Annotated in this window: 50 protein-coding genes and 3 pseudogenes (1 of these 53 running past the window's edge); 13 read left to right on the top strand and 40 right to left on the bottom strand. The window is 68.2% G+C overall.

Annotated elements, in window-relative coordinates; translation table 11 throughout:
- From D472_RS0110700 to hisI, 7 genes are all read right to left on the bottom strand, one after another.
- Positions 1-465, bottom strand: a 465-nt coding sequence (locus D472_RS0110700; RefSeq protein ID WP_017604479.1) for a pyridoxal-phosphate dependent enzyme, incomplete at its 3' end; no start/stop codon positions are given.
- A gap of 235 nt (positions 466-700) precedes the next feature.
- Positions 701-1507, bottom strand: coding sequence for an indole-3-glycerol phosphate synthase TrpC (gene trpC / locus D472_RS0110705; protein ID WP_017604480.1), 807 nt, complete (start codon positions 1505-1507; stop codon positions 701-703).
- Between the two features lie 167 nt (positions 1508-1674).
- A complete protein-coding gene (locus tag D472_RS0110710; RefSeq protein ID WP_083903436.1) occupies positions 1675-2181 on the bottom strand; it encodes a DUF2752 domain-containing protein in 507 nt (168 codons plus the stop codon).
- Positions 2182-2313: 132 nt separating this feature from the next.
- Positions 2314-2703 carry a CD225/dispanin family protein gene (locus tag D472_RS0110715; RefSeq protein WP_017604482.1) on the bottom strand — a complete coding sequence of 130 codons (390 nt, stop codon included), beginning with the start codon at positions 2701-2703 and terminating at the stop codon, positions 2314-2316.
- Positions 2704-2972: 269 nt separating this feature from the next.
- A complete protein-coding gene (locus D472_RS0110720) occupies positions 2973-3260 on the bottom strand; it encodes an HGxxPAAW family protein (RefSeq protein WP_017604483.1) in 288 nt (95 codons plus the stop codon).
- The gene (locus D472_RS0110725) at positions 3260-3973 is read right to left on the bottom strand and encodes a Trp biosynthesis-associated membrane protein (protein ID WP_017604484.1); all 714 of its coding nucleotides are present in this window, start codon (positions 3971-3973) and stop codon (positions 3260-3262) included. The genes D472_RS0110720 and D472_RS0110725 overlap by 1 nt, the downstream gene beginning before the upstream one ends.
- Positions 3970-4314: a phosphoribosyl-AMP cyclohydrolase gene (gene hisI, locus D472_RS0110730; RefSeq protein WP_017604485.1), complete on the bottom strand. Its 345-nt coding sequence runs from the start codon at positions 4312-4314 to the stop codon at positions 3970-3972. The genes D472_RS0110725 and hisI overlap by 4 nt, the downstream gene beginning before the upstream one ends.
- A gap of 179 nt (positions 4315-4493) precedes the next feature.
- Between hisI and D472_RS0110735 the strand changes: the two genes are divergently transcribed.
- Positions 4494-5492 (top strand): hypothetical protein, encoded by a 999-nt coding sequence (locus tag D472_RS0110735; RefSeq protein ID WP_017604486.1) that lies wholly within the window; start codon positions 4494-4496, stop codon positions 5490-5492.
- Between the two features lie 45 nt (positions 5493-5537).
- Here the strand turns inward: D472_RS0110735 and D472_RS0110740 are convergent, their stop codons facing one another.
- The 9 genes from D472_RS0110740 to hisD all read right to left on the bottom strand — a co-directional run bounded on the left by D472_RS0110740 (position 5538) and on the right by hisD (position 15380).
- Positions 5538-7388 (bottom strand): ABC transporter ATP-binding protein, encoded by a 1851-nt coding sequence (locus D472_RS0110740; protein ID WP_017604487.1) that lies wholly within the window; start codon positions 7386-7388, stop codon positions 5538-5540.
- On the bottom strand, positions 7385-9391 hold the full coding sequence (locus D472_RS0110745; protein WP_026117569.1) for an ABC transporter ATP-binding protein: 2007 nt from the start codon (positions 9389-9391) through the stop codon (positions 7385-7387). Before D472_RS0110745 ends, D472_RS0110740 begins: the two co-directional genes overlap by 4 nt.
- 426 nt (positions 9392-9817) lie before the next feature.
- Positions 9818-10591, bottom strand: coding sequence for an imidazole glycerol phosphate synthase subunit HisF (gene hisF, locus D472_RS0110750; RefSeq protein ID WP_017604489.1), 774 nt, complete (start codon positions 10589-10591; stop codon positions 9818-9820).
- A complete protein-coding gene (gene priA / locus D472_RS0110755) occupies positions 10591-11346 on the bottom strand; it encodes a bifunctional 1-(5-phosphoribosyl)-5-((5-phosphoribosylamino)methylideneamino)imidazole-4-carboxamide isomerase/phosphoribosylanthranilate isomerase PriA (RefSeq protein ID WP_017604490.1) in 756 nt (251 codons plus the stop codon). The genes hisF and priA overlap by 1 nt, the downstream gene beginning before the upstream one ends.
- A 79-nt stretch (positions 11347-11425) precedes the next feature.
- Positions 11426-12079: an imidazole glycerol phosphate synthase subunit HisH gene (gene hisH / locus D472_RS0110760; RefSeq protein ID WP_017604491.1), complete on the bottom strand. Its 654-nt coding sequence runs from the start codon at positions 12077-12079 to the stop codon at positions 11426-11428.
- Between the two features lie 14 nt (positions 12080-12093).
- Positions 12094-12255, bottom strand: coding sequence for a hypothetical protein (locus tag D472_RS28630; RefSeq protein ID WP_017604492.1), 162 nt, complete (start codon positions 12253-12255; stop codon positions 12094-12096).
- Positions 12256-12849: an imidazoleglycerol-phosphate dehydratase HisB gene (hisB, locus tag D472_RS0110770; protein ID WP_026117571.1), complete on the bottom strand. Its 594-nt coding sequence runs from the start codon at positions 12847-12849 to the stop codon at positions 12256-12258. It abuts the gene before it with no gap.
- A gap of 44 nt (positions 12850-12893) precedes the next feature.
- Positions 12894-13973, bottom strand: coding sequence for a histidinol-phosphate transaminase (locus D472_RS0110775; protein WP_017604494.1), 1080 nt, complete (start codon positions 13971-13973; stop codon positions 12894-12896).
- A 99-nt stretch (positions 13974-14072) separates the two neighbouring features.
- The gene (gene hisD / locus D472_RS0110780) at positions 14073-15380 is read right to left on the bottom strand and encodes a histidinol dehydrogenase (protein WP_017604495.1); all 1308 of its coding nucleotides are present in this window, start codon (positions 15378-15380) and stop codon (positions 14073-14075) included.
- 345 nt (positions 15381-15725) lie between these two features.
- On the opposite strand from hisD, the gene D472_RS0110785 reads away from it, so the two are divergent.
- The 4 genes from D472_RS0110785 to D472_RS0110800 all read left to right on the top strand — a co-directional run bounded on the left by D472_RS0110785 (position 15726) and on the right by D472_RS0110800 (position 19708).
- Positions 15726-16286, top strand: coding sequence for a ferritin (locus D472_RS0110785; RefSeq protein WP_017604496.1), 561 nt, complete (start codon positions 15726-15728; stop codon positions 16284-16286).
- An 85-nt stretch (positions 16287-16371) separates the two neighbouring features.
- Entirely contained in the window at positions 16372-17154 is a 783-nt protein-coding gene (locus tag D472_RS0110790; RefSeq protein WP_017604497.1) for an LON peptidase substrate-binding domain-containing protein, read from the top strand.
- 68 nt (positions 17155-17222) lie between these two features.
- Positions 17223-17708, top strand: coding sequence for a Cys-tRNA(Pro) deacylase (gene ybaK / locus D472_RS0110795; RefSeq protein ID WP_017604498.1), 486 nt, complete (start codon positions 17223-17225; stop codon positions 17706-17708).
- A 131-nt stretch (positions 17709-17839) separates the two neighbouring features.
- Positions 17840-19708, top strand: coding sequence for an AMP-dependent synthetase/ligase (locus D472_RS0110800; RefSeq protein WP_017604499.1), 1869 nt, complete (start codon positions 17840-17842; stop codon positions 19706-19708).
- 33 nt (positions 19709-19741) lie between these two features.
- On the opposite strand, the gene D472_RS0110805 is transcribed toward D472_RS0110800, so the two are convergent.
- The gene (locus tag D472_RS0110805) at positions 19742-20452 is read right to left on the bottom strand and encodes a hypothetical protein (RefSeq protein ID WP_017604500.1); all 711 of its coding nucleotides are present in this window, start codon (positions 20450-20452) and stop codon (positions 19742-19744) included.
- A gap of 75 nt (positions 20453-20527) precedes the next feature.
- Here D472_RS0110805 and D472_RS0110810 point away from each other — a divergent pair, with 75 nt between their 5' ends.
- Entirely contained in the window at positions 20528-21064 is a 537-nt protein-coding gene (locus tag D472_RS0110810) for a DinB family protein (protein WP_017604501.1), read from the top strand.
- Positions 21065-21176: 112 nt separating this feature from the next.
- Here the strand turns inward: D472_RS0110810 and dnaE are convergent, their stop codons facing one another.
- Complete coding sequence (dnaE, locus tag D472_RS0110815; protein WP_017604502.1) at positions 21177-24737, bottom strand: DNA polymerase III subunit alpha; 3561 nt, start codon at positions 24735-24737, stop codon at positions 21177-21179.
- 296 nt (positions 24738-25033) lie between these two features.
- On the opposite strand from dnaE, the gene D472_RS0110820 reads away from it, so the two are divergent.
- Positions 25034-26293 (top strand): endonuclease/exonuclease/phosphatase family protein, encoded by a 1260-nt coding sequence (locus D472_RS0110820; RefSeq protein ID WP_083903435.1) that lies wholly within the window; start codon positions 25034-25036, stop codon positions 26291-26293.
- A gap of 93 nt (positions 26294-26386) precedes the next feature.
- Here D472_RS0110820 and D472_RS0110825 read toward each other — a convergent pair whose 3' ends face one another.
- Together D472_RS0110825 and D472_RS0110830 are read right to left on the bottom strand one after the other, a co-directional pair.
- A complete protein-coding gene (locus D472_RS0110825; RefSeq protein WP_017604504.1) occupies positions 26387-27037 on the bottom strand; it encodes a PaaI family thioesterase in 651 nt (216 codons plus the stop codon).
- 166 nt (positions 27038-27203) lie between these two features.
- Complete coding sequence (locus D472_RS0110830; protein ID WP_017604505.1) at positions 27204-27641, bottom strand: GNAT family N-acetyltransferase; 438 nt, start codon at positions 27639-27641, stop codon at positions 27204-27206.
- 266 nt (positions 27642-27907) lie between these two features.
- On the opposite strand from D472_RS0110830, the gene D472_RS0110835 reads away from it, so the two are divergent.
- From D472_RS0110835 to D472_RS0110845, 3 genes are all read left to right on the top strand, one after another.
- Positions 27908-28651 carry an AzlC family ABC transporter permease gene (locus D472_RS0110835; protein ID WP_017604506.1) on the top strand — a complete coding sequence of 248 codons (744 nt, stop codon included), beginning with the start codon at positions 27908-27910 and terminating at the stop codon, positions 28649-28651.
- A complete protein-coding gene (locus D472_RS0110840; RefSeq protein ID WP_017604507.1) occupies positions 28648-28962 on the top strand; it encodes an AzlD domain-containing protein in 315 nt (104 codons plus the stop codon). Before D472_RS0110835 ends, D472_RS0110840 begins: the two co-directional genes overlap by 4 nt.
- 162 nt (positions 28963-29124) lie before the next feature.
- Positions 29125-30807 (top strand): thiamine pyrophosphate-dependent enzyme, encoded by a 1683-nt coding sequence (locus tag D472_RS0110845; RefSeq protein ID WP_017604508.1) that lies wholly within the window; start codon positions 29125-29127, stop codon positions 30805-30807.
- Between the two features lie 68 nt (positions 30808-30875).
- Here D472_RS0110845 and D472_RS0110850 read toward each other — a convergent pair whose 3' ends face one another.
- Entirely contained in the window at positions 30876-31784 is a 909-nt protein-coding gene (locus D472_RS0110850) for a LysR family transcriptional regulator (RefSeq protein WP_017604509.1), read from the bottom strand.
- Between the two features lie 115 nt (positions 31785-31899).
- Here D472_RS0110850 and D472_RS26715 point away from each other — a divergent pair.
- Positions 31900-32870, top strand: a pseudogene (locus tag D472_RS26715) (DMT family transporter).
- An 83-nt stretch (positions 32871-32953) separates the two neighbouring features.
- Here D472_RS26715 and D472_RS0110860 read toward each other — a convergent pair.
- The 4 genes and pseudogenes from D472_RS0110860 to D472_RS0110875 all read right to left on the bottom strand — a co-directional run bounded on the left by D472_RS0110860 (position 32954) and on the right by D472_RS0110875 (position 35105).
- Positions 32954-33880 (bottom strand): RluA family pseudouridine synthase, encoded by a 927-nt coding sequence (locus tag D472_RS0110860; RefSeq protein WP_017604511.1) that lies wholly within the window; start codon positions 33878-33880, stop codon positions 32954-32956.
- Positions 33877-34437, bottom strand: coding sequence for a signal peptidase II (lspA, locus tag D472_RS0110865; protein ID WP_017604512.1), 561 nt, complete (start codon positions 34435-34437; stop codon positions 33877-33879). The genes D472_RS0110860 and lspA overlap by 4 nt, the downstream gene beginning before the upstream one ends.
- A gap of 29 nt (positions 34438-34466) precedes the next feature.
- Positions 34467-34738 (bottom strand): annotated as a pseudogene (locus D472_RS26720) (TraR/DksA family transcriptional regulator); the annotation flags it as partial.
- A gap of 97 nt (positions 34739-34835) precedes the next feature.
- On the bottom strand, positions 34836-35105 hold the full coding sequence (locus tag D472_RS0110875) for a hypothetical protein (RefSeq protein ID WP_017604513.1): 270 nt from the start codon (positions 35103-35105) through the stop codon (positions 34836-34838).
- Between the two features lie 371 nt (positions 35106-35476).
- Here D472_RS0110875 and ileS point away from each other — a divergent pair, with 371 nt between their 5' ends.
- A complete protein-coding gene (ileS, locus tag D472_RS0110880; RefSeq protein WP_026117573.1) occupies positions 35477-38677 on the top strand; it encodes an isoleucine--tRNA ligase in 3201 nt (1066 codons plus the stop codon).
- Between the two features lie 51 nt (positions 38678-38728).
- Here ileS and D472_RS0110885 read toward each other — a convergent pair whose 3' ends face one another.
- From D472_RS0110885 to D472_RS0110955, 15 genes and pseudogenes are all read right to left on the bottom strand, one after another.
- A complete protein-coding gene (locus D472_RS0110885) occupies positions 38729-40063 on the bottom strand; it encodes a hypothetical protein (protein WP_017604515.1) in 1335 nt (444 codons plus the stop codon).
- 71 nt (positions 40064-40134) lie between these two features.
- On the bottom strand, positions 40135-41025 hold the full coding sequence (locus D472_RS0110890) for a DivIVA domain-containing protein (RefSeq protein ID WP_017604516.1): 891 nt from the start codon (positions 41023-41025) through the stop codon (positions 40135-40137).
- 130 nt (positions 41026-41155) lie between these two features.
- Complete coding sequence (locus tag D472_RS0110895) at positions 41156-41452, bottom strand: YggT family protein (RefSeq protein WP_017604517.1); 297 nt, start codon at positions 41450-41452, stop codon at positions 41156-41158.
- A gap of 39 nt (positions 41453-41491) precedes the next feature.
- Positions 41492-42019, bottom strand: coding sequence for a cell division protein SepF (locus tag D472_RS0110900; RefSeq protein WP_017604518.1), 528 nt, complete (start codon positions 42017-42019; stop codon positions 41492-41494).
- Positions 42020-42158: 139 nt separating this feature from the next.
- Positions 42159-42887 carry a YggS family pyridoxal phosphate-dependent enzyme gene (locus tag D472_RS0110905; RefSeq protein WP_017604519.1) on the bottom strand — a complete coding sequence of 243 codons (729 nt, stop codon included), beginning with the start codon at positions 42885-42887 and terminating at the stop codon, positions 42159-42161.
- Positions 42888-42998: 111 nt separating this feature from the next.
- Positions 42999-43718 carry a peptidoglycan editing factor PgeF gene (gene pgeF, locus D472_RS0110910; protein ID WP_017604520.1) on the bottom strand — a complete coding sequence of 240 codons (720 nt, stop codon included), beginning with the start codon at positions 43716-43718 and terminating at the stop codon, positions 42999-43001.
- A gap of 118 nt (positions 43719-43836) precedes the next feature.
- Positions 43837-45336 carry a cell division protein FtsZ gene (gene ftsZ, locus D472_RS0110915; protein ID WP_026117574.1) on the bottom strand — a complete coding sequence of 500 codons (1500 nt, stop codon included), beginning with the start codon at positions 45334-45336 and terminating at the stop codon, positions 43837-43839.
- Between the two features lie 458 nt (positions 45337-45794).
- On the bottom strand, positions 45795-46523 hold the full coding sequence (locus tag D472_RS0110920; RefSeq protein WP_017604522.1) for a cell division protein FtsQ/DivIB: 729 nt from the start codon (positions 46521-46523) through the stop codon (positions 45795-45797).
- A 12-nt stretch (positions 46524-46535) separates the two neighbouring features.
- Positions 46536-47995 (bottom strand): annotated as a pseudogene (gene murC / locus D472_RS26725) (UDP-N-acetylmuramate--L-alanine ligase).
- Positions 47992-49152 (bottom strand): undecaprenyldiphospho-muramoylpentapeptide beta-N-acetylglucosaminyltransferase, encoded by a 1161-nt coding sequence (murG, locus tag D472_RS0110930; protein WP_017604525.1) that lies wholly within the window; start codon positions 49150-49152, stop codon positions 47992-47994. The pseudogene murC and the gene murG overlap by 4 nt, the downstream one beginning before the upstream one ends.
- The gene (gene ftsW / locus D472_RS0110935) at positions 49149-50579 is read right to left on the bottom strand and encodes a putative lipid II flippase FtsW (RefSeq protein ID WP_026117575.1); all 1431 of its coding nucleotides are present in this window, start codon (positions 50577-50579) and stop codon (positions 49149-49151) included. The genes murG and ftsW overlap by 4 nt, the downstream gene beginning before the upstream one ends.
- A 187-nt stretch (positions 50580-50766) precedes the next feature.
- Positions 50767-52233, bottom strand: coding sequence for a UDP-N-acetylmuramoyl-L-alanine--D-glutamate ligase (murD, locus tag D472_RS0110940; protein WP_017604527.1), 1467 nt, complete (start codon positions 52231-52233; stop codon positions 50767-50769).
- Between the two features lie 4 nt (positions 52234-52237).
- Positions 52238-53311, bottom strand: coding sequence for a phospho-N-acetylmuramoyl-pentapeptide-transferase (mraY, locus tag D472_RS0110945; protein WP_017604528.1), 1074 nt, complete (start codon positions 53309-53311; stop codon positions 52238-52240).
- Entirely contained in the window at positions 53308-54750 is a 1443-nt protein-coding gene (locus D472_RS0110950; RefSeq protein ID WP_017604529.1) for a UDP-N-acetylmuramoyl-tripeptide--D-alanyl-D-alanine ligase, read from the bottom strand. The genes mraY and D472_RS0110950 overlap by 4 nt, the downstream gene beginning before the upstream one ends.
- A 432-nt stretch (positions 54751-55182) precedes the next feature.
- Positions 55183-56847 carry a UDP-N-acetylmuramoyl-L-alanyl-D-glutamate--2,6-diaminopimelate ligase gene (locus tag D472_RS0110955; protein ID WP_026117576.1) on the bottom strand — a complete coding sequence of 555 codons (1665 nt, stop codon included), beginning with the start codon at positions 56845-56847 and terminating at the stop codon, positions 55183-55185.
- A gap of 146 nt (positions 56848-56993) precedes the next feature.
- Between D472_RS0110955 and mmuM the strand changes: the two genes are divergently transcribed.
- Positions 56994-57671, top strand: part of the annotated coding region (mmuM, locus tag D472_RS0110960) for a homocysteine S-methyltransferase (protein WP_033303599.1) (this coding region is incomplete at its 3' end). 19 nt of the annotated region lie beyond the right edge of the window; 678 of its 697 annotated nt are in view.

A 57671-nucleotide genomic window follows, 5' to 3' on the forward strand; every position in this document is an offset into this window, starting at 1 on the left:
CATACGGGCGACGTTGAGTGCTTGGCGCCGGGTGTCCTCCTCCCCCATGTAGATGCGGCACTCCAGGCCGAGCAGGGCGCAGGCGGTGGCGGTGGCCACTCCGTGCTGTCCGGCTCCGGTCTCGGCGATGACGCGGGTCTTGCCCATGCGTTTGGTGAGCAGGGCCTGGCCGAGCACGTTGTTGATCTTGTGCGAGCCGGTGTGGTTGAGATCCTCCCGCTTGAGCAGGACGCGCGCCCCACCGGCGTGTTCGGAGAAGTTGCGGGCCTCGGTGAGCAGGCTGGGCCGGCCGGCGTAGCTCTTCAGCAGGTGGTCGAACTCGGCTTGGAAGGTGGGATCGTCCTTGGCCTTGGCCCATTCGGCCTCGACCTCGTCGAGGGCGGCGATGAGGGCCTCGGGGGCGAATCGACCGCCGAAGCGACCGTAGTGCCCCCCGGCGTCGGGCACCGGTTGAGCATGGCTCATGGGAAGTTCTCCTACGAAAGGAGGCCGACCGCGGCGTCCCTCCGCCGACTCCGGGCCGCGGAGGTGCCGCGTGCCGACCGCTGGGGCGCCGCCTGGCTCGGGCGACGCCGTGGGTTCGGGTCGACGCGGCGATGGGAACCCGCGGACAGGTGTGTCTACGGGCTCCCTAGAGCCATCGCCATCTGCGATGGAGCGTGTGGGCGAGGTGCGCCGTCGTCGTTCCCATCGATGTTCCTCAGCTCCGGTCTCGCAGAGCGGGGTGGGCTCCGGCGGTGACCAGGTCGGCGACGGCCTCGCGCGGGTCACGTCCGCGCACCAGGCTCTCGCCCACCAGGACCGCTCCGGCCCCGGCACCGGCGTAGGCCAGCAGGTCGTGCGGGCCTCGGATTCCGGATTCGGCGATTCTGACGCGATCGGCGGGGATGAGCGGGGCGAGTCGGGAGAAGGTGTCCCGATCCACCTCGAGGGTCTTGAGGTTGCGCGCGTTGACCCCGATGACGGTGGCACCGGCGTCCAGTGCGCGGGCGACCTCCTCTTCGTCGTGGACCTCGACCAGGGGGGTCAGGCCCAGCGAGCACGCCCGCTCGACCAAGGAGACCAGGGCCTCCTGGGGCAGAGCGGCGACGATGAGCAGGACGGCGGAGGCACCGAAGACGCGGGCCTCCCACAGTTGGTAGGAGCTGACCACGAAGTCCTTGCGCAGCAAGGGGACGTCGACGGCGGCGTGGACCGCCTGGAGGTCGGCGAGGCTTCCGTTGAAGCGGCGCTGCTCGGTGAGCACGCTGATCCAGGTGGCACCGCCCGCCTCGTACTCGCGGGCCAACGCGGCCGGGTCGTCGATGGTCGCGAGCGGGCCCTTGGAGGGGCTGGCACGCTTGACCTCGGCGATCACGTGGACGCCGGGACGACGCAGGGTGGCCTCGGCGTCCTTGGGTGCGGGCGCCGACTCGGCCTGGGCCTTGAGGCGCTCCAACGGCAGGTCCTGCTGGCGCTGCGCCAGGTCGGCGCGTACTCCGTCGAGGATCTCGTCGAGCACGCTCACCAGTTCTAGCTCCCTCGTGAAGGTCGGATCGCGGTGGCCGGTCCAGCGCTTGGGACGCGGATCGGCTCGGTGGGTTCGGGTGGACCACCGTCACACCGTGTGTTGGCCATCGTATCCACCCCCGTGGCCGGGGAGGTCGTCGACCCCGCCGGGTGGGCCGTTTCGGTTCACCAGGTGGGCAACAGCGGGGTACCGGGGGCCAAGAAGGAGAACCAGGGCAGGTTGCGCAGGATCCAGAACGCGGTGATGGTGATGCCCATGAGCCATAGGAACCAGCCCGGGGTGAGCTTGGGATGGCGCTTGGGCGGCCGGATCGAGCGGACGAGCCACGACCCATAGGTCCACAAGACGTAGGGCACCAGGAAGAGCAGGAGGGGGTTCATGCTGATCGCGCCGAGGAAGTCGCCGTGGGTGGTGAGGGCGACCGCCCGCATGGTGCCGCAGCCAGGGCAGAAGGTTCCGGTGAGCAGCAACCACGGACAAGTGGGGTAGTTTCCCGGTTCGTTGGGGTCCACGAAGTGGAGCAAAGTGGCACCGGCCAGGCCGACCACTCCCAGACCCACCGGCCACACCGCCGGGTGCAGGTTCAGCAGACGCCGTTGCAGGCGTTCCTTGAACGAGGGTGGTGTGGGGGCTGCCTCGGGATCGGTGGCGACCGCCGAGGGGGACTCCATGGTGGGTCGCTCGTCGGGCGTGTTCTCGGAGTACACGTTTTCCAGAATAGGGGTACGGCCATCGAACGCGCCCCCGGACTCCGAAACGGTGACCGGGGGCGAGAATCCCATTGATGGGCGACCGTCGTCCGCCTAGTAGTAGGCCGGAGTGCTCGCCGCCAGCATGATGGAGAAGATGTTGAGGACGATACCGAGGACCCAGAGGATGCCACCGACGATGAAAGCGATCTTCGTCCACTTCTTGGCGTTGGTCTGGGCCTCGTAGGCGCCGGTCTGGTCACCGCGGTTCCACAGGTCGTTGACCTTGGCGGCATTGATGATCGCGGGGATCGCGAAGGGCCAGCAGCAGAAGATGGCGACGATGGCCCAGACGAGGCCGTTGTCAGGCGCGGTACCGCCGGGGCCACCGGGCGGAGGACCGTACCCCCCGGGGCCACCGGGCGGAGGACCGTACCCCCCGGGGCCACCACCAGGGGGCGGGGGCGGGCCGGGGTTGCCGGGGGGCGGAGGACCATAGCTCATGAGTGGAGAGTCTTTCCGAAAGAGGACAAGGGTTTCAGCCCGACATGGCCTGAGCACACGTCGTCCCAACAAGGGGCAGGGCCGGGGGTCACCGGACTCTGAGGAACCCGCCACTTCGAACGGTTCCGCTTTGGCGAGACAGCGCCGGTCGGTGTCGAAGCGGCTGACGAGGCCGGTCCTGAGAATGTACCCGTCACACGGGACATTCGTCTATTTCCCGTTACTCATCCGTTGTGAGCTGCGTTTTTCCGCCCTGCCCCATTCGTCGGCTACTTACTTTCCGTGGCCTGGGCCTTACGGGAGGCTTCCCACTCTTCGCGTGTGGGCGGCACCGGGCGGGGCGCCTTGCGGCCCATGCCGGCCTTCTTCATCACACCGGCGACGACCGAGAACAGGACACTGGCGACCAGGGCGACGATGGTCCATGTCACCAGGGCGCCACCGGCGATCACGGCCACGGCGGCCACGGCCCAGGCCACGATCCAGGTGATGGTGAGGAACCAGGCGGAGATGGTGTTTCCGTGGTCGTCGTGTTCTTCGTGGTGCGCGTCGGCCATCAGTGGCTCTCCTTCGGTTCGGCCCGCCGGTCGACCGGCGGTGCGGGTTCGGTGTCGTCCCCGGGCTCGGCTCGGTCCACCGATGCGGCGGGCGTGCCATCGCCCGGGGCGTCAAGTGTGGGGTCGTCACCGGCGTCCAGCGATTTCCACAGGTCGGCGGGTGTGCGCGCCTGGCTCGGACGGGGTGCGGCGTCCCGATCGTACCGGGTGCCCATACCTGGCCAGACAGGGGCGCGGACAACCGCGGCCAGCCCGCTCAGAACCAGCATGAGGGCTCCGGCCGCGGCCATGACCGGCCCCAGGAGGCTGATGTCGGGGCTCCCCACGACCTCACCGGTTCCGGCGGTGTCGGTGGCGGATTCGGCGACCGCGCCGATCAGGGTCTCGGGGCGGGTCGCCGCCCACAGGGTGGTGAGCGCGAACACGCCACAGGCCATCACGAGCACGGCCACCACGCGTCGCGCCCAGGAGCGTGCGGCGTACAGGCCGGCGATCGCGGCGAGCCCCGTCCAACCCAGGCCACTGAGGGCCCCGGCGAGGTCACCTCCGGTGATCTCGACCGGGACGGGGGCCACCGGTCCTGGTGAACCGAGCAGGCCCTGCACCCACACCCGACCGGAAGCGGCCAGCAACAGTGCGGCACCAGCGGCCATGAGGAGGGTGGCGACGCCGTACTCTCGGCGAATGCGGGTGGTGCTCGTGCCGTCGCTCACAGCAGCCGCCCCGCGTCGAAGCAGGTGTGCTCACCGGTGTGACAGGCCGCTCCGGTCTGATCGACCTGAATCAACAGTGTGTCGCCGTCGCAGTCGAGTGCGACCGACACCACACGCTGGGTGTTGCCGGAGGTCGCGCCCTTGACCCAGTACTCCCCCCTGCTGCGGGACCAATAGGTGGCCTCGCGTGTGGTGAGGGTGCGATGCAGCGCCTCGTCGTCCATCCAGGCGAGCATGAGGACCTCCCCGCTGTCGTGCTGTTGCACCACGGCGGGGACGAGGCCGTCCGGAGTCCGCTTCAGACGAGCGGCGATGTCCGGGTCGAGGTTGGTGACGCTCATGCCTTCCAGGTTATGGCCGTGGCCGGAGCGCTGCTCACCGGGTACTGCTCAACGGTGTGGCGCGCACGCCCTAGAGTGCGAGCGTGCACACCTTGGGACGCGAGCACGCACCCCCTCGGCGCGTCCCGGTACCGACGCACTCGTCCGCGACCCGCCCCCGATGACCTGGAGCCCCTACCGTGACCTCCGAGTCCTTGACCGCCGACCTGGCGGGCAAGCCCGACGCGCTGACCGCGCTCGCCCGGCGCTTTCCCCGTTGGGACCCCTACGCCGCGTTGCCCGCCCTGTTGGACGATGAGCCCGCGTCGGTTCGCTTCCTCGGCCTGGGACCGGCACGGCGGGCCTGCGAGGTGGCCGCCGCGCGGTTGCGCCGGGCCGGAGTCGGCGCGACCGCGGACTCCTCCACCTCCGGGGAGGAACCTCCGACCGACGCTGAGACGCTGGTGGTGGCGGTGACCCTGGGTGAGGGCCAGCGGGAGTTGAGCACGGTGCTGGACCGGTACGTGGGGCGCTCCCCCGTGGTGGTGCTGGCCCCGCACCCCGATGTGGTGGTGGCGCGTTACGCGGACCTGTTGGTGCCGTTGCACTCCGGCGAGGAGGAGGCCGGATTGGGGTGCCGTGCCTACCAGCACGCCTTGGCCCTGTTGTTGCTGCTCGGGCACCGGTTGGGGGCTCCGGTGGGTGGTAGTGGGAACTTCCCCGGGTTGTTGATGCGGGCGGCCAACGCGGCGCGGACCTTGTTGGACGAGGCAGCGGAGTGGGTGCCCAAGGCGGCCCGGGTGCTGGATTCCCCCGCCGGGGTGCACCTGGTGGCACCGGCGGAGCGTCTGGCCTCGGCCGGGCAGGGGGTCCAAGTGCTGCGTCGTGGGCCGATCCGGCTGGCGCACGCGGCGGAGACCGGCGAGTGGTCGCACACCGATCGTCACTTGGCGGCGGTCACGGACTACCGGGCACTGCTGTTCGCCGGGTCTTCCTACGACCAACGGTTCGCCGAACACCTGGGCCAACTGCGGGGCACGTTCGTGGCGGTGGGCGCCACCCCCGGCCGCGAACGCGTGCCGGGGGCGGCGTTGACGCTGCGCTACCCGGGTGATGGCGACCCGGACGTGAGCCTGCTGACCGAACCCCTGGCGGCGGAGTTGTTGGCCGCCCACTGGTGGAGCATTTCGGACCGCTGAGGTCTTGACCCAAACCTCCGCGAGGGCGGGCCCCGAGAGTTCGCATCAGGCGGAGGAACGCACCCAGGAGGCGTACAGGTCGGCGTACACCCCGGGCCGCTCGACCAGTTCGTCGTGGGAGCCGCTCTGGACGATCCTGCCGTCGTCGAAGACCAGGACCCGGTCGGCGGCCTCGGCGGTGGACAGTCGGTGGGCGATCGCGACCGAGGTTCGGCCGCGGGTGAGCCGGTCCAGGGCGCGCTGGATGCGCATCTCGGTGTGCGGGTCCACGGCCGAGGTGGCCTCGTCCAGAACGAGCAGGTCCGGGTCGGCGATGTAGGCGCGCACGAGAGCGACGAGTTGGCGTTCCCCCGCCGACAGGGATTCGCCGCGCTGGCCCACCGGCGTGTCCAGTCCATGGGCGAGGCTGCCCAGCCAGTCGGCCAGACCGAGTTCGGTGACGGCCGCCTCCAGTTCGGCGTCGGTGCTCTCGGGGCGAGCGAAGCGGATGTTGTCGCCCAAGGAACTGTCGAAGAGGAAGCCTTCCTGGGGCACCATGACCACCCGGCTGCGCAGGGAGGAGAAGGCGACCTCCCGTAGGTCGGTGTCGTCCAGCCGCACGGTGCCGCTCTCGGGGTCCATCAGGCGGGTGAGGAGTTTGACGAAGGTGGTCTTGCCCGAGCCGGTCTCGCCGACGACCGCCAACCGAGTTCCCGGAGTGATGCGGACACTGATGTCGTCCAAGACGACGGGGCCCTCCGGGTAGGAGTAGGTCACGTGGTCGAAGTCGACCCTGACGGGCCCGCGCGGCAGGACACGGCCGGCCTCGCCCGGGTCGGCGATGTCGGGGACGGTGTCCAGTACGCCCAGGACACGCCGCCAGCCGGCGATGGCGTTCTGGGCCTCATTGAAGATCTCGGTGGCCATCATCATGGGCTGCACGAACAGCGTCATGAGGAACAGGAAGGCGATGAGCTGACCGGCGGTCAGGTCACCACCCACGCCCAGGCCGACGCCGACCAGGACCACCGCCGCGTTGGCGATGGCGGCGACGATCTCGGCGAAGGGCGAGACCGCCATGGACAGGCGTTGGGCCTTGACCTGGGCCTTGCGGGTGGCCAGGACGGTGGTGTCGATGCGGTCGGCGGTGCGCTCTTCGACGCCGTGGGCGCGGATGACGGCGGCACCCATGACGGTCTCACCGATGGCGCCGAGCATGTCACCGGTGCGTTCACGGACCTTGAGGTAGGCCTTGGACAGAAGCTTTTGCAGCCAGCGCACACCGAAGAGCAGCGGCAGGAAGCAGACCCACACCACAAGGGTGAGTTCCCAGGAGTAGATCGCCATGAGGGTGGTGGCGACCAGGAGTTGGCCGGTGCTGACCAGCAGGAGCAGGCCGCCCCACTGCATGAAGTGGCTGATCTGGTCGACGTCACCGGTGACTCGGGAGACCAGGGCACCCTTGCGTTCACTGTTCTGAGTGAGCACGGACAGGTCATGGACGTGCCGGAACGCCTTACGGCGCAGGGTGGCCAGACCGGACTCGGTGGCCCGGTACAGGCGCAGGTTCATCAGGAACGAGCAGATCATGGTGACGACCAGGAGCACGGCGCAGGTGGCCACCATGCGGGTGACGAACCCCAGGTCGGGACCGTCGGTGGTGGCGATGCCGTTGTCGATGATCTGCTGGACGGCGATGGGCACGATCACCTTGCCCGCGGTGGCGACCATCGCGAAGATCAGGGTCAGCCACAGCCCCTTGGCGAACTCCGGGGACAGGCGCAGGCCGCGTTTGATCGTGCCGATCGCGCTGTCGTCGTTGCGGTGCAAAGACGGGGCCTGATCGTGCTGGGGGCGCCGCCCATCGGCCGCCCGACCCGACCTGTCATCGGCGCGGGTCCGTGTGGGTGCGCTCATCGGTCGTTCTCCTCGGTGACGTCGGGGTCCTGCCCACGGCGGTACGGTTCGGCCGGACCTGGCTCCTCCGGGACGGGGGCGCGCTCGGCCTCGCTCTCGGCGGAGGCACGTTCGTACGCGGTGACGAGTCTGTTGTATCCGGGTGATGTGGTGAGTAGTTCCTCATGGGTGCCGCGGGCCAGGACGCGACCACCCTCCATGTAGAACACCTCGTCGGCGAGTTCGATGGTGGCGCGGCGGTAGGCGACCACGATCACGGTGGCCGAGTCGTCGCGTTCGCGCAGGCCGGCGAGGATCTGGGCCTCGACCTGCGGGTCGACCGCCGAGGTGGCGTCGTCCATGATCAGCAGGCGTGGCCGGCGAACGATGGCCCTGGCCAGAGCCAGGCGTTGCCGTTGGCCTCCGGAGAGGGTGGTGCCCTTCTCACCGAGTCGGGCGTCGAGGCCGCCGTCGAGTTCGAAGATGAATCCGTCGGCGCGGGCCGAGCGTAGGGCGGCCCAGACCTGTTCGTCGTCGATGTCGGCGCCGAGGGTGATGTTGTCGCGGACGCTGTCCTCGAACACGAAGGTGCCCTGTGGGACGAGCGCCGCGGTCTTGGGCACCTGGTCGCGGGCCAGGTCGCGCAGGTCGACGCCATCGTAGGAGACGGTTCCGGTGTCGGGGTCGACCAGGCGCATCAGGACCGTGGTGAGGGTGGACTTGCCCGCTCCGGTGGGCCCGACGATGGCGACGGTGCGGCCGGGAGCGATGTCGATGTCGACGCCGTTGAGGACGATGTTGCGCTCGCCCTCTTCGGGTTCGTCCATGAGGTCACGTCCGCCGCCCTCGGCGTCGTAGGCGTCGGCGTAGGAGAAGGTGACGTCCCGGGCCTCCAAGGCCACGCCGCGGGAGGAGGGTTCCAGGGTGCGGTCGCCGTAGACCATGGCCCCGTCCGAGCGCAGGACGGACTGGACCCGCTCCCAGCCGACGACGCTGCGGGGCAGGTCGCCCAGGAGCCAGCCGAAGGAGCGGATGGGCAGGGCCAACAGGGTGAACAAGAAGGCGATTTGGACGAGTTCGCCGGGTTCGACTGCGCCGGTGGACAGGCGCCACATGCCCAAGAGCAGAACGGCCAGGACTCCGAGGTTGGGCAGAGCCTCCATGAAGGGATCGAACATGGAGCGCAGGCGACCGACCTGGATGAGGGCGTCGCGCAAGCGGTGGGCGGCGTCGGTGAAGCGTTCGGTCTCGGTGTCCTCACGACCCAGGGTCTTGACGACCAAGGCACCGTCGAAGGATTCGTGGGCGACCCCGCTGACCTCGGCGCGTAGTGCCTGGGCGTGGGAGGCCATCGGAGAGACACGGCGTTGGAAGATGACGTTGGCGGTGGCCAGGAGGGGGAAGACGACGAAAGCGACCAGAGCCAGGATCGGGTCGGTGACGACCATGGCGACGGCGGCGATGACCAGCATGAACACACTGCCGACGACCATGGGCAGGGGCGCCAAGGGCTGCCAAGTGGCCTCGACGTCGGCGTTGGCGTTGGAGAGCAACTGTCCGGTGGGATGGCGGTGGTGCCAGGACAGTGGGAGTTCGAGGTACTTGCGGGCGACGGAGCGCCGGTATCGGGCTTGCATGCGGAACTGCATGAATCCGGCGAGCAGGCGCCTGACGGCCAGGCCGACCGCCTTGCCGAGCCCGACCGCCAAGAGCAGGGCCGCGGCCGCGGTCAGCGCGGCGGCGGTGGTCTCGCCCGCGTCGAAGGCGGGCAGGATGGTGTGGTCGGTGATGTGCCCCAGGACCGAGGCCGAGGCGACCGTGACCGCCGCGTGCAGCATGGCGCCGCCGACGGCGAGGAGGAAGATCCAGGGCTCGGTGCGGGCGGCGACCCACAGGACCCGTAGGCCACGGGTGAAGATCCGCTTGTACTGGCTCCGTCCACTTCGACCAGGTGTGGGCCGTATCGCGTCCTCGGTCCCGCCCTCCCGCTCCCTTGGCCCGGCCGTCGTCGTACCCTGCGCCATGCGCCCCCGCTTTCCGGACATCATCCCCGCGTGTGCGGGAAGCGATCTTTCGTGCCACCGGTATCGGTCGTCTCGGCATTGAGAACGCCCCGGAGCGCATCGAGCGGGCTCGGATGCTCCGGGGTGTCGAGGCTCAACCTACCCAGCGTCACCGACGGCTTCCACCGGATTGTTTCAGCACAGGACACACCCATGCTATTCCGCACAACTCGAACTCGCCGTGGGGTCCGTGGTGTGCGAATGGCCGAGGATGAGCGGATTCGAGGGAGTTTCGAGGGAGTGAGGACATGCCACGGTCCGGGCCCCTGGGGATCCCGGACCGTGGCATGCGCCGTCGCACCTACGGGTCTTCGGTCTTCGAGGGTTCGGGACCGGTCACGGCTCGGGGTGGCGGTGGGCGAAGACCGCCACCCCATGAACGAGGACCTAGCGGACCACGTGCCCGGCCTCGCGCAGGCTCTGCTTGACGTCGGCGATCGTGAACTCCCCGAAGTGGAAGACGGTCGCGGCCAGCACCGCGTCCGCGCCCGCGGCCACCGCCGGAGCGAAGTGCTCCACCGCTCCCGCACCGCCCGAGGCGATCAGGGGTACGTCCACACGAGCTCGCACCTTGCGGATCAGCTCCAGGTCGAACCCCGCCTTGGTCCCGTCCGCGTCCATCGAGTTGAGCAGGATCTCTCCAGCCCCCGACTCGGCGGCGCGCTCGCACCACTCCAGGGCGTCGATCCCGGCCCCCTTGCGCCCGCCGTGCGTGGTGACCTCGAAGCCGCTAGGGGTGGGCGCGGCATCCTCGCGAACCCGACGCACATCGGCGGAGAGCACCAGGACCTGGCGACCGAAGCGTTCGGCGATCTCCCCGAGCAGCTCCGGACGGGCGATCGCGGCGGTATTGACCCCCACCTTGTCCGCGCCGACCCGCAGCAGTCGGTCCACGTCCTCGGTGGTGCGCACCCCTCCCCCGACGGTGAGCGGAATGAACACCTGTTCGGCGGTGCGCCGCACCATGTCGTAGGTGGTCTCCCGGTTACCGCTGGAGGCGGTCACGTCCAAGAAGGTGAGTTCGTCGGCGCCCCCGGCGTCGTAGGTGGCCGCCAACTCCACGGGATCACCCGCATCGCGCAGGTTCTCGAAGTTGACGCCCTTGACGACCCGCCCGGCGTCCACGTCCAGGCAGGGAATGACACGGATGGCCAGGCTCATCAGCGCTCACCCCGAACCAAGGCCAGGGCGTCCTCCAGGGTGAAGGCTCCCTCGTACAGTGCGGTGCCCATGATGGCGCCCTCGACTCCATGGGGGACCAGGGTGGCGATGGCCTCCAGGTCGGCGAGGCTGGACACGCCACCACTGGCGACCACCGGCTTGTCGGTACGTTCGCACACCGTGCGCAGCAGGTCCAGGTTGGGACCCTTGAGAGTGCCGTCCTTGTTGACATCGGTCACCACGTAGCGGGCGCAGCCCTCGGCCTCCAGACGCTCCAGGGTCTGGAAGAGGTCACCACCCTCGCGGGTCCAACCGCGGGCGGCCAGGGTGGTGCCGCGCACGTCCAGGCCGATGGCGATCCTGTCACCGTGCTCGGCGATGATCCTGGCGCACCATTGCGGGTTCTCCAAGGCGGCCGTGCCGATGTTGACCCGTGTGCAGCCGGTGGCCAGGGCCGCGGCCAGCGACTCGTCGTCACGGATACCACCGGACATCTCGACCTTGACGTCGAGGCGGCCCACGATCTCGCGCAACAGGTCACGGTTGTGGCCGCGTCCGAAGGCGGCGTCCAGGTCCACCAGGTGGATCCATTCGGCACCGGCGTTCTGCCAGGTCATGGCGGCTTCGTAGGGATCGCCGTACTTTCCGCCGGAGTCGGCCTCGCCCTGGACGAGCTGGACGGCCTGGCCGCCCGCGACGTCCACGGCGGGCAGCAGTTCGAGTGCGTGGGTCGACGTGGTGTGCTCGCCGGTCATGTTGCCTGTCGCCTTCTTCGTGTTCGTGCTCGGTTCGGTGTGGGATTCTTCGTTCGGGCGCCGTCGGTTCACAGGCCCCTCAAAGGGTGGCGACCCAGTTGGCCAGGACACGCGCCCCGGCGTCACCGGACTTCTCCGGATGGAACTGGGTGGCGCTCAGCGGGCCGTTCTCCACGGCGGCCACGAACGGCTCGCCGTGTTCGGACCAGGTCACCGCAGGAGCCGGGATACGGTCGCTGGAGGCGACGAACTCCCAGTGGCGCACCGCGTAGGAGTGCACGAAGTAGAAGCGCTCCTCGGGGGCCAGTCCCGCGAACAGGCGTGAGTTCTCGGGCGGGGTGATGGTGTTCCAGCCCATGTGGGGCACCACGGGTGCCTTGAGTCGTTCAACGGTGCCGGGCCACTCGCCACAGCCCTCGGTCGCTACGTCCTCTGCGTGGACGGCGGCCTGTTCGACACCGCGTTCGAAGAGGACCTGCATACCCACGCAGATGCCCAGGACGGGGCGGCCCCCGGCCACGCGACGACCGATGACGCGGTCACCGCCGGCCTTCTTGAGGCTGGCCACGCAGGCGCTGAAGGCACCCACACCGGGGACGACCAGGCCGTCCGCCTCCAGCGCGGTGCGGGGATCGGAGGTGACGGTGACCTCGGCGCCGGTACGCTCCATGGCGCGTTGGGCCGAACGCAGATTGCCCGACCCGTAGTCGAGAACGACCACACGTGAGGACATACGGGTGTGCCTTTCTAGAAGTAACCGAGCCGCAGCACACCGGTGAGGATGGCCAGAGCCACGCACCCGGCCAGACAACCGGCGATCATGCGGCTCTTGCCCCACATGGCGTAGACACCACCTGCGAGGAAACCACCGAGGACGATGAGGGCCAGGCCCCAAAGATCGGTGTCCATCTACAGGACACCCTTGGTGGAGGGGACCCAGGTCACGCGCGGGTCCTTCTCGGTGGCCAGGCGCAGGGCCCGGGCGAAGGCCTTGAACTGGGCCTCTACGATGTGGTGGGCGTTGCGCCCATAGGGCACGTGGATGTGCAAGGCCACCCGCGCCTGGGCCACGAAGGACTCGAAGATGTGGCGGGTCATGGTGGTGTCGTAGTCACGACCGATCACCGGAGCCATGCCCTCGGGTTCGCTGTGCACCAGGTAAGGGCGTCCGGAGACGTCGACGGTGACCTCGGCCAAGGCTTCGTCCAGCGGCACCTTGACGTCGGCGAAACGGCGAATGCCGGAGCGGTCGCCCAGGGCCTCGCGGAAAGCGGCGCCCAAGGCCAGGGCGGTGTCCTCCATGGTGTGGTGCGAATCGATGTGCAGGTCACCCTCGGTGCGCACGGTCAGGTCGAACAGGCCGTGCTTGGCGAGCTGGTCGAGCATGTGGTCGTAGAAGCCGACGCCGGTGGAGACGTCGGCGATGCCGGTTCCGTCCAGGTCGACCTCGACCAGGACCTTGGTTTCCTTGGTTGCGCGTTCGATGCGTCCGGTGCGGCTCATGGTCACTCTTTCGATGGTGCGGTAGGAAGGATCGTGGGCGGTCATCACCTGGTGGCCCCAAGGAGCGCCTCGCGAAAGGCGCCCATCTCCTCGGGGGTGCCGATGGTGACACGCAGCCATCCGGGTGGACCCACGTTACGGATCAGGACCTGCTGGTCGAGCATGTCCTGCCAGACCCGTGCGCGGTCCTCGAACTCCCCGAACAGGACGAAGTTGGCGTCGGAGTCGGCGACCCGGAAGCCCTGCGCACGCAGCCACGCCACGAGGTCGTCGCGTTCGGCGCGCAGATCGGCGACGGCGCCGAGCAGTTCATCGGCGTGTCCCAGCGCGGTGATCGCCACCGCCTGGGTCACGGCGGACAGGTGATAGGGCAGACGGACCAGCTGGAGGGCGTCGACGACCGCCGGGTGGGCGGCGAGGTAGCCCACCCGCGCCCCGGCCAGCGCGAAGGCCTTGGACATAGTGCGCGAGACGATGACCTTGGGGTGTTGGTCCAGCAAGGTCAAGGCGCTGGGGGTACCCTCGCGGCGGAATTCGGCGTAGGCCTCGTCCACGACCACCACGCCGGGGGCGGCCTGGGCCAGGCGCTCGATGGCGTCGAGTTCCAGGGCGGTACCAGTGGGGTTGTTGGGCGAGGTGAGGAAGACGACGCTGGGTCGGTGTTCGGCGACGGCCGCCAGGGCCCTGTCGATGTCGATCCGAAAGTCGGCGTCACGCGGCACCGACACCCACTCGGTCCCGGTGGCCCGGGAGATGATCGGGTGCATGGAGTAAGAGGGTTCGAACCCCATGGCGGTGCGTCCCGGACCGCCGAAGGCTTGGAGCAGCTGCTGGAGGATCTCGTTGGATCCGTTGGCGGCCCAGACGTTGGCGGAGCCCAGTCCGTGGCCGAGGTAGGCGGCCAGGTCCTCACGCAGGCGAACCGCGTCCCGGTCGGGGTAGCGGTTCAAGCCCAGGGCGGTCTCGGCGACCGCCTCGGACATCGCCTTGGCCAGGGCCGGGGAGGGAGCGTGCGGGTTCTCGTTGGTGTTGAGGACCACCGGCACGTCCAACTGGGGTGCGCCATAGGGCGAGCGCCCGCGCAGGTCCTCACGGAGCGGTAGGTCGTTCAGGGTGAAGCTCACTGGTTTCACACTCGTGGTCGGTTGTGGGAGGGGCGGGCGGACCCCGGTGACCGTGGTGGTCGTGGGGCATCCGATTCGCCCGCTCCATCGGGTGTGTTGTCAGTCCTGGACGGTGCCCGGACCCACGCGTGCGGCGACGGCCTCGCCGTGCGCGGGCAGGTCCTCGGCTTCGGCCAGGGTGATGACGTGGTGGGCGACGTCGGCCAACGCGTCACGGTCGTAGTGGACGACGTGGACCCCGCGCAGGAACGTCTGCACGCTCAGGCCGCCGGTGTGACAGGCACAGCCGCCGGTGGGCAGCACGTGGTTGGAGCCCGCGGCGTAGTCGCCGAGGGAGACCGGGGAATGGTCGCCCACGAAGATCGCGCCGGCGTTGCGCACCCGGTCGGCTCGGGCGGGAGCGTCGGTCGTCATGATCTGAAGGTGCTCGGCGGCGTAGGCGTCCACGACGGCCAGGCCGTGGTCCAGGTCGTCGACCAGGACGATGCCGGACTGGGGACCGGCCAGGGCCTCACGGACCCGATCGCTGTGCCGCGTGGCGGCCACTCGTTCGGTGAGGCGCTCGACGACCTTGTCGGCCAGCGCCTCGTCCGGGGTCACCAGGACGGAGGCGGCGACGACGTCGTGTTCGGCCTGGCTGATGAGGTCGGCCGCGACGTAATCGGGGTCCGCGGTGTGGTCGGCCAGGATCGCGATCTCGGTGGGGCCCGCCTCGGCGTCGATGCCGATGGTCCCCTTGAGCAGGCGCTTGGCGGCGGCGACCCAAATGTTGCCGGGTCCTGTGACCATGTCCGCCCGGCGGCAGTCCTGAGTACCGTGGGCGAACATCGCCACGGCCTGGGCGCCACCGACGGCGTAGACCTCGTCGACGCCCAGCAGGGCGCAGGCGGCGAGGATGGTCGGGTGTGGCAGGCCGCCGAAGTCCTTTTGTGGTGGGGAGGTGACCGCCAGCGAGGGGACGCCCGCTTCCTGGGCCGGCACGACGTTCATGATGACGCTGGAGGGGTAGACGGCGCGGCCACCCGGCACGTACAGGCCCACCCGGTCGACCGGGATCCACTTCTCGGTGACGGTGCCGCCGGGTACGACCTGAGTGGTGTGGTCGCGCCGACGTTGGGCGGCGTGGACCTTGCGGGCACGTCGAATGGATTCGGTGAGCGCGGCGCGCACGGCGGGGTCGAGTTCGGCCAAGGCGCCGGTGATGGCCTCCTCGGGGACCCGGATGTTGGTGAGTCGCACGCCGTCGAAACGTTCGGCGAGTTCGATCAGGGCCTCGGTTCCACGATGGCGTACGTCCTCGACGATGGGACGGACGCGTTCGGTGGCGTCCGCCACATTGATCTCGGCGCGCGGAAGGGCGTCGCGCGGGTCACCTGTGGAACCTCGGAGGTCGATTCGACTGATCACGGTCCCAGTCTAGGGGGCGTGGCCCGAGCGGCGGGCGCTCACGTCCCGATGATGGACACCACACCCCTCGCCCCACCGCCCCCAACGGACGGCCTGGCGGCCGGCGCCTCCTTCTTTGGCGATCACACCCGTGACGCCTTCACCGGTTTCGCGGAACAGGGCCTGACCTCGCCCACCAGAGCAGGTCGGGTCAAGCGTGAACAAAGTCGCCAGACAAACCTTGAATGAGCGTCACCTAACTTTGGATTACCTTACCTAATTAATCTTCAGAAAGGCTTCCCTAACAAATTCTTCACCCCTTTCGGGTATTTCGCTAAATACTTTTGAATGCGTTATCATGATGCCATGACTTCCAACACGACCGGTGATAGCGGCCTTTCCAAGTTCCATCGACTCCTCGTCGACCAGGTGCGGCACGAGTTCACCGCCTCGCACCAATACGTGGCGATCGCCGCCTGGTTCGACGACCAGGACCTGCCTCAACTGGCCAGGGTCTTCTACGAGCAATCCCTCGAGGAGCGAGACCACGCGATGATGATCGTGCGGTATCTGCTCGACAACGACGTGGCGTTCGCCCTCCCCGGGATCGACGCGATCGAGACCGATTTCGCGGTCAGTCGTGATCTGGTCGCCTTGGCCCTGCGCCAAGAGCGCCAGGTGAGCGATCAGTTCCAGAACCTGGCCAAGGTGGCCCGCGACGAGGAGGACTACACCGGCGAGCAGTTCCTGCAGTGGTTCATCCAGGAACAAGTCGAAGAGGTCGCCAAGATGTCGACCCTTCTCAACGTCGTGGATCGGGCCAACGGCAACCTGTTCGACGTGGAGACCTTTGTCGCTCGCGACATGCCCAGCGAGGACGACGCCGGTCAGAACGCACCCGGCACCGCCGGCCCCTCGGTGTCCTGAACCACGGTGATCCAAAGGCGAACGCGCCCCGCCCGGGACCGGGCGGGGCGCCGCCGTGGGAGCGCGCGGCGGGCATACTGGGAACATGCCTGAGGCCCTGCCGATCTTCCCACTGAACACGGTGCTGTTCCCGGGGATGAGCATCCCTTTGCACATCTTCGAGCAGCGGTACACGAACCTGGTGTCGGAGTTGCTCGGACCGACCTTGACCGGAGGCGACTCCGGTGGCCGTGGCCGGGGCCCGGCCCGTTTCGGTGTCGTGTGGATCGAGCTGGGACACGAGGTGGCGAGCGAGTCCGGTCAGGGCGCCGCGGGGGCCGATACCGGGGTCCCGCACACCCGGAGCGAGAGCCGCGACCCTTCCCTGCCCCTGGTCAGCACCATCGGGTGTACCGCCGTCGTACGCGACGTGCGCACCTATGAGGACGGCCGCTACGACCTGGTGGTCGAGGGCGGCACCCGGTTCCGGATCACGGAGCTGTCGAAGGTCGACCCCTCCTCCCGCGACGGCTACTCGACCGCTTCGGTCTCGTTGCTGCCCGAGCCCTTGGGGCCGGACGCCAAGGAACACGCCGAGCGGGTGCGTGACCTGTACGGGGTCTACCTTGGACGGCTCTCCGAGATCGGCATGGCCCTGGAAACCTCCCATGACCTGCCTGGAGACCCGATCGGGTTGTCCCACGCGGCGGCCGCAGCGGTGGTGTTGGACCCCGTGGAGAAGCAACGACTGTTGGAGGCCAAGGACGCCGCGGTCCGGTTGGCCCTCCTCTCCCGCTTCCTGCGCCGCGAGAACCGGATCGTGGCCGCCCCCACCCTGCCCAACCTTCCCGCCGGCCCCTTCCTCGACAACGGTGTCTCCTTCAACTAGTTGAACACCACCGGTGCATTAGCCTGCCCGCAACCCATCGACCAGTACGTGGAAGGCCCAGGTGACCCATGAGTGGAAAAGCCACACCCGCGACCGTGGCCGCCGGACGGACCAAGACGACCTACACCCTGCATCCCTACGAGGTTCGAGGCGAAAGCGACGGTCACTCCTATGGCACCGACGCCGCCGACGCGCTCGGGATACCGCATCGGCAGGTGTTCAAGACCTTGGTGACCGAGGTGGACGGCGAGTTCACCGTCGGAGTGGTACCGGTCAGTGGATCGCTGGACCTCAAAGCGTTGGCGGCGGCGGTCGGAGGTAAACGGGCGACGATGGTCGCCCCGGGCCGGGCCGAAAAGATCACCGGATACGTGCGTGGCGGTATCAGCCCGTTGGGGCAGCGCAAGCGGCTGCGTACGGTGATCGACTCCTCGGTGAGGACGCTGACGTCGGTCTATGTGTCGGCGGGACGGCGCGGGCTGCAGATGGAACTGACCCCGACGGATCTGCTCAAGCTGACGGAGGCGATCACCGCCCCCATCGCGACCCCTTGAGGGTCCTGAGCCAGAGGGCGGAGTGAGCCGCGACACCTGCTCGTACCGGCTGGAACACAGGGGGTGGTGGACCTTCGCACATCGACGAACGGTCTATTGCCCACCCCCCTACTCGGGGGTAGTTTTGTGACATGGGCAACATCGCACCCCCCTACGCGTCCGTCCCCGACATGTTCGCCTCCCGCGTCACCGAATCCGGAGAACGGGAGGCGTTCGCTTTTCCCACCCCTTCTCCCGACGGTGGTCCCGACACCTGGCAGACCCTCACCTGGAACCAGACCCGCGACCGCGTGCGCGCCATGGCCCTTGGATTGCACTCGCTGGGAGTGACCGCTCAGGCCCGTTGCGCCATCTCGTCCAACACCCGTATCGAGTGGATACTCGCCGACCTGGCGATCCTGTGCGCGGGCGGCGCCTCCACCACCATCTACCCCACCTCCCCCGCGCCGGACTGCGCCTACATCGTCTCCGATTCCGGCAGCATGCTGGCTTTCGCCGAGAACGACGAACAGGTCGCCAAGCTGATCGAACAGCGCTCCGCCATGCCTGGCCTGTCCAAGGTCATCGCTTTCGAGGGTGAGGCCGGTGGCGACGACGACTGGGTCATGAGCCTGACCCAACTGGAGGAGATCGGCACCGCGCTACACGCCGAAAGACCGGAGCTGTTCGACGAATTGGTCGCCTCGGTCCGATCCGACCACCTGGCGACCCTGATCTACACCTCCGGCACCACCGGCCGACCCAAAGGCGTGCGCTTGGACCAGGCCAACTGGCTCTACGAGGCACAGGCGCTCGCGGTCATGGACGAGGAGGCGCGCGCCCACGGCCAGGAGATGATCACCCTGGAGGACCTGCAGTACCTGTGGCTCCCCCTGGCGCACGCCTTCGGCAAGGTCATGCTGGTCAGCCAGCTGAGGATCGGGTTCAAGACCGTCGTGGACGGGCGCGTGGACAAGATCGTGGACAACCTGGCCGTCGTGCGACCGACCTTCATGGCGGCGGCGCCCCGTATCTTCGAGAAGGTCTTCAACAAGGTCGTCATGCAAGCCAAGGAGGGCGGCGCGGCCAAGTACCGGGTCTTCAAGTGGGCCGTGGGCGTGGGCGACCAGGTGGCACGAGTACGGGAAGGGGGAAAAGAGCCCAGGGGCGTGCTCGCCGTCCGGCACAGGGTGGCCGACCGGTTGGTGTTCTCCAGGTTGCGGGAGCGATTCGGCGGCCGGCTGAAGTTCTTCGTGTCAGGCAGTGCCCCGCTCTCTCCCGAGATCGGCCGGTTCTTCTACGGGGCCGGGATCACCATCTTGGAGGGGTACGGGCTGACCGAGACCTCGGCCGGGGCCTTCCTCAACCGGCCCGGTGACGTGCGCTTCGGAACGGTGGGGCTACCTCTGCCCGGCACCGAGGTCAGGATCGCCGAGGACGGCGAGGTGCTGCTACGCGGCGCCAACCTCATGCGCGGCTACCACAACCTCTCAGGCTCCACCGAGGCCGTGCTCACCGAGGACGGCTGGTTCGCCACCGGTGACATCGGCACGTTGGAGAACGGTCGCCTACGCATCACCGACCGGAAGAAGGAGCTGATCAAGACCTCCGGCGGTAAGTACGTGGCGCCCCAGAGCATCGAGAGCCGCTTCAAGGCCCTGTGTCCGTACGTGAGCAACTTGATCGTGCACGGTGACCGGCGCCCCTACTGTGTGGCGCTGGTGGCCTTGGATCCCGAGGCGATCGACGTCTGGGCCCGGACCAACGGCCTCGAAGCACTCGACTACACCGGCCTGACCAAGGAACCCAAGGTCCGTCGGATGCTCCAAGAGTCCATCGACGAACTCAACGAAGGGCTGCCCCGGCACGAGACGATCAAGTACTTCACGATTTTGCCCAACGAGCTGACCGTGGAGGCAGGAGAGATCACGCCGAGTCTGAAGATGCGCCGTAGGGCGGTCGAGGAGAAGTACGCCGACCTGCTCGACGACATGTACGAGGAAACGGTCCAAGTCCTGTGATCGGCACTTTGTGAACGGACTCCGTGAGCGAGGTCAGGAACGAGGGTCCTTTGATCCTTCGGCCCGCTTTCGTTCGGGGAAGGCGGAGTTCGCCCGGGTGTCCGTGGTGGGAGGTGCGACCGCCTGGCCGTCCACGGCCGAAGCACCCGAGCCGGGGGCGTCCGAACCAGGAACCTCCGGAGCCGGATCGGGTCCGGGCACACCCGGCTGATCGGAACGCAACAGACTGATGCCGTCCAACAAACCGTACTGAAGAACGTGGACGAAGGGCCACACGACCACGAACGCGGTGGCCTGTAGCCGGAGCGCCGCGGTGACGGCCTCGCCGGGGGCCGCCGTCAGCACCGCCTCTCGCGCGGGAGCGTCCAGGGCCACACCGATCCGCCAGACCAATAGGGCGGCCACGGCCGCACCCAGGAAGCTCGCCAACAGCACGGGCAGACGAAGGTCCTGCATCCGCCGCTCGGCCAGAAAGAACTGCACCATGTAGCAGGAGTAACCGGTGACGACGCCGGCCACGGCGGTGATGAGGACGTAGTGGCCCTCCATCGCGAAGACGTCCTGGGAGGTTCCGGGGAAGACGTTCCCCTCGCCCAAGGCGGTCACCTCGGGGCGGGGAGCGATCCACCACCACAACGGTCCCAGGGCCACGCCGAGCAGGACCACCGCCCCGAGCGCACACGCCCCCACGAGCAAGGCACGCCCCGCTCCCGAAGCATCCGCGCGGTCCCGCTGCGTCTTCACCCCGTGTGCCCCCTTCGTGTCCACATCGGCCGAAAACCAGTGGCTACCGGTCACGACCCGAAGGACAATACCCGCATGGACGACAAGAGCGGCCCCCAGACCCCACCCAAGCGTGTCATTCCCCCCATGGCGGCGGACGAACGGACGATGCTGCCGGCCTGGTTGGACCGGCACCGCGCCACCGTGCACCACAAGTGCGCCGAACTGGACCCGGCCCTGTCCTCGGCCGCACCGATCGCGACCTCGCCCATGACCACCATCGGTGGCGTCGTGTCCCACCTTCGCTGGGTGGAGGCGTTCTGGTTCGAGGTGGTGATGCTCGGCCAACCGGATGTGGCGCCCTATTCGCGGGAGGACCCCGACGGGGAGTTCCGGGTTGGAGCCGAGCGGCCCTTGGACGAACTCCTGGCCGAGTACGAGCGGCAGTGCGAGCGTTCCCGGCGGATCACCTCCGGCCTGGAGTTGGGCAACTCCGCCCGACGTACCCTGCACGACGGTCGCGATCGACCCACCCTGCGTTGGGTGCTCACCCACATGATCGAGGAGACCGCCCGACACAACGGGCACCTGGACCTGCTTCGGGAGCTCGCCGACGGAACCACCGGCCAGTGAGCGGGCCGGAGTCGGAGGGACTCGTGAGCGCCCTGGCCACGACTTCGGGGCCCGGGCGATCGGTGATACCGCCCGGGCCCCGTGGTGGTCGCAGCGACGACCACCGACTGGGTCAATAGTCGACCGAGTAGGCCCCCAGCAGGCTCTTCACCTCACCGTTGAACTCCGGAGAGATCCGCACCGAGTACCGCTCCAGCGCGTAGATCCGCGAACGCACCGGGTTGTCCACCCGAATCCGCACGGGGGTGTCGCCCTTGTGGGTGCTGAGCACCTGGCGCAGGTCACCGATGAGCTCTGGGGAAAGCCTCTTCTCGTCCACGCTGAGCAGGACCGGCGGCTCCCCTTCGGTGATGTGCGAGATGTCCAGGATCGACATCTCCGAGGCGAACATCGACCACGTGCCGTCCCTGTCGTTGAGCCGACCCTTGACCGTGACCGCTGTGTCCTCCAGCAAGGCCTCCACGTACAGCGGGTACGTCTTGGGGAAGAACAACACCTCCATGCTGGAGTCCAAGTCCTCCACCGTGGCGATCGCCCACTGGTTACCGGCCTTGTTGGTGCGCTTGTCCACCTTGGAGATGAGTCCGGAGATGCGCACCTCACCGCGTTCACGGGCCAGGTCTCCGGCGACGATCTGGGCGATGGAGGTGTCCCGGGAACGGGCCAGGACCCGTTCGGCCCCGGCCAACGGGTGGCTGGACACGTACAGGCCCAACATCTCCCGCTCGAAGGCGAGCTTGGTCTTGCGGTCCCACTCCTCATCGCCCCACTGGATGTTCAGTCCGATGGGCGCGGAGTCGGGCTCGTCCCCGCCACCGAACAGATCGAACTGGCCGTTCGCTTCCTGTTTCTTGGAGCTGATCATGCCGTCCACCGCCGTCTCGTGGTGCCGGTACAGCTCACGCCGGGGCTGCCCCAAGGAGTCGAACCCGCCGGCCTTGATGAGGGATTCGATGACCCTCTTGTTGCACGCGGCCAGCTCGATCTTGGACAGGAAGTCGGTGAAGGAGGTGTACTTGCCCTTCTCGGTGCGGGTCTTGACGATCGAGTTGACGACGTTGGCGCCCACGTTGCGGACCCCGCCCATGCCGAAGCGGATGTCGGAACCCACCGGGGTGAACCGCAGACCCGACTCGTTGACGTCGGGGGGCAGCACCTTGATGCCCTGGGTACGACACTCGGCCAGATATACCGCCATCTTGTCCTTGTCGTCACTGACCGAGGTCAGCAGCGCCGACATGTAGGCGGCCGGGTAGTTGGCCTTGAGGTAGGCGGTCCAGTAGGAGACCAGGCCGTACCCGGCGGCGTGCGACTTGTTGAAGGCGTAGCCCGCGAAGGGGAGCATGACGTCCCACAGGGCCTGCATGGCCTCCTTGGAGAATCCCTTCTCCGTCATGCCGGTGGAGAACTTCTCGTACTCCTTCTCCAGGGCCTCCTTCTTCTTCTTGCCCATCGCCCGGCGCATCAGGTCCGCGCCGCCCAGGCTGTACCCGGCCAGCTGTTGGGCGATGGCCATGATCTGCTCCTGGTAGACGAGCAGGTGGAAGGTCTCACCCAGGATCGGTTCCAGGGCGTCCTTGAGTTCGGGGTGAATGGGAGAAACGTCCTGACGCCCGTTCGATCGGTCGGCGTAGTCGTTGTGGGCGTTGGCCGCCATCGGGCCGGGTCGGTACAGGGAGAGGACGGCCGCGATGTCACCGAACTTCTTGGGCTGCATGCGTTTGAGCAGGTTGCGCATGGCGCCGCCATCCAGCTGGAACACGCCCAGGGTGTCGCCCCGAGAGAGCAGCTGGTAGGTCTTCTCGTCGTCCAGGGGCAGCTGCGCGAGGTCGATGTCGACCCCCTCGGCCTCCTTGATGGACTTGACCGCGTCGTCCATGATCGTCAGGTTGCGCAGACCCAGGAAGTCCATCTTGAGCAGACCCATGTCCTCACACTGAGGGTAGGGAAAGCCCGTGATGATGGCGCCGTCGGTGTCGCGCTTGTGCAGCGGGATGACGTCGAGCAGCGGCTCCTTGGACAGGATGACGCCTGCGGCGTGTACGCCCGTACCGCGAGTCAGGCCCTCGATGCCCCGCGCGGTCTCCATGACCTTGTTGACCTGGGGGTCGTTCTCGATCAGGTTGCGCAGCTCGGTGGTCTCCGGGTAGCGCTCGTGCTCGGTGTTGTACACCGCGTCCAACGGAATCTCGTTGCCGCCCACCGGGGCCGGGAACGCCTTGGTGATGGCGTCGCCGGTGGAGTAGGGCATGCCCAGGATGCGAGTGGAGTCCTTGATGGCCGCCTTGGCCTTGATGGTGCCGAAGGTGAGGATCTGCGCGACGCGCTCCTCGCCGTACAGACGGGTGACGTACTCGATCATCTCGCCGCGCCGACGCTCATCGAAGTCCAGGTCGACGTCGGGCATGGTCACACGTTCGGGATTGAGGAACCGCTCGAACAGCAGGCCGTGCTCCAACGGGTCCAGGTCGGTGATGCCCAGCAGGTAGGCGATCATCGAGCCGGCGGCCGAACCACGACCCGGACCCAGTGCGATCCCGTTCTTACGGGCGTACAGACAGATGTCGGAGACCACCAGGAAGTAGGCCGGGAAGCCCATCTCGTTGATGATGCCGAGCTCGAAGTCGATCCTTTGACGGATGGCGTCGTTGATCCCGTCCGGGTAGCGGGTCGGGATGAGCCGCTCGACCTCCTTGGCCAGCCAAGAAGATTGCGTTTCCCCCTCCGGAACCGGGTAGACCGGCATCAGGTCGCGGTGAGCGAAGACGTTGTCGTAGGCGCCGGGGTGGACACGTTCGGCGATGAGCAGGGTGTTCTTGCAGCCCTGTGCCCACTCGTCGAAGTCGAGTAGGCCGCGCATCTCGTCGGCGGACTTGAGGTAGTAGCCCGAACCGTTGAACCGGAAGCGGGTGGGATCGTCCAGGTTCTTTCCCACGCCCACGGCCAGGAGGGCGTCGTGCGCCGAGGCCTGGGACTCGTAGACGTAGTGGGAGTCGTTGGTGACCAGCGGGGGGATGTCCAGTTCGCGGCCGACCTTGAGCAGGCCGTCGCGAACCTCCTTCTCGATCGGTACGCCGTGGTCCATCAGCTCCAAGAAGACGTTCTCCCTGCCGAAGATGTCCTGGAGTTTGGCGGCGTAGTCGATGGCCTCCTTCTCCTGTCCCAATCGCAGGCGCGTCTGCACGCCGCCGGAAGGACAACCGGTGGAGACGATGACGCCCTCGCTGTGTTCGGCCATCAGGTCCAGGTCCATGCGGGGCTTCATGTAGTAGCCCTCCATGGACGCCAGCGATGACATCTTGAAGAGGTTGCGCAGGCCCGTCTCGTTCTCGGCGAGCATGGTCATGTGAAGGTAGCGCCCACCCCCGGAGATGTCCTTGCCGCCCTCGGCCGAGGCGTCGTCGGAGGTGTTGGAGCGGCCCCAGAAGACCCGTTTCTTGTGGAAGCGCGACTCGGGGGCGACGTAGGCCTCGATGCCGATGATGGGCGTCACGCCCGTGCCCTTGGACTGCTGGTAGAACTCGTAGGCACCGAACATGTTGCCGTGGTCGGTCATGGCCACGGCGGGCATCTCCAGTCGCGCCGCCTCCTTGAACAAGGGCTTCAACTTCGCCGCCCCGTCGAGCATCGAGTACTCGGTGTGGACGTGCAGATGTGCGAAGGAGTCGGCCATGACGCGTGTGCCCCCGAATGAGTGGACGGACAGGTGATGTTTCCCGAGCCTACGACTTCCCCACGACGTTCGGGCCCGCCTGTGGACGACTCCGGTGGACGAGGCCGGGCTCGCGTCGATAGGGACTCGGCCTCGATGACGTTCCGGTATCGCTTCGGCGCCCGACCCCTGAAGCGACCCGGTCCGTCGTCGAGCGGCTCGGGAACCGGTCGGGTGGTCCCACCCCACCCGACGTTCACCACGGGCTGCCCCTCCGCCGCTCGGTGCGCCTCGCGCCCCCTGAGAGGATGAGTTCCATGCCCCGAAGAACCCGCCGAGTGGCCTCCACCGCCACCCTCGTACTGGCCGCCTCCGCGTTGATGGCCGCACCCGCGTCCGGTACCGACTCGCCCTCGGTCCCCGAGCCTCCGGGGGCGCACGAAGTGCGTTTCGCGACTTTCAACACCGCCCTGGAACGCCCTGGGCAAGGGCTGCTGGCAAAGGAACTGGCCACGCCCGACAGCGAACAGGCTCGCAACGTCGCCGAGATCATCCAGCGTGTGCGCCCCGACGTGCTGTTGCTCAACGAGTTCGACCACGATGATGAGGGCCTGGGACTTCGCCGCTTCCAGGACCACTACCTGTCCGTGGGGCAGAGCGGGGCCGATCCGATCGACTACCCCTACGTGTACTCCGCCCCGGTCAACACCGGTGTGGCCTCGGGCGTGGACCTGAACGGTGACGGCGAGGCGGTGACCGAACCGGGCAGCCCCGAGTACGCCGAGGACGCCTTCGGGTACGCGACCTTCCCCGGCCGGTACGGGATGGCCGCGCTGTCCAGGTACCCCATCCTCACCGATCAGGTGCGCACCTTTCAGACCTTCCGCTGGGCCGACATGCCGAACGCGATGTTGCCCACGGACCCCGAGACGGGTGAGCCGTTCTACTCACAAGAGGCCCTGGAGGTGCTACGCCTGTCCTCCAAGAGCCATTGGGACGTGCCCATCGACACCGGTCGGGGCCGCCCGGTGCACCTGTTGGCCTCCCATCCCACACCACCGACCTTCGATGGCCCGGAAAAGCGCAACGTGGCGCGCAATCACGACGAGATCCGCTTCTGGGCGGACTACGTCACGCCACGCGGGGGCGACTACGTCTACGACGACGCGGGGGTGAGGGGCGGTCTGGCCCCGGGAGCGCGCTTCGTGATCGCCGGTGACCTGAACGCCGATCCCAACGATGGGGACGGGCACCCCGAGGCGATGACGCAACTGCTGGAGCATCGGCACATCGTGGACGTGCGTCCCTCCAGCCAGGGCGGGCGTGGCGCGGCCGCCCGTCAAGGCGGCGCCAACGAGGAGCACGTGGGTGCTCCGGAGCTGGACAGTGCGGACTTCGTCGATGAGCCGGGGCCGGGCAATCTGCGAGTGGACTACGTGCTGCCGTCGCGTTCGTTGCCGACGCGGGGTTCGGGCGTGTTCTGGCCGACCGTGGACGACCCGCTGTTCCGGTTGACCGGCGACTACCCGTTTCCGAGTTCGGATCACCGCATGGTCTGGGTGGATGTGCTCCGTTGACGGATCGCCCACGATCTCGCTCCCGTCATCACCCTTGGTGCCGAGGACGACGGCGGGAACGAGGTGGTCTCGACGAAGGCGGGTCGGTGACCGTCAGGGGGCCTCGACGCGGATCATGAGCGCGCTGCCCTCGGCGGTGACCTGTCCGTGGGCCTTGATCTGTCCGGCGACGTACACCTTGCGGCCCTCGACCCGTTCCACCCAGGAGGTGATCTCCAGGGGGGTGAACAGCGGGGTGGGCCTGCGGTAGTCGACCTCCAGATGGGCGGTCAGCCCGGGACTGGTCTCGATGGCCGAGACGCTGCCGACGGCCTGGTCGAGCATGGCGGCGATCCAGCCACCGTGAACCAGGCCGGGAGGTCCCTGGTAGATGGTGTTGAGGGTGATCTCCGCGCGCAGGCCCTCCTCGGTGCGCATGAGGGCGAGCCGAGGCGCGGCGGGGTTGGTGTCCCCGGCGACGATGTTGGTGATGGTGCCGACCTCGGTGGTGCCGTCACCGATCTCGCGGGTGACCATGGTGCCGATCTGGCGGCGCGCGACGTTGAGACGGTCGGTGAGGGTCTGGACGGTGGCGGCGGTATCGGCCAACGTGTCGGTGTCGACCTCGGTGTTGGCGACGGCGTCGATGAGGTCGTGGACGCGAGAGACCAGGGCGCGCAGCTCGGTGGGGATGGCGGCGCCTTCGACCAAGGGGAGACCGTAGGCCCGGGGGTCGGCGGTGGTCTGCTGCGTGTTGACCGTCATGTCTTCCTCGTCGGATCGGTGTTCGTTCTCGGCGGTCCAGGGGGCGGTGGTCCGGCTCGAAAGGCCAAAACCGAATCCTACTCGGGAGTATTCCAACCAAACGGGACACCACGGTGCGCTCCCTGTCACACGCGATGGAGACCGGGAGCACTACCGGTCGGGTCGGTCAGGTCAGCTCGTGTTCCATGTGTCGATGCGGAATGCCCGCGTCGAGGAATTCCTCACCGTGGGCGAGGTAGCCGAGCCGCTCGTAGAACCCGAGCGCGTGGGTCTGAGCGTGCAGCTCCACCTTCTTCAGGCCCAACTCCCGGGCCGTCTCCTCCGCGGCGCGCACGAGGGCGGCACCGGTCCCCTTGCCGCGCCCCTCGGGCAGGACCGCCATACGCCCCAACAGGCCGACCCCCTCGCCTTGGTCGACCAGGCGGACGGTGCCCACGGGCACCCCCTCGTCCACGGCCAGCAGGAACTCGGCCGTGGTATCACGCTCGTCCCATTCCTCGGCGATGGGTACTCGTTGTTCGGCGACGAACACCGCGCCGCGGATGACGAAGACGGCCGCGCGGTCACGTTCGTCGCGGACACGGCGGATCTGTGGCTTGTGCATGTGGGCAGACTAACGAACCCACCATGGCCGATCTCAGGAACGACGTCCTAACCTGGCGGTATGGGAATACCGAATGAGGTTCGCCCCAGCATCGAGCCCACTCGCGCACACGAATCGGTCGCGGATGGTCCGAACCCGTTCCCTATGCGGGACCTCTACGGACGGCACCCGCACTCCTGCTGAGGCCACCTTGCTTCATTCGATGATCCGACCAAGGGCACAAGTACGCCCAAACGGGCGACCGCCCCCTCCTCACGTGGACGAATGTGAAGATCCTGTCTCTGCTACGATCCCCGGCCGTCCGCGACGGCCTGGGCATCGGTGTCGCCGTGGGCGTCGCCGGTCTGGCCTTCGGTACGGCGGCGGTGGCCGCGGGTCTCTCCCCCGCACAGGCCGTCTTCCTGAGCGCGTTCATGTTCACCGGCGCCTCCCAGTTCGCCCTGATCGGAGTGATCGCCGGTGGCGGCAGCCTCGTCGCCGGTGCGCTGGGCGCCCTGCTCCTGGGCGCGCGCAACACCCTGTACGGGCTGCGTTTGACGGATGTACTCCAGTGGCGGGGTATGCGACGTGTGGCAGCCGCGCACGGGGTGATCGACGAGACCACCGCGGTGACCCTGGCCCAGCCTGATCGTGTTTCCGCTCGCACCGCCTTCGTGACCACCTACGTGGTGCTGGGATCCTTCTGGGCGGCCACCACCCTGATGGGTGCCCTGGCGACGGAGCGGGTGAACGACATCAGTGCGTTCGGGCTGGACGCGGTGGGGCCGGCGATCTTCCTGGGGCTGCTGTGGCCCCGACTCCGTGACGAGGGTGGCCGTACCCGGCTGATCGCCCTGCTGGGCGCGGGTGTGGCCCTGGCCACCACACCGTTCCTGCCACCGGGGGTGCCGGTGTTGTTGGCCGCCTCCGCCGCGTTGATCGCGCTGCTGGGGCCGGACCCGAAGACCATCGCTTCCGACGCGAACGAGAAGGATCCGTCCATGGACCGGAACGAGGAGGTGGGGTCGTGACCCTGTGGCCCGTCCTGATCGCCACCGCGGTCGGCTGCTATCTGCTCAAGTACGCGGGTATGGCCGCCCCCCGACGTCTGTTGGACAACCCCTGGCTGCGACGGTTCGCCATCGCCGTGCCCGTGGCCCTGTTGGCCGCGTTGATCGCCGTGGAGGCGCTGCGCGGCCAGGGTCAGGCCCTGGCCTGGGACACCGCGCGGATGGCCGGGGTGGGTGCGGCGGTGCTCGCCCTGATATTGCGGGCCCCCTTCCTCGTCGTGGTCGTCGCCGCGGCCGTGGTCACCGCCGGATCGCGTGCTTTGGGGTTCTGAGCGCCGTTGCTTGACGGCCTGGGACGAGTTGTCCACAGGCCGTCCGGTCCACTCTTGACCGGCTTCGGGACGCCTGTCAGAGTCGGCCGCACGCGACCGGGGACACCACCCGTTCCCGACGCGCTTCGAGTGGACCTTGCGACGATGGAAGGACCCGCCTCCATGGCCCCTGCCCTACGACGGCCGCCCTCCCCCACCGACACCGCCGCGCACACGGCCGTGGAGGTCTTGGCCAAAGCCGGGATCAGACGCTGCTACACCGTCCCCGGTGAGAGCTTCCTGGAACTGGCCGACGCCATCGACCAACACCCCGCCATGGCCTTGATCTCCACTCGGCACGAAGGTGGCGCCGCCTTCATGGCCGAGGCCGACGCCAAGCTCACCGGGGTCCCGGCCGTCGCAGCCGCCACCCGTGGCCCGGGCGCGGCCAACCTGGCGGTGGGGGTGCACACCGCCATGCAGGACTCCACTCCGATGATCGTCTTCCTCGGCCAGGCCGAGACCGAACGACTGGGCCGTGAGGCCTTTCAGGAGGTGGACCTGACCGCCTTCTACGCACCGATCACCAAATGGTCCACCACCGTGCACCGGGCCGACCGGTTGGCCGAGGTCACGGCCCGCGCGATTCGGATCGCCACCACCGGACGTCCCGGACCGGTGGCGATCGCGGTCCCGGGAGACCTGTTCGGACAGCGCGTCGGAGATCGGCCGATACCGGAACCCTTCGTGGCGCCTCGGCCACCGTTGGCGGACGCGGACCGGGATCGTCTGGCCCACTGGCTGACCCGTGCGGTGCGACCGGTGATCATCGCCGGTGGCGGAGCGCGCTTCGCCCGCGAGGATCTGGTGCGGGTGGCCGAACGCTACAGCGCCGGGGTGTACGCCGCCTGGCGTCGCCAGGACGTGTTCCCCAACGACCACCCCCTGTACCTGGGACACCTGGGGCTAGGGGCGCCCAGTGCGGTCCTGGGCGCGTTGGCCGACGCCGACGCGGTCCTGGTGGTGGGGTGTCGGATGAGCGAGACGACCACCCAGGGGTATCGGCTGCCCGAATCCGACGGCCGGACCCTGGTGGCGCAGATCGACATCGACCCGGAGCAGGTGGGCGCCACCCACCAGGTGTGGCTGGGTGCGGTGGCCGACGCGGGCAAGGCCCTGGCCTCCTTGGCGGCGGCACCGGGCCAGGCGCCCTACCGGGACTGGAGCGCGGCCCGCAGACTGTGGATGGAGAGCACCACCCTGCCCGGTGGAACCGAACCGCACCAGGGGCCGCGGATGCACCCGTGGTCGGTGGTGGCCGGAATGCGCCGGGCACTACCCGAGGACGCCCTGCTGACCAACGACGCGGGAAACTTCGCCTCCTTCCTGCACCGAGGGTGGTGGTTTCGGCACCCGCGCACCCAACTCGCCCCGACCAGCGGAGCCATGGGGTACGCCGTCCCGGCGGCGGTGGCGGCGAAGATCGCCGAGCCCGGCCGCACGGTGGTGGCGGTGGCCGGAGACGGTGGGGCGTTGATGACCGGTCAGGAACTGGAGACGGCGGTGCGGGTAGGCGCGGCCGTGACCGTGGTGGTGTTCCAGAACGGCCTGTACGGCACGATCGCGATGCACCAGGCCCGGGAGCTCGGCCGGATCGCGGGCACACGGATCAGCGGTCCCTTGGACCTGGCGGGGTACGCTCGCGCCTTGGGCGCTCGAGGGTCGACGGTGCACACCCGTGAGGAGCTGGAGAAGGCACTGGCCGAGGCGGTGGCCGCCGACCTACCGACCCTGGTGGACGTGCGCACCGACCCGGAGGTGATCAGTCCGACCGCCACCATGTCGGACCTGCTGGGATCTGGGTGAGTCGGTGGTGAAGCCCGTATCGGGTTCGAGGTCGCGATCGGTTCCGCCCACGAACGAAGCCGACCCCCTCACTCTCCGGTGTGCGCGGCGGCGGCCTCGCGCAGGGCCCGGACCACGGCACGGATGGCGGGCCTACGGGAGGCGTCGGTGCGCCAGAACACGTAGACCTGGCGGATCAGTGCGGGTTGAACGGGAACGACACGGACCCCTTCGGGCAAGGGTCCCCTGCCCAGGCGGGGCATGACGGCGGCCCCGATTCCGGCGGCGATGAGCGCCAGTTTGGTCTGGTGCTCCTCCACGTTGTGCGCGACGTTCGGTTCGCCGCCACGCTGTCGGATGATGTCGTGCAGCCAGTCGTCACAGATGGACCCACGGCCCCAGCTGATCCACGGCAGGTCACGGATCTCGTCGAGTTCGAGCAGTTCACGGTGGGCCAGGGGGTGATCGGCCGGCAGGGCGATGTCGCCGACGTCGTCCATGAGCGGCGCACGGGTCATCCCCTCGGGCAGGCGTAGCGGCCTGCCCACCCAATCCACGACCATGGCCAGGTCCGCCTCGCCCCGGACCATGGTGGGCACGCTCTCGTGCGGTTCCTCTTCGTACAGTTCCACTCGCAGTCCGGGGTGTGCCTCGCGTAACGCGGGCAGGGCCTGGGGCAAAAGGCCTCGGACGGCGGTGGGGGTGGCGGACAGACGCAGGTGCCCGGTGACGTCGTCGCGGTGGGCCTCCAGGTCGGCCTCGGCCTGCTGGACCTGGGACAGGATGCGGGAGGTGTGTTCGACGAGCAGGTCCGCGGCGTCGGTCAGGCGCACCCCACGGCCGTTGCGTTCGACCAAGGGTTGGCCCACCTCGCGTTCGAGTTTGGCGAGTTGTTGGGAGACCGCGGAGTTGGTGACGTGGAGGGCTTGGGACGCGGCGCTGAGGGAGCCGTGCACGGCGATGGCGTGGAGGACACGGAGCCGGTCGACACTGAGCATGTAAGGAACACTAACGCTTGGGTTAAGCAGAATGAAGTGGACCTAAGAAGATTGGGCGATGTAGAACCGGTCCACGAGCACCTCCCCGGCCGCCTCCACCACTCCTCATGCCTGGTTGTCGGGCCGGCGCACCAAGTTCGCCCTGCTCGCGCTGGTCTGGGGGATGAGCTTCGTCCTGATCCGGATCGGCGCGCAGGTCCTCACCCCCGTCCAACTCTCCCTGGGACGTATGCTCAGCGGGCCCTGCCACTGCTCGCGCTCGTGTACCTGCGTGGCGGGCGCCTGCCCACCTCTCCTCGCTTGTGGGGGCACCTGTTCGTGGCGGCGCTGCTGCTCGACACCACCCCCTTCACCCTGTTCGGGTACGCCGGACGGCTCATCCCGTCCGCCCTGATGGGGATCGTCAACGCCTCCACCCCACTGTTCGGGGTCGTGTTCTCGATGCTGTTGCCGTCCGACGAACGCCCCGACCGTGACCGTGTCCTGGGGCCGGCCATCGGATTCGTGGGTGTGCTCACCGTCTTCGGGGTGTGGAATTCCCTGGGCACCGTGTCCGTGGACGATCGTGACGCCCTGCTCGGGATGCTCCTGGTGGTGGGCGCCAACGTCTGCTACGGGATCGGCACGCCCTACCTGCGCCGTTTCGTGGCGGGAACCTCGCACGGCGCCCTGGAACCGAGCGCCCTGCAACTGCTGCCGGCCTCGATTCCCCTCCTGCTCCTCGTGCCGTGGTTCGGCGGGGTCCCGAGCGATCCGAGCTGGCGGGTGGTGGCGGCCATCAGCACCCTGGGCGTGCTCGGGACCGGATTCGCCTACGTTCTGCAATACGCCATCGTCCGGGCCGCCGGAGCGACCGTGGCGACCACGGTCACCTACGTGGTGCCGGTGGTGGCGATCACCGCCGGAATCGTGCTCCTGGGCCAGACCCTCACCTGGAACCAGCCCTTGGGAGCGCTCGTGATCATCCTGGGCGCCGCCCTGTGCCAGGGCGTCCTGCGTATGCGCGGGCCGCGAACCCGCCGAGCCGCGCCACACTCATCGAGCACGGCCCGGACAGGACCCACCGACAGCCCACCTGGTACCTGAGCGACCACCCGGAAACGAGAGCGCCCGTGCCCACGCGGATCGGCGTGGGCACGGGCGAACGTGCGGTCCGGGTCGGCTCCGGGCTATTCCTCGCGAAGCTTTTCCACGGCGGCGGCCAGGTCGGCCGGGTAAGGGCTGGAGAACTCCACCGGACGGCGCTCGGTGGGGTGGTCGAAGCCCAGACGGACCGCGTGCAGCCACTGGCGCCGTACCCCCAGCCGTTCGGCCAGGGTCGGATCGGCCCCGTAGAGCATGTCTCCTACGCAAGGGTGGCGCAACGCGGACATGTGCACCCGGATCTGGTGGGTGCGCCCGGTCTCCAACTTGATCTCCAACAGGCTGGCGGCCCGGAACGCCTCCTGCGTGTCGTAGTGGGTGACGGACTCACGTCCGCCCGCGACCACGGCCCAGCGTCCGTCCCCGGCCGGGTGACGATCGATCGGCGCGTCCACGGTCCCCCTGAGCGGGTCCGGGTGCCCCTGCACCAGGGTGTGGTAACGCTTGTCCACGGTGCGTTCCTTGAACGCCCGCTTGAGCACGCTGTAGGCGGTCTCGCTCTTGGCCACCACCATCAGACCGGTGGTGTTGGCGTCCAACCGATGCACGATTCCCTGGCGTTCGGCCGCACCACTGGTGGCCAATCGCACCCCGGAGGCCAACAACCCCTCCAGGACGCTGGGGCCGGTCCAACCGACGGTGGGGTGGGCGACCACACCGATCGGCTTGTCGACCACGATGATGTCGGCGTCTTCGTACACGATGCGCATACCCGGAACGGCTTCGGGGCGTGGTACCGGGGCGGTGGGCGGCGGCGGGAGGGTCACCTCCAGCCAGGCGCCGGCCTGGACGCGGTCGGACTTGCCCGCCTCGGCGCCGTCCAGCAGGACGCCTCCGTCACCGATCAGCTCGGCCGCCCGGGTCCGGGACAGACCGAACATCCGCGCGATCGCGGAGTCGAGTCGGTCACCCTCCAGCCCATCGGGGACGGGCAGGCTCCTGGTATCGCTCATGTGTCCTTCCCCTCGCCCTCGACGCCCTTCTCGGCCACCTTCGCCTCGTCGGAGACCATCGTCCCGTCCAGGTTGAGCCCCTTGAAGGTCAGCGCGACCACCAAGCAGGCCCCGACCACCACACAGGAATCGGCGATGTTGAACACCGGCCAGTTCGGCACTCGGATGAAGTCGACGACGGCTCCCTGGAAGGGACCCGGGTCACGGAAGTAGCGGTCGATGAGGTTACCGGCGGCGCCACCCATCATCAGGCCGAGTGTGACGCCCCACCAGACACTGCGCACCCGCCATCCGATGTAGGCGATCGCCAGGACCACGAGGGTGGCGATGATGGTGAACACCCAGGTGTAACCGGTGCCCAGCGAGAACGCGGCACCAGTGTTGAACACCAGGGTGAACTGGAGGAAGCTGCCGATCACGTCGACGCTTTCTCCAGGCCTGAAGGTCGCCAGGGCCCATTCCTTGGTGGCGAGGTCGACGGCGATCGCGGTGAGCGCGACCAGCAGCAGGAGCAGATACCTGCGCGGTCGGACGTTCGTCTTGTCGGTCGTGGTCATGTTGATGTCCCCGGAGGGCTCTACCTCACTCAGCGACGCTCCTCGCGCTGTTTGCGGGTGACGGCACGGGGGTGGCCCTGGGAAAGGCCTGTGGGCGAGCCTTCCCAACGGCCTGCCCGCATGACTCACAGACCCCGTAGGCTCCCGCGTCCATTCGTTCGATCGCCCGTTCGCCCTTGGCGAGCAGGTCACGAGTATTGTAGGTCAACGCCGACTCGTGTTCGCGTTGGAACGCCTTCACCTCGGTGTCGGTGGGATCGTCTCCGGTGACCTCGGCCGGGGTCTCGAGCCGTTCGGTGGCGTCATCGGGGGTGGCGGTGCGAATCGTCATGGAAGGAAGTCTGACCAGACCCCCGGGGCCGGACAAGGGGTTCACGGCCCAAGGAGATACGACCGGATCACTCGGTCGACGCGAACCCGCCGTAGTCCTCCGCCAACAACGCCAGGTGCGGCTCCCCCCAGACCNCGAAGACCGCGGGTCCCCCGTGCGGACCGGTGAGCACCTCGATCACCCAGTCGACGTCCTCGGCGTCATCCTCGCCCGCGAGCATGTCCCGGTGCACCCGACAGGGCTCGTATCCCTGTTCCAAGAGCTGTTCGGCCAACTCTTCGGCGTCCTCCCGCTCCGACAGGGTCACCAACACCGCGCCTCGTGTGCGCTCCGCCATCACCGCACCCCTTCGCCTGCTCAGCGGTACGCCTCGTCGTACTGCGTTATCCTGAACCCGTGTCGATGGGGACGAGTAGCGTTGGCCCCGACCGGACAGGCACAGCCTAGAGGTGGCCAAGCCGTCCAAGCGACCCGGGGGCGGTGTGAGCCCGGGGGTACGACCAGCGCGAAGATCACCCCGGAGCGGCCGGAAGAACAGGCGTCCCACCACGGTCGGACGCACCCAGTAGAACCGGCGTTGACCCAATGAAGTGGGATCCGTCACCGAACCGCCCAGCGGTCACGGTCACGGTTCCAAGGAGGGTGGTACCGCGGGACCCAGGTCTCGTCCCTCCGTCAGGAACATCCCTGATGGAGAAAGGTACGACGGTGACCGACGACCCCCGGCCCGAATCCCGCGCGCTGCCACGGCTGCCCGCTCAGATCGACCTGCCCGCGACGGAGCGCGAGATCCTCGGCCGCTGGTCGAAGGAGAACGTCTTCCAGCGCTCCTTGGACCAGACCCGCGGCAACGAGAACTGGGTCTTCTACGAGGGACCGCCCACCGCCAACGGCCAGCCCGGCGTGCACCACGTCGAGGCCCGCGCGTTCAAGGACGTCTTCCCCCGCTTTCGTACCATGCGCGGCTACCACGTCGACCGCAAGGCCGGCTGGGACTGCCATGGCCTACCCGTCGAGGTCGCGGTGGAGAAGGAACTGGGCCTGAGCGGCAAGAAGGACATCGAAGCCTTCGGCATCGCCGAGTTCAACGACCGCTGCCGCGAGTCCGTCCTGCGCAACGTCGACGCGTTCACCGCGATGACCGAGCGCATGGGCTACTGGGTGAACATGGACGAGGCTTACCGCACCATGGACCCCCAGTACGTGGAGTCCGTGTGGTGGGCGCTCAAACAGATCTGGAACCGGGGCCTGCTCTCCCGCGACTATCGGATCAGCCCTTACTGCCCGCGCTGTGGCACCACGCTCTCCGACCACGAGCTCGCCCAAGGGTACGAGACCGTCACCGACCCGTCGGTGTACGTGCGGTTCCCGGTCACCTCCGGCCCGTTGGCCTCACCCGAACACCCCACCGCGTTGCTGGTGTGGACGACCACCCCTTGGACCCTGGTCTCCAACACGGCCGTGGCGGTGCATCCCGACGTCGAGTACGTGGTGGCCACCAACGGCGACGAACGTCTCCTGGTGGCCGAGCCCTTGTTCGAGAAGGTTCTCGGTGAAGGCTGGGCGCTCACCGGTGAGCGCTTCGAGGGCAACGAGATGGAGCGTTGGACCTACCAGCGTCCCTTCGAGCTCGTGCCCTTCGATGAGCCCGCGCACTTCGTGGTGCTGGCCGACTACGTCACGGTCGAGGACGGAACCGGTCTGGTCCACCAGTCCCCCGCCTTCGGTGCCGACGACATGACCGTCTGCCGCGCCTACGGTCTGCCCGTGGTCAACCCGGTGCGTCCCGACGGCACCTTCGAGGCCGACCTGGCACTGGTGGGCGGGGTCTTCTTCAAGGAGGCCGACAAGACCCTGGTGTCCGACCTCAAGGACCGTGGACTGCTCTTTCGGCACCAAGACTACGAGCACTCCTACCCGCACTGCTGGCGCTGCCACACCGCGCTGCTCTACTACGCGGTTCCGTCCTGGTTCATCCGGACCACCCAGGTCAAGAACGAACTGATCGCCCAGAACAACGTCACCAACTGGGTTCCGGAGAACGTCAAGGAGGGACGCTTCGGCGAGTGGCTGCGGGGCAACGTCGACTGGGCGCTGTCACGTAACCGCTACTGGGGCACCCCCCTACCGATCTGGGAGTTCCCCGACGGCCGACAGATCTGCGTGGGCTCCCTCGCCGAGCTGAGCGAGCTCAGCGGCCAGGACCTGTCGAACCTCGACCCGCACCGCCCCTACGTCGACGACGTGGTCATCCCCGACCCGGACGCGGACCCGTCCCTGCCACAGGAGCAGCGAGTCGCTCGCCGCGTACCCGAGGTGATCGACGCCTGGTTCGACTCTGGTTCGATGCCGTTCGCCCAGTGGGGGGCTCCGCACGCCAACGAGGAGGTCTTCCGGGAGAACTTCCCGGCGCAGTACATCTCCGAGGCCATCGACCAGACCCGGGGCTGGTTCTACTCGTTGCTGGCGGTCAGCACCCTGGTGTTCGGCCGCAACTCGTTCGAGAACGTGGTCGTGCTCGGCCACATCCTCGCCGAGGACGGCCGCAAGATGAGCAAGCACCTGGGCAACGTCATGGAGCCCATCTCGGTGATGGACCGGCACGGCGCCGACGCGCTGCGCTGGTTCATGCTGGCCGGCGGGTCGCCGTGGACCGCCCGGCGGGTCGGCCACGCCGCCTTGGAGGAGATCGTCCGCAAGGTGCTGCTGACCTACTACAGCACCACGTCCTTCTTCACCCTGTACGCCAACGCCGGAAGCGGCTGGGATCACTCCAGGTTGGCCCAGGCGCCCGCGCCGCAAGACCGGCCGTTGCTGGACCGGTGGCTGCTCTCAGAGCTCAACGAGGTGGTGCGCGACGTCACCGAGTCGATGAACGACTTCGACACCACCGGCGCCGGTCGTCGGCTGACCGCGTTCATCGACGACGTGTCCAACTGGTACGTACGCCGTTCCCGCCGCCGTTTCTGGGCCGGGGCCGATACCCCGGAGGGCGCCTCGGCCTTCGCGACGCTGTTCGAGGCGTTGGAGACCGTCACTTTGCTGATGGCGCCGATCGTGCCGTTCCTGACCGACCACGTGTGGTCGGCGTTGCGCCGCCCGGACGCGGCCGACTCGGTGCACCTGGCGTCCTGGCCAGAGGTGGACACCGACCTCATCGACCCCGAGTTGTCCAAGAACATGGCGCTGGCCCGCCGACTGGTGGAGCTGGGTCGTTCGGCCCGGGTGGACTCGGCGGTGCGCACCCGCCAACCGCTGGCCCGCGCCCTTGTGGGCGCCCCGGGTTTTACGGACCTGCCCGAGCAGTTGCGGGAACAGGTGGCCGAGGAGCTGAACGTGGTCGGGCTGGACGCGTTGTCCTCGGTCGGTGGCGACCTGGTGGACTACCTGGTGAAACCGAACTTCCGGGCACTGGGCAAGCGGTTCGCCAAGCGCACCCCGTTGGTCGCCGAGGCCATCCAGGCCGCCGACCCCGCGACCCTGGTCGAACAGGTGCGTTCCACCGGTTGGGCCCAGGTGACGGTCGAGGAGGAACCGGTCGAGGTGAGCGCCGACGAATTGCTGGTGACCGAGCAACCCCGTGAGGGTTGGGCGGTGGCCACCGAGGCCGGGGAGACGGTCGCACTGGACCTGGACCTGACCCCGGAGCTGCGTCGCGCCGGTCTGGCCCGGGAGATGGTACGGATGCTTCAGGAGGCCCGTAAGGGCAGCGGTCTGGCGGTCTCCGATCGGATCCACGTGTGGTGGGCCACCGAGGACGAGACCGCCCGTCAGGCGCTGTCCGAGCATGGTCGGACCATCGCCGCCGAGGTACTGGCCGACGCCTTCGTGTCGGGTACGGGCGAGGACACCCCGTACACGGCCGGTTCGGAGGAGTTCGGCGTGACCTTCACCTTCCGTAAGGCCTAGATACGACGAAGGGCGCCGCCTCCTCCCGGGGGCGGCGCCCTTCGCGCCGTCTCAGTTCGTGCCGGACGGGTCCGGGTCCTTCTTTTCGCTTCCGTCCTCGTCTTCCGCCTCGTCTTCCGCGTGCTCGTCCGCTTCGTCCCGCACATCGTCTTCCGTGGACGTCTCGTCGAAGATGGCCGCGTAGGCCACCGCGTTGTCCTCATCATCGGATGCGGAGTGTGTTTCCACGGACTCGCGGGTGAGGACGACGGTCTGATCCGGGTCGTCCTCAGCGGGCTCATCCCCATCGCGCGAAGTCTCTTCCACCTCGGACCGTTCGGAAGATGCGTCCGACTCCTCGTCGGCATCCGTCGCGAGATCACCGGTGTCGGGCCCGGTCTGAACGGACTCAGGTGTTTCAAGAGCCACGTCGGCCTCGGCCTCCGGACGCACACCCTCCGGAATCCGGTAAGTGAACGCCGCGGTCTCGTCCGGATCCCCCTCAACGGCCTCTAGTGGCTCGATGGGCTCATCGGAGTCATTCCCTTCGCAGGACTCGGAACGCTCGCCCTCGAGGCCCTCAGAGGCCTTCTCGGCCCTTTCCGAGGTCTCTTCGCTCTCCTCGACCTCGGTGACCTCAGACGCCTCGGCCTCGGAAACCGTGTCGGGCTCGGGGGCGCCCGTGGACTCATCACCGGAGGAGGGGTCCAGGGCGCGATGGACGTACATCGCCGGTTCGGGCTCGGCATCGGACTCGGGGTCTTCAACGTCTTGTGGCGAGCGATCGTCGCGACGCTCACCCTCGTCATCCGAAAGGGCCACGGTGGCCCCCGCGGGTGTCTCCGCCTCATCGACGGGCTCATCATCGCGGGAGGTGTGTTCGGGGACGCGGTAAGCGAACGCGGGCTCCTGATCGACACCCTCGTCGAAGAGGTCCTCGGGGTCCGGGAGGCGCTCGTCTTCTTCGTGGGTCGCAGGCGTGGCCACTGCGACCGGCTCCGGCCAGTCGCCCACGGTGGGAGTCTGCCAACGGGGAACCTCGAACTCGGGATCCTCCTGGCCCTCTTCCTCCCGTGTCCGGGCGGTGGGCTCCTGGGCAGGGGTGTCCCGCACCGGCTCCCGTGCCGGTGCGGGTACGCGCCCGGGTTCTTCCGGTCGCCACGTATGGCCGGGTACCGCGGCGGGCGCCACGGGGACGGACGACTTCCCCAAACCGTCCGTCCGTGCCGTGTCCCTTTCGCCCGCGCCGAACCTGCCTTGGAGCAGAGCGCCCAGTAGGAGGAGGACGCTCAGCCCGCCGAGGCCCAGTGCGATGTACACGAGGGTGGTTTCGGCGAACACCAGGGCGGCCGCGATGACGGCGATGGCCGCCAGCACCGCCACGGTGGCGAGGATGCTAAGGATCACGGATCGACCAGGGCCTTTACACGTGTTGAGCCGGAGTCTTCAGTTGTTCGGAGCCGCATGCCGTTTCAGGGTCAGCGACGCTCGTGAGGGATCTCGCCCGGGTGGAAACCACCGTGCTGGGCGGGCTCGGGCTGACCGAACGGGTTGCCGCCGGGGCCGTGCTGCTGCAGCGCGGGGGCACCGCCGCTCTGGGGGCCCATCGTCTGGAAGCCGCCCGTGGTGTTCGGGTTGGGTTCGACGGGCTTGCCCTCCTCGTTGAGTTCGCGCAGCTGACGCTCGAAGTAGTCCTTGAGACGGCTGCGGTACTCACGCTCGAAGTCCTTGAGCACGTTGACCTTGTGCTCCAGTTCCTCGCGCTGCTGAACCAGGCTGCCCATGACCTGACGGTGGCGCTCCTGGGCATCACGGTCGAGGTTCTCGGAGCGGGCCCGGGCCTCACCGATGATCTGGTCGGCCTGACGGCGCGCCTTGCCGAGGATGTCCTCGGATTCGTGGCGGGCGCGACCGAGCGTTTCGTCGGCCTCACGACGGGCGTCGCTGATCGCCTGGTCGGCGGTCTGCTGAGCCAGGGCCAGGACTCGGGCGGCCGTGTCCATGTTCTCTTCGCCGCCCATGGCCAGGTTGGCACCGGTCATCGCCACCTGCCCCTGCGGGGCGGGCGCCTGGGGCTGCTGTTCGACGGGCGCCTGGGCCTGGGCGGGCTCCGGACGCATCTGCTCCATCGGCTGCTGGGCCTCGGCCTGTTCCTGAGGCTGCTGGAAGTCCTGCATGCCGGCGTTGGGGACCTTGCCCCGCAGGCATTCGGCGAGTTTGCCGCGCAGTTCTTCGTTCTCCTGGATCAGTCGATCGAGCTCGGACTCGACCTCGTCGAGAAAGGCGTCGACCTCTTCTTCGTCATACCCAGGTCGAAGCCGGGTAGTGCTGAACTGCTTGTTCCGCACATCGGCGGGTGTCAGCGGCATGTTCGTCTCCTTGGCGCGCTTGGAGTCTGTCCGTAGGGACGCTACCTGATCGTGACCTTACGGCAATCCAGATCATGACCAAGACCACATATCGGAATCTGAGGTAGCTTTTTCTTCCCCGCCATCCTCATCACAGGCTCATCGCCAGGCTTGCGAGGAAGCTCTGGAGGATGATGATGCCAAAGAAAAGGACCAACACACTCAGGTCGAGTGCGATACTTCCCAATCTCACCGGCTTGATGAACCTGCGCAGGAATCTCAGTGGCGGGTCGGTGATCGTGTAGACGATCTCGGCGAGCACGAGCACGAACCCGCTGGGCCGCCAATCCCTCGAGAAGGACTGCACCATCTCCAGCACGACCCTCGCTATCAGTACGAAGACGAACAACTGAAGAAGGGAGGACAGCACTGTCAGGAGGATACTCACGGTCGTTCCCCGACCCAATCTCTGGACAAATGTGATGGTCTAGCTCTGATTGAAGAACCCTCGCTCGGCGATCCGCGCCTTGTCTTCGGCGGTCACCTCGACGTTGGCCGGGGACAGCAAGAACACCTTGTTGGTCACGCGTTCGATACTGCCATGGAGACCGAAGATCAGGCCAGCCGCGAAGTCGACCAGACGCTTGGCGTCACTGTCGACCATCTCGGTCAGGTTCATGATCACCGGTGTACCTTCCCGGAAGTGCTCTCCGATCGTACGCGCCTCGTTGTACGTGCGCGGGTGGAGCGTGGTGATCCGAGCCAGGTCGGCGGTGGAGGCCGTCGTGGTGGCGACGCCGCGTCGCTCGCCCGTTCCCAGGTAGTCACCGGGGTCCGTCACGTCCTCGCCTCGTACTTCCTCGCCTCGTGCAGGTTCAACGTCGCGGTCACGCTGTTCCTCCACGCCTTCGTCGAATTCGTCGAACTCATCATATTCGTCCGCATAGCGGTGATCGTAACGGTCGTCCTCCACGAGGCCGAGGTAGACCGCCATCTTGCGCATCGCGCCGGCCATCTCACATCCTCCGTCGTCCCCGCGGCCTCGACCGCAGCCGACTCCTCCGTCTTCCTTCACCCGTCATGCCTCGTGGTCGCGAGGCGGGCGCCCTTTCGGGCGATCTCCACAGACAGGCCCCAAGGTCTATGTGGGGACATTACCCCACGATCATGTCTCGAGAGCCGAGCAACGCCGTGCCGAGCCGCAGGTGTGTCGCGCCTCGTGCGATCGCCGCTTCCAGGTCCCCACTCATCCCGGCGGAGATCACCGTTGCCCGAGGGTAGCGATCCCGAATCTCTGCCGCCACCTCGTAAAGACGGGCAAAAGCGGCGTCCGGATCACCACCCAAGGGCGCGACCGCCATCACACCGCCGAGTTCGAGCGCTTCGTGTTCGGCGATGCGGTCGGCGATCCCGGGTGCGTCGGCCGGGTCGGCCCCGCCACGCGGGCCCAGGACGCCCGCCCGAGAACCCTCATCGAGGTCGACCTGGACCAAGCAGGTCAGTCGGCGTCCGGCGGCCGCTGCACGGTCCCCGAGGGCCCGAGCGAGTTTGGCACGGTCCACCGAGTGCACGACGTCGGCGTAGGAGGCCACCGACTTGGCCTTGTTGGTCTGCAACTGGCCGACGAAATGCCAGGTCAAGTCCAGATCCGCGGTCTGGGCGGCCTTGGGTGCCGCCTCCTGGTCACGGTTCTCTCCCACGTCGGTGACCCCCAGGGAGGAGAGAATGCGCACGTCATCGGCGGGGTGTGTCTTGGTCACCGCGATCAGGGACACCTCGGCGGGGTCGCGGTCGGCCTTGGCACAGGCCGCCTCGATCCGAGCCCGTGCCGCTTGGAGGTTGGCACGGATCTGTTCGATACGCGCGGGATCGGTGTGAGACACGGCTGTTCCTTCTGTTCACTGCTGTAGCGGTCATGGTTCGACATGTCGCCGGCCGGTTCCGGCAATGGAGGTTTGAAAGCCGTTTCAAAGGTCCGGCACGCCGATGGATCTTCAGGTACGCCAGATGAAGGAGGCGAATCGGCCGGTGGGCGCGCCACGTCGGTGGGAGAACAGTTCTGGGCTCTCCAGGGTGCAGCGGCCATCGGCGGTGACGTCCCTCACCCCGGCGCCTCGTAGCTGGGCGGTGACGGCGGCGAGCATGTCCACCCCTGTGGTGCCCCACCTGGTGGTGGAGGCCGCCTCAGGGGTGCGTTCGGCGGTCTGAGCCTGGAGCTCGGGCGGTACCTCGTAACAGCTTCCACAGATGGTCGGCCCCAGGAAGACACGAATGTGGTCGGTACGGGCGCCCTGGTCGACCATGGCCCCGACCAGGGTGGCGGCGATGGCGCCCTCGGTGCCCAGTCGCCCCGAGTGGGCCGCGCCCAACACCCCGGCCACCGCGTCGGCGGCCAGGACCGGTAGGCAGTCCGCGGCCATCGAGGCCAGGACCAGGTCGGACCGCGTGGTGACCACCCCGTCACAGGTGCCCACTCCTCCCGGTTCGGTGGCCACGAGTACGTCGGTGCTGTGCACCTGGTTCATCCACACCACGTGATCGACGTCGAAACCCAGGTCCTCGGCGGCACGTGCGCGGTTGGCCAGGACCGCCGTCCGAGCATCCCCCACCCCCGGTCCGAGGTTGAGCGAGTCGAACGGCGGCCGACTCACTCCACCCTTGCGTTCGGTGACGGCGACACGGACACCGTGCCCCAGGTCGATGACGTTGCCCATCGCTGTGCCCACGGTCCTTCCCTCGGCCCAGGGACTCCCTGGAGGGACCGGCCCTGGATGTGGCGACGGCCCCGCCCCAAGGGTCGGGGCCGCTGACACGTCCGATGGTACCGGGGAGTCACTTGAGGAACTCCGGCACGTCCAGGTCGTCGGGGTCATCGAAGATGACCCGTCGGCGGGGCGTGGGTACCTCACCGCGCCGCTCGGAGGCTTCCGAGACCGCGTGGATGGGACCGGTGTGGCTTTCGGACTCCGACTCGCCCGGCCGGGGCTCCTCGTTGGAAGCGGATGGCGACTCGTAGGCGGTGGGCGCCGGTTCGGCCTGGACCTCACCGTAGGAGGGCTGGTAGCCGCTGCCCTGGTACTGCTCGGGCTCCGGTCGGGCCACCGTCTGCGGGGCTCGGGCCTGCTGGGGCTCGGGAGCCACCGGCTCCGGGCTCACCGGGCGCTGGGCCTCGGTCATGGTGGGCCGAGGCGTCTCCGGCTCCGCCGGAGCCGGGCCGGAGGAGGGCGTGATCCAAGGCATACCGGTGGCCGGCGCCCCGCTCGCGTCCGCTGTGGACGGAGCGGCCTTGGCGGGCTCCTCCTCACCGGACGTGATGCCTGGCGTGGGGACGACGGCCTCAGGAGGGTCCACCGGCTTGCGCTCCTGGGTCGCCGAGATCTTGATCTCCGGCTCATCGAAGCCCGCCGCTATGACGGTGACCCGCACCTCATCACCCAAGGCGTCGTCGATGACGGCACCGAAGATGATGTTGGCCTCTGGGGCCGCGGAGTTGGCGACCAACTGCGCGGCCTCGTTGATCTCGAAGAGTCCGAGGTCGGAACCACCCTGGATGGACAGTAGGACCCCGTGCGCCCCATCGATGCTGGCTTCCAGCAATGGGGAGGAGATCGCCAGTTCCGCCGCCGCCACGGCACGGTCGTCCCCTCTGGCGGAGCCGATCCCCATCAACGCCGATCCGGCCCCGGACATGACCGACTTGACGTCGGCGAAGTCGAGGTTGATCAGGCCCGGTGTGGTGATCAGGTCGGTGATGCCCTGGACACCGGAGAGCAGGACCTGGTCCGCCGCCTTGAAGGCGTCCAGGACGCTGACCTGGCGGTCGGAGATGGACAGGAGGCGATCATTGGGGATGACGATGAGGGTGTCGACCTCTTCCCGGAGCATCGCTATCCCCGATTCGGCCTGGGTCGCCCGCCGCTTGCCCTCGAAACCGAAGGGGCGGGTGACCACACCGATGGTGAGGGCTCCCAGGGAGCGGGCGATGTTGGCCACGACCGGCGCACCGCCGGTACCGGTACCACCGCCCTCGCCGGCCGTGACGAAGACCATGTCGGCCCCCTTGAGGACCTCTTCGATCTCCTCACGGTGGTCCTCGGCGGCCTTGCGACCGACATCGGGGTTGGCTCCGGCTCCCAGGCCGCGGGTGAGCTCTCGGCCGACGTCGAGCTTGACGTCCGCGTCGCTCATCAGCAGCGCTTGGGCGTCGGTATTGATCGCGATGAACTCGACGCCTTTGAGCCCCTCTTCGATCATTCGGTTGACGGCGTTGACACCGCCGCCGCCGATGCCGACGACTTTGATGACCGCGAGGTAGTTCTGCGGTGCTGCCACGACGAGGGGCCTTTCCGCTCGCATGAGCCGTTCCGTCTTCGCTCCCGTCGGCGGTGGGCCAACGGGTGCGCCGGCGGTCCGGCATCCGGTTCTACAGTGTGCGTTCGGGTCCACCCGCCGGTGTCTTGCGGACCACCGACGGGACCCCGGGTCACCGGTACCATTCCTCTCTTCACCAGAAGGCGCGGAGGAATGATTCCTGCGTATCCCGAAAAGCGTTTTTTACTACGTTGTTGACAGTGGTTGTGCTTCCCGACAGTAAGCGGACCGTCGAGCGCGGGCAACCGGTGATGACTTCAGCCTAACCGCGTATAACACGAGGAAGCCAAGTGCGCACTCGGCGCGTCGCGTCTGGAATGTCCTCCCGGTGCGCCGTTTCGCGCCGGCCGGACCCCGATTGTCCCGAAGACGGCATCCCTCCCGCCCCCGCCACTCCGAACCGTCCCTTGGTCCACACTTCACCGGACGATGGCCAGTTCAGGGGTCCCCACATCGTAGACACGTCCCTCTTGGGCGGGATGTTCACGCATCAGCACCCGTAGGACCTCGCTCTTGTCCTCGGTGCGCTCGGCGTCACCCCATTCCACCAGGGAACCGTCCTCGAGTTCGATCCTGATCTCGCCGGGATCCTTGGCGTCGATGAGCTGGACCCGCGCGAGCAGGGAACCCGGCGCCCGATCGACGATCCGGGCCGCGGCCCGGATCGCCTCGTTCCCCTCGATCTCCCCGGAGACCCGGACCAGCGGATGGCTGCCGGGGCGCTCGGAGGCGTCCTCGATGCGCACACCGTCACCATCGACCAATCGGTACTCCTCACCCACCGCGATCGCGAGCAGGGGTTGCCGTTCGACGACCTCCACCTTCAGGGTGGCGGGCCAGCCCCGGGTGAGGGAGGCCGTCTCCACCAGGTCGATCCGCTCCACCCGTTCACGGCCTCCCTCCAGGTCCACGCGGATCAGCGGGGTCCCGGTGGCCACCGACACCGCCTCCTCCACCTCCTCGGACGAGACCCGGTCGGTTCCGGTGACGGCGACGTCGCGGACGACGAGTAGGCGGGAGCCCAGGAGTAACCACGCCACGGCACAGACCAAGGAGACGACGAGTAGTACCACGAAGACGGCCTTCCAGGGGTCGGAGCCCTCACGTTGCGCCGTCGCGGCCTTCTTCCCACCCTGGTCAGCACCCACGTGTGCGCCTCTCTAGCCTTGTTCGCGGCCCGTTCCGTCGCCTTCGGCCGCTTCCGCCAGAGCCGCCACGATCCTCGGTCCGAGTTCGGTGACGTCACCCGCGCCCATGGTCAACACGATGTCACCGGGGTGGGCGAGCGCGGCGGCTCGACGCACCGCCTCTTCACGCCCGGATACGTACCACACCCGGCCGTGGGAGACCTTGGAGGTGATCAGTTCGCCGGTGACACCGGGTTCGGGGTCCTCGCGGGCCGCGTAGACCTCCATCACCACGACCTCGTCGGCCAGGCTCAGCGCGGCCGCGAACTCCTCGGCGAAGATCCGGGTCCGGCTGTACAGGTGAGGTTGGAACAACGCCACGACCCGGCCCAGGGGGATGTCCTCCTCCGAGTCCCGGGTGAAGGACTCCAATGCGGCGCGGGTGGCGCGCAGGTCGGCCTCGATCTCGGTGGGGTGGTGGGCGTAGCTGTCGTAGACACCCACACCGTTGCCCTCACCCTTGAGTTCGAAGCGACGGGCGGCCCCGGCGAAATCGGCGATACCCTCCACCGCCACGTCCAGGTCGTGACCGAGTTCGTCGGCCACGGCCACCGCCGCCGCGGCGTTGAGGACGTTGTGCCGGCCCGGGACGGCGACGGTACCGTCGATGGGCTCCCCCCCGGCCGTTCGGAGGGTGAACTCGGTGGTGAAACCACGGGCGCGCACCCGGGTGATCCGATAGTCGGCGTTCTCGTCCTCACCGTAGGTGAGCACCTTCTTGCCACGTTCGCGAGCCAGTTCGGCCACCCGGCGGGGGGCCNGATACCGACGATGAGGGTGCGCTCGACGCGGTCGACGAAGTTCGCGAAGTTGTCGTGGATCTCGTCGAGACCGCTGTAGTTGTCCAGATGATCGGCTTCGACGTTGGTGACCACGGCGATCTTGGGCGAGAGCATCAGGAAGGACCCATCGCTCTCGTCGGCCTCCACGGCGATGGCCTCACCGACACCGGCGTCGGCGCCCAGGCCCGTGGTGACCAGTTTTCCGCCGATCACGTAGCCCGGGTCGGCCCCCAGGTGCTGTAGGACCACGGCGATCATGGAGGTCGTGGTGGTCTTGCCATGGGTACCCGAGACCGCGATGCCCTCACGACCCAGCAATAGGGCGCCCAAGGCGGCGGCCCGGGGCAGGATACGAATACCGCGACGCCGCGCCTCGGCGAGCTCGGGGTTGTCCTCGCGGATGGCGGAGGAGACCACCAGGGTCTCGGCAGGGCCGAGATTGGCGGCGTCGTGCCCCACGTGGACGATGGCCCCCATCTGTTCGAGTTCGCGCAGAGTGTCGCTGTCCCGGGCGTCACTGCCCGAGACCTCCACCCCGGACTGCAGCAGCACTCGGGCGATACCGGACATGCCGGCCCCGCCCAGACCGATGAAGTGGGTACGTCCCAGTTTGTCGACGGGGACCGGTTCGGTCGGTCGAACCAGGCTCATCGTGCGTCCTTACCGTCGTCGTAGTAGGCCTCGTCGCCGTCGTCCTCGGGCACCGCCATCTCCGGGGTGGGTTTGTCACCACGGGCGATCGCCAGCACCTCTCGGGCCAACTCCATGTCCGCGTCGCGTCGGCCCATGCGAGCGGACGCCTCGGACATCGCCACGACCCGGTCGGTGTCGGTGAGCAGCGGAATGAGCTGTCGGACGATCCACTCGGACGACAAGTCGGCGTTCTTCACCATCATGCCGCCGCCCGCCTGGACGATGGGTTCGGCGTTGAGCGCCTGTTCACCGTTTCCGATGGCCAAGGGCACGAAAGCACCCGGCAGACCGACCGCGGTCAATTCGGCACAGGTCAACGCCCCCGAGCGGCACATGGCCACGTCCGCGGCCGCGTAGGCCATGTCCATGCGGTCCACATAGGGGACGGCCACGTAGGGAATGCCGTCCTGGGTGAGGTCTTGGGGTTCATCGGCGTTCTTGGGGCCCACCACGTGCAATACCTGCACACCGGCGTCACGGAAGGCGTCACGGGCGGCGAAGGCCGCCTCGTTGACACTCTGAGCTCCTTGGGAACCACCGAAGATCAGCAGGGTGGGCAGGTCCGGACGCAAGCCGAAGTAGGTGCGAGCCCGGTCACCCATGGCCAACCGGTCCAGCGAGGTGATCTGGCGACGCAGCGGGATGCCGATGAAGCGTCCGTTGCGGATCTGGGTGTGGGGATGGCCGGTGAAGACGTGCGGAGTGAGTCGTGCGCCGAGCCGGTTGGCCAGACCGGGCAGCGGGTTGGCCTCGTGCACGACGATGGGCATCTTGCGTCGGCGTGCCGCCAGGTAGCCCGGGGTCGCCACATAGCCACCGAACCCGACCAGAACATCGGCCTGGATCTTGTCGATCTGCTCGCCGGCGGCGCTGAGGGCACCCGCCAGCTTGCCCGGCACGGTGAGCAGTTGAGGGGTCAGCCTGCGCGGTAGGGGGACCGCGGGGATCAAGCCCAGTTCGTAGCCGCGCATGGGGACCAACCTGGTCTCCAGACCACGCTCGGTTCCCAGACAGAGGATCTCGGTGTCGGGGTCGATGCGCCGTAGCGCGTCCGCAAGAGAGAGTGCGGGCTCGATGTGCCCGGCCGTGCCGCCTCCGGCGAGGGCTACCCTCATCGTCGTCGATTCCTCCTTGGCCGGTCACCCGCCGGGACCGCGCCGCTCTTGTGCTTGGCCGTTGTCTTGGTGTCGCGCCGCCGTGCCTCACGAGGGGCGCGCGACACGGTGGTGCGTTCGGAGGCCGCCCCACCGCCCCGATTCTGGACGGATGCGACGAAGTTCTCCAGGCCAAGCCAGCTTAGAGCCCTTTCGACCCAACCGGGACCTCGAGCCGCCAGCGCCTTTTGGGCCTGGGGCTCACTGCGGGCGATCGCCAGCAGCACTCCGAGTGCGATCATCGTGGGGATGAGGGAGGATCCACCGTAGGAGACCAGGGGGAGGGGGATCCCGGTGACCGGGACCAGGCCGATGACCGCGGCGATGTTGATCATCGACTGCCCGAGGATCCAGGTGACGATGGCGAAGGCCGCCAAGCGCGAGAACGAATCCTTCACCCGGAAGGCCACCCGGAGCCCGGCGTAACCGAGCATGCCGAAAAGGCAGAGCACGAGCAGGGTGCCGATGAGCCCGAACTCCTCACCGACGATGGCGAAGATGAAGTCGGACTCGGCGAAGGGCAAAAACCCCCACTTCTCCCGGCTGGCGCCGATGCCGACCCCGAAGATGCCACCGGTCCCCAGGGCGTAGAGGCCGTGCAGGGATTGATAACCGGCGTCGCTCGGGTCCGAGCCCGGGTCCAAGAAGACGGTGATGCGGGTCATACGGTAGGGCTCGATCGCGATGACGATCGCCGCCAGGCCCAGGACGAGCCCGAACATGCCCACGAACAGCTTTCCGGGGGCGCCCACGACCCACAGCAGGCCGAGGAAGACCAACAGCAGCACCAGGCTGGTGGACAGGTCCGAACCGAGCAGGACCAGCAAGGTGAGCAGGCCGCAACCGGGCAGCAGCGGAATGAGCAGGTGCCGCCACTCGGTGAGCTCCTTGAGCTCTTCCTTGCGAGCCAGGATGTTGGCGCCCCACAGCGCGAAGGCGAGCTTGGCGGGTTCGGAGGGCTGGATGACCAGACCACCGATCTCCAACCAACGGATCGCACCGTTGACCTCGGTTCCCTGGAAGGTGGTGAGCAGCAGCAGCGCCACCGAAAGGATCATCGCCGGATAGCCGACCACGCGGAAGACCCCCAGGGGCAGCTGGGCGGCCAAGAGCATCAGTGGCAGGCCCACCATCGCCGAGACCAACTGACGTTGGAAGACCGAGAAGGCGGATCCGGTCTCGTTGATGGAGTCGACCATCGTCGAGGACAGGACCATCACCAATCCCAGGGCGATGAGCATCATCGCGGTACTGAGAAGCAGGTAGTAGGAGGTGAGGGGGCGGTCCAGGGATCCGGCCCACTCACGCCAGAGCGCACGCTCGCGCCCGCCGGAAGCCGTACGCCCCCGGGTCCGGGTCGCCCCGGGAACCACTGTCGTCGCCGCCATCCACATCCTCCGCACGCTCGGCGCCTCAATAGTGGCGTACCGACGGGTCGGAATCCGTGGACATTTCCCGCGTGTTGGCCATCTTCGATGACCAACACGAGTGTCCTGGCACACAACGGGACCACCCCAAGACCCTATGCGTCGAGCGAGTGACCCTGTGTCATGGAACCGGTGTGGTGCGCGTGTGTCAGGCCAGGCGTAGAACGGCTTCTGCGAACAGGCGGCCACGTTCGGGATAATCGGTGAACATGTCCATGGAGGCCGCGGCCGGGGCGAGCAGGACCGTGTCGCCCTCCTGAGCCAGCGTGGTGGCCTGGGCCACCACGGCGTCCATCACGGTGTGTCCGGGCGCGGTGTCCACTGCGGACCCTTCGACCTCGATCACCGGCACGTCCGGGGCATGCTTACCCAACGCCTCACGAATACGCGCCCGGTCGGCCCCGATCAGGACCGCACCGCGCAACCGGTCGACCGCCGAGGCGACCAACTCGTCCACGTCCGCCCCCTTGAGGAGACCGCCCGCCACCCACACCACACGGGCGTAGGAATTCAGGGAGGCGGCGGCGGCGTGCGGGTTGGTGGCCTTGGAATCGTCGACGTAGTCCACGCCCGCCACCCGCGCCACGTGCGCGATGCGGTGGGGTTCGGGGACGAACGCGTTCAGCCCGGCCCGGATCGAATCGGCGGACACGCCGACCGAACGGGCCAGTGCGGCGGCGGCCAGGGCGTTGGCGACGTTGTGCGGGGCGGCCGGGTGGACGTCACCCAGGGTGGCCAGTTCCTCGGCATTACCGTGCGGTTCCACGACGAAGGCCCGGTCCACCAACAGGTCCTCGACGATGCCCAGTTCCCCGGCACGCGGAGTGTCCAGACGCAGTCCCACCAACGGGGCGTGTGGGTCGCCGTCTTCCTCGGCCAATCGGACGGACCAGGCGTCGGCGGTGTTGACCACGCGCACGGTGCCTCGGGCGAACACTCTGCCCTTGGCGCGGGCGTAGGGGTCGAGTCCACCGTGCCAGTCCAGGTGGTCGGGAGCGATGTTGAGGACGGTGGCGGCGTACGGGCGCAGGCTGTTGGACCAATGCAACTGGAAGCTGGACAGCTCCACCGCGAGGACGTCGTGCACCCGTCCGTGCGCGTCGGGTAGTACGGCGTCCACGATGGGGGTGCCGACGTTGCCCACCGCGAGCGCGTCACGGCCGTCCGCGCGCAGCATCGCTTCGAGCATGCGCACGGTGGTGGTCTTGCCATTGGTGCCGGTGATGGCCAGCCACACCTGGTCGGCGGGCTTGAGCCGCCAGGCCAGTTCCACGTCGCCGATGACCTCGATGTCGGCTTCGGCGGCCTGGAGTAGGAGTGGGGAATCGGGGCGCCAGCCCGGTGAGGTGACGACCAGGTCGCATCCTTGCGGCAGAGGGGTCCGCCCTAGGACGACCTCGGCTCCGGCCTCGGTCAGTTCGGCGGCCACGGTCCGAGTGACGTCGTCGTCACGACCGTCGACGACGACCACCCGGGCCCCCCGGGCCAGGAGTGCCTTGGCGACGGGGGGCCCGGAGACACCCAGGCCCGCGACGCAGACCAGCGCGCCCGCGAAGGTGTTCTCGGCCTCGGCGGGCGTGACGGGTGAGGAGGTGGAAGGTTGGTGGTGCGGCATGCCTCTAGCTTGGCATCCATTCCAGGTAGAACAATCCGACCGCCCCGGCCACGAACAGACCCTGGATGATCCAGAACCGGATCACGATGGTCGGTTCCGCCCACCCCTTGAGCTCGAAGTGGTGCTGTAGTGGCGCCATGCGGAACACACGTTTGCCGGTGAGACGGAACGAGGTGATCTGGATCATCACCGACATGGTGATGATGACGAACAGGCCACCGATGACCAGCAACAGGAGCTGGGTGCGGGTGGTGATGGCCAGACCCACGATGAGACCGCCCAGGGCTAGCGAACCGGTGTCGCCCATGAAGATCTTGGCCGGGGGGGCGTTGAACCACAGGAAGGCGATGCAGGAACCGAGCACGGCGGAGGCCACCACCGCCAGGTCGAGGGGGTCACGGACCGTGTAGCAGCTGGAGGTGAGGGCCTCCACACAGGACTGACGCAGCTGCCAGTTACCGATGATGACGTAGGCGCACAGCGACAAGATGGTCGCGCCGGTGGCCAGGCCGTCCAGACCATCGGTGAGGTTCACCGCGTTGGAGAAGCCGACGATGAGGAAGAGCGCCCAGATGATGAACACACCGAGCATCAGGGGCGGCCCGAAGTCACGGAGGAAGGACAGCTGGGGGGCGGCGGGGGTGTAGCCATAACCGTTGGGGAACTGGGTGACACCGTAAGCGAAACCCACACCGACGACGGCCTGACCGACCATCTTGGCGCCGCTGCGAAGCCCCAGGCTACGACGCTTGTAGATCTTGATGAAGTCGTCGAGGAAGCCGACGCATCCCATACCGACGAACAGTGCCATCACCAACAGACCGGAGGCGGTGGGCCCGCTCGCGGAGGGCTGGATCGCCCACAGCAGCAGGTGTGAGCCGAAGTAGCCGATCACCGCGCCGAGGATGATGACGATTCCGCCCATCGTCGGCGTGCCCTGCTTGGTCTTGTGACCCTCGGGGCCGTCGTCACGAACCTCTTGACCGAATTTGAACCGGTACAGGAGCTTGATGAGAGGCGGCATCAGCAGCATGGAAACGATCAGGGAAAGCCCCGCCGCGATGGTGATGCCGATCACTGGTCATCACCCTTGGTGATGAGGTCGATAACCCTTTCGAGCGCAGCCACGCGCGATCCCTTCACAATGACGACGTCTCCTGTGCGCATCCGTTCGCGCACCGCTTCGGCTGCCGCCTCGGCGTCCGGCACCCGGATGCTCTCCCCGTTCCACCGGTCGGCGAAGCGTTCAGCGCCGACGGCGATGCCCTCGGCGGGCTCACCGACCACGACCAGGTGGGCCACGCCGATCTCGGCGGCGAACTCACCGACCTTCTCGTGTTCGGCGTCGCCGTCCTCACCGAGCTCGGCCATGTGGGCGAGCACGGCGATGGCACGACGGTCCCGGGCCAAAGAGCCCAGGGTGGTCAGCGCGGCCCGCATCGACTCGGGGTTGGCGTTGTAGGCGTCGTTGACGAGGGTGACACCGTCGTGTTCGGTGACCTCCATCCGCCAACGGCTGACCGGGGTGGCCGCGCCGAGGGCCGCGGCGATGTCTTCGATGTCCATGCCGAGCTCGTCGGCGACGGCCGCGGCCGCCAACGCGTTGCTCACCTGGTGGGCACCGACCAGTCCCAGCCGGACCGTGACCCTGCGGCCACGCAGGTGCAGCGTGAAGGCCGGGGCCCCATCGTCCTGCATGACGATGTCGGTGGCGCGCACCTGGGCGTCCTCCGCCGTGCCGTAGAGCACGACACGGGCGGCGGTACGGGAACTCATGGCGCGCACGAGCGGATCGTCGGCGTTGAGGACGGCCACACCACCTCGGCCGTGGTGCTCGGAGGCCTTCGGAAGGGCCTCGACGAGTTCGCCCTTGGCCTTGGCGATGGCCTCACGTCCGCCGAACTCTCCCATGTGGGCGCTGCCCACGTTGAGGACCACGCCGATTCGGGGCGGGGCCACACGGCACAGGTGGGCGATGTGCCCGATGCCGCGAGCGGCGACCTCCAAGACCAGGTGCTTGGTGCCGGTGTCGGCCCTGAGGACGGTCAATGGGTGGCCGATCTCGTTGTTGAACGAGCCGGCCGGGGCCACGGTGGGACCCATGCGCTCCACGACCTGGGCGATGAGGTCCTTGGTGGTGGTCTTGCCGGAGGAGCCGGTGACGCCGATGACCTCGGCCGTGGCGCCGGCGCGCGCAGGATCGCCGAGCTCACCGGCCACGTGCCGCGCCAGTCGGGCCAGCGCCGCCACGACCTCTTCGTCGCCTCCGTCCACCAACAGATGCGGGGCGTCGACCGGACGCGAGGCCAAGACGGCGGCCGCTCCGGAGTCCACCGCGGACCGGGCGAAGTCGTGTCCGTCGGCTCTCTCCCCGCTCAGGGCGACGAAGAGGGCGCCGGGCGCCACCTGCCGCGAGTCGATGACGACGGGGCCGTCGACGATGGCGTCGGGGCGCGCTGATCCGCCGATGGCGGTTTGGGTGATCTCAGCGATCCGATCGAGCGTGAGCGCGATCAAATCCACTCCTCAGGTCAGGCCCGGCCCACGGCGCCCCAAGGGCATCGGCCACCCGGCCTCGGGTTCGGGTCAGGGGATGGCACCGCGGAATACCGTGCGCACGGCACCGCTCCGGGCCACGACGTCCCGGCCCATGCCGGGACGTGGGCGCCAGGTAGGCGGCACTTCGGGCTGCGATTGCCGGACCTACCTTAGAACATGTTGGGGTGTTCGGAGTCCCTGTGGGGCCCTTGGACGCCAATATGCTCCACTTCGTGACCGCCCACGGACTTACGGAGAGTGATGCGGGCACGTCAAGGGCCCGAAGGTGGCCGGGGCGTGGCCTATGGCCTCGTCCCGGCACGTGTACGGCACCCGTGTCGGCGCGTCTGGGTGCCTCGTGTCCTCGGTCCGAGCACGCCGGCCTCGGCCATGACCGAGGACACACCACCGTCAGCCCTGTTCAGACGAGCGGTGGACGTCCTGCAGGGCGTTGCCGAGTCGTTCCCCCGTGCGGACGCGCGCCCTGTCCTCGATGGCGCCGCGCAGCACCTCGCGATCATCGAAGGGCAGAACCTCACCCTTGATGGATTGGCCGGTCTCGTGCCCCTTGCCCGCCACCACGATGACGTCACCGGGACCGGTACGGGCCACACCCAGACCGATGGCCTCGGCCCTGTCGAACTCCACGGTGACGCGGGCGCGCCGATCCTCGGGGACCTTGGCGACACCTTCGAGCATCGCTGTGGCGATGGCGACGGGATCCTCGGTGCGCGGATTGTCGTTGGTGATGATCAGATGATCGGCCAGACGGGCGGCGGCCTCGCCCATGAGTGGCCGTTTGGCTCGGTCACGGTCGCCACCACAGCCGATCACCATGGTGATCCGCCCCTCGGTGGTGGAGCGCAGCGCACTGAGCACGGCCTCGATGGCACCGGGCTTGTGGGAGTAGTCGACCAGGGCGGTGAAGTCCTGGTCCCGGCCGCCCTCGCGAGTCCGTACCTGTTCCATACGACCCGGGACACCGGGCGCGGCGGCCACGCCCGCGATGGCTGTCTCCAGCGGCAGGCCCGCCTCCAAGAGGCCGACGATGGCGGCCATGGCGTTGGAGACGTTGAAGGGGCCCGGCAGCGCCACGGAGGCCTTGGCCTCCATACCGCCGGGGCCCACGATACGGAAGCTGCTGCCGGTGGCTCCCAGGTGGACGTCCACGGCGTTCCAATCGGCGGCCATGGCGCTCTCGGGCGCCGCGTCCGAGAAACCCTCCACCGCGAAGGTGGTGACCGGGATGTCCTCACGTGCCTGGACCATGTCCACCAACGCGCGACCGAACCGGTCATCGACGTTGACCACCGCGATGTCGCAGTACTCGGGGGTGAACAGGCGTGCCTTGGTCTCGAAGTAGTCGCGCAGGTCCGCGTGGAAGTCCAGGTGGTCCTGGGAGAGGTTGGTGAAGATCGCCACGTCGTAGCGGGCACCACCGACCCGGCCCAAGGCCAAGGCGTGGCTGGAGACCTCCATGGCGGCGGCGGTGGTTCCGCGCTCGCGCATGAAGGCGAACAGACCGTGCAGGTCGGTGGCCTCGGGCGTGGTCAGGGAGGAGGCGACCCGTTCGTCGCCCACCCTCATCTCCACGGTGCCGATCAGGCCGGTGCTCATGCCGGCCTGGCGCATCCCGGACTCGATCAGGTAGCTGATCGTGGTCTTGCCGCTGGTCCCGGTCGTCCCGACCAAGAGCAGGTCCTTGGCGGGTTCGTCGTAGACCCAGGCGGCGACGGTACCGAGGACGGTGCGCGCGTCGGGGACCACCACCACGGGCAGCCCGGTGGCGGCGGCTTCCTCCGCACCGGCCGCGTCGGTCAGGATCGCTGCGGCCTCGGCGTCGGCCGCCTGCTGGGAGAACTCGGCTCCGTGGACACGGGTGCCGGGCAGGGCGGCGTACAGGTCGCCCTGGCGGACCCGCCGGGAGTCATGGGTGATGCCGCGCACATGGATCTCTCGTGGAGGCAGGTCCGCGGGCCGGTCCGGATCCAGGTCCGGACGTAGCAGGGTGGTGTCCGGACCGAGCATCGTCGCGAGGTCGGACAGTGGACGGAGTCTGGCGTGTTCAGGTCGCATTACCGGTGGCACGTGTGGAGATTAACGGCTGTGGGGGGTCGGTCGGTAATTTCCACGCTGCGCGGGGCCGCGTTCATCTGTCAAGGGAGGGAGTGGGCATGGGCACGGGTCGGTCCGCGAGGGGCCGGGACGAGGGAGGAACGTTGATGAGACGGCCATTGGTGGTGGACGGTGGGTTGGCGACCCGATTGGAGTCCTACGGATGTGACCTGAGTGGGGACCTGTGGTCGGCCCGGCTGTTGTCCGAAGCTCCGGAACTCATCGCGCGAGCGCACCGCGACTACTTCGAGGCCGGTGCGGACGTGGCGATCGCGGCCGGCTACCAGGCGAGCGTGGACGCGTTCATCGGGCGCGGGTACTCGCGGGCCGAGGCGTCGCGGCTGATCGCCCGCTCGGTGGAACTGGCGGTGGCCGAGCGGGACGCCTTCGGTTCGGGTCTGGTGGCGGCCGGAGTGGGGCCCTACGGTGCGGCCTTGGCGGACGGGTCGGAGTACAGCGGTGACTACGATCTCGACGAGGAGGGTCTGTACCGCTGGCATCGGGAGCGCTGGAAGGTACTGACGGAAACCGGCGCGGACCTGGTGGCCTGTGAGACCCTGCCCTCGGTGGCGGAGGCCCGGGCACTGGCCCGGTTGTTGGAGGAGACACCGGGCGTTCGGGCCTGGTTCTCCTTCTCCTGCGCCGATGACGCGCGCATCAGTGATGGCACGCCGCTGCGTGAGGTGGCGGCGGAACTGGCATCGGCCCACGAGGCGGGTCGGGTGGTCGCGGTGGGGGTGAACTGCGTGCCGCCGCGCGACGTTCCTCGTCTGGTGCGGCAGGTG

This window comes from Nocardiopsis alkaliphila YIM 80379 (assembly GCF_000341005.1).
Taxonomy (GTDB): Bacteria; Actinomycetota; Actinomycetes; order Streptosporangiales; family Streptosporangiaceae; genus Nocardiopsis; species Nocardiopsis alkaliphila.

What these genes read in the sequence shown, in the direction of transcription:
- hisI (WP_017604485.1), bottom strand. Translation starts at nt 4,314, where the DNA reads ATGAGCGTCACCAACCTCGACCCGGACATCGCCGCTCGTCTGAAGCGG.
- lspA (WP_017604512.1), bottom strand. Translation starts at nt 34,437, where the DNA reads ATGACCACGACCGACAAGACGAACGTCCGACCGCGCAGGTATCTGCTC.
- D472_RS0110790 (WP_017604497.1), top strand. Translation starts at nt 16,372, where the DNA reads ATGCCTGAGGCCCTGCCGATCTTCCCACTGAACACGGTGCTGTTCCCG.
- D472_RS0110715 (WP_017604482.1), bottom strand. Translation starts at nt 2,703, where the DNA reads ATGAGCTATGGTCCTCCGCCCCCCGGCAACCCCGGCCCGCCCCCGCCC.
- D472_RS0110810 (WP_017604501.1), top strand. Translation starts at nt 20,528, where the DNA reads ATGGACGACAAGAGCGGCCCCCAGACCCCACCCAAGCGTGTCATTCCC.
- D472_RS0110740 (WP_017604487.1), bottom strand. Translation starts at nt 7,388, where the DNA reads ATGAGCGCACCCACACGGACCCGCGCCGATGACAGGTCGGGTCGGGCG.
- pgeF (WP_017604520.1), bottom strand. Translation starts at nt 43,718, where the DNA reads ATGGGCAACGTCATCGACCTGGGGCACGGTGTCCGTGTCGCCGTCACC.
- hisF (WP_017604489.1), bottom strand. Translation starts at nt 10,591, where the DNA reads ATGAGCCTGGCCATCCGTGTCATTCCCTGCCTGGACGTGGACGCCGGG.
- D472_RS0110745 (WP_026117569.1), bottom strand. Translation starts at nt 9,391, where the DNA reads ATGGCGCAGGGTACGACGACGGCCGGGCCAAGGGAGCGGGAGGGCGGG.
- D472_RS28630 (WP_017604492.1), bottom strand. Translation starts at nt 12,255, where the DNA reads ATGGACACCGATCTTTGGGGCCTGGCCCTCATCGTCCTCGGTGGTTTC.
- D472_RS0110845 (WP_017604508.1), top strand. Translation starts at nt 29,125, where the DNA reads ATGGCCCCTGCCCTACGACGGCCGCCCTCCCCCACCGACACCGCCGCG.
- D472_RS0110900 (WP_017604518.1), bottom strand. Translation starts at nt 42,019, where the DNA reads ATGGCCGGCGCGATGCGCAAGATGGCGGTCTACCTCGGCCTCGTGGAG.
- D472_RS0110825 (WP_017604504.1), bottom strand. Translation starts at nt 27,037, where the DNA reads ATGACGGTCAACACGCAGCAGACCACCGCCGACCCCCGGGCCTACGGT.
- D472_RS0110785 (WP_017604496.1), top strand. Translation starts at nt 15,726, where the DNA reads ATGACTTCCAACACGACCGGTGATAGCGGCCTTTCCAAGTTCCATCGA.
- hisH (WP_017604491.1), bottom strand. Translation starts at nt 12,079, where the DNA reads ATGTCCTCACGTGTGGTCGTTCTCGACTACGGGTCGGGCAATCTGCGT.
- D472_RS0110710 (WP_083903436.1), bottom strand. Translation starts at nt 2,181, where the DNA reads ATGGAGTCCCCCTCGGCGGTCGCCACCGATCCCGAGGCAGCCCCCACA.
- priA (WP_017604490.1), bottom strand. Translation starts at nt 11,346, where the DNA reads ATGACCGGCGAGCACACCACGTCGACCCACGCACTCGAACTGCTGCCC.
- D472_RS0110860 (WP_017604511.1), bottom strand. Translation starts at nt 33,880, where the DNA reads ATGAGCGATACCAGGAGCCTGCCCGTCCCCGATGGGCTGGAGGGTGAC.
- hisB (WP_026117571.1), bottom strand. Translation starts at nt 12,849, where the DNA reads ATGAGCCGCACCGGACGCATCGAACGCGCAACCAAGGAAACCAAGGTC.
- ybaK (WP_017604498.1), top strand. Translation starts at nt 17,223, where the DNA reads ATGAGTGGAAAAGCCACACCCGCGACCGTGGCCGCCGGACGGACCAAG.
- D472_RS0110720 (WP_017604483.1), bottom strand. Translation starts at nt 3,260, where the DNA reads ATGGCCGACGCGCACCACGAAGAACACGACGACCACGGAAACACCATC.
- D472_RS0110830 (WP_017604505.1), bottom strand. Translation starts at nt 27,641, where the DNA reads ATGCACAAGCCACAGATCCGCCGTGTCCGCGACGAACGTGACCGCGCG.
- D472_RS0110955 (WP_026117576.1), bottom strand. Translation starts at nt 56,847, where the DNA reads ATGCGACCTGAACACGCCAGACTCCGTCCACTGTCCGACCTCGCGACG.
- D472_RS0110820 (WP_083903435.1), top strand. Translation starts at nt 25,034, where the DNA reads ATGCCCCGAAGAACCCGCCGAGTGGCCTCCACCGCCACCCTCGTACTG.
- dnaE (WP_017604502.1), bottom strand. Translation starts at nt 24,737, where the DNA reads ATGGCCGACTCCTTCGCACATCTGCACGTCCACACCGAGTACTCGATG.
- D472_RS0110850 (WP_017604509.1), bottom strand. Translation starts at nt 31,784, where the DNA reads ATGCTCAGTGTCGACCGGCTCCGTGTCCTCCACGCCATCGCCGTGCAC.
- murD (WP_017604527.1), bottom strand. Translation starts at nt 52,233, where the DNA reads ATGCCGCACCACCAACCTTCCACCTCCTCACCCGTCACGCCCGCCGAG.
- murG (WP_017604525.1), bottom strand. Translation starts at nt 49,152, where the DNA reads ATGAGGGTAGCCCTCGCCGGAGGCGGCACGGCCGGGCACATCGAGCCC.
- ftsW (WP_026117575.1), bottom strand. Translation starts at nt 50,579, where the DNA reads ATGGCGGCGACGACAGTGGTTCCCGGGGCGACCCGGACCCGGGGGCGT.
- D472_RS0110800 (WP_017604499.1), top strand. Translation starts at nt 17,840, where the DNA reads ATGGGCAACATCGCACCCCCCTACGCGTCCGTCCCCGACATGTTCGCC.
- D472_RS0110890 (WP_017604516.1), bottom strand. Translation starts at nt 41,025, where the DNA reads ATGCCGCTGACACCCGCCGATGTGCGGAACAAGCAGTTCAGCACTACC.